The sequence below is a fragment of the Arthrobacter sp. Soil_N43 genome, from assembly GCF_057655195.1.
Genome location: NZ_JBDGML010000118.1, coordinates 113,493 through 169,951, shown reverse-complemented (window position 1 = coordinate 169,951; position 56,459 = coordinate 113,493). Strand labels below are relative to the sequence as shown.

General features: G+C 66.0%; 49 protein-coding genes, 1 tRNA gene and 1 pseudogene (1 of these 51 only partly in view). 18 read left to right on the top strand and 33 right to left on the bottom strand.

Going from position 1 to position 56,459, the window contains the following annotated elements:
- Both AC3A3W_RS19015 and AC3A3W_RS19010 read right to left on the bottom strand, forming a co-directional pair.
- Positions 1–1,480, bottom strand: partial view of an amidohydrolase gene (locus AC3A3W_RS19015; RefSeq protein WP_487444594.1) — the 5' portion only. 158 nt of this gene lie to the left of the window's left edge; 1,480 of the gene's 1,638 nt are visible here — the first part of the coding sequence; its start codon is at positions 1,478–1,480; its stop codon lies beyond the left edge, outside the window.
- Positions 1,470–2,927 carry an APC family permease gene (locus AC3A3W_RS19010; RefSeq protein WP_487444592.1) on the bottom strand — a complete coding sequence of 486 codons (1,458 nt, stop codon included), beginning with the start codon at positions 2,925–2,927 and terminating at the stop codon, positions 1,470–1,472. Before AC3A3W_RS19010 ends, AC3A3W_RS19015 begins: the two co-directional genes overlap by 11 nt.
- A 169-nt stretch (positions 2,928–3,096) precedes the next feature.
- Between AC3A3W_RS19010 and AC3A3W_RS19005 the strand changes: the two genes are divergently transcribed.
- Complete coding sequence (locus tag AC3A3W_RS19005) at positions 3,097–3,702, top strand: TetR/AcrR family transcriptional regulator (RefSeq protein ID WP_487444591.1); 606 nt, start codon at positions 3,097–3,099, stop codon at positions 3,700–3,702.
- A gap of 32 nt (positions 3,703–3,734) precedes the next feature.
- On the opposite strand, the gene AC3A3W_RS19000 is transcribed toward AC3A3W_RS19005, so the two are convergent.
- The 12 genes from AC3A3W_RS19000 to AC3A3W_RS18945 form a co-directional block, all read right to left on the bottom strand.
- Positions 3,735–5,285 carry an FAD-dependent oxidoreductase gene (locus AC3A3W_RS19000; RefSeq protein WP_487444590.1) on the bottom strand — a complete coding sequence of 517 codons (1,551 nt, stop codon included), beginning with the start codon at positions 5,283–5,285 and terminating at the stop codon, positions 3,735–3,737.
- 43 nt (positions 5,286–5,328) lie between these two features.
- Positions 5,329–5,913 (bottom strand): HhH-GPD-type base excision DNA repair protein, encoded by a 585-nt coding sequence (locus tag AC3A3W_RS18995; protein ID WP_487444588.1) that lies wholly within the window; start codon positions 5,911–5,913, stop codon positions 5,329–5,331.
- A 57-nt stretch (positions 5,914–5,970) separates the two neighbouring features.
- Positions 5,971–7,023: a HoxN/HupN/NixA family nickel/cobalt transporter gene (locus tag AC3A3W_RS18990; RefSeq protein ID WP_487444586.1), complete on the bottom strand. Its 1,053-nt coding sequence runs from the start codon at positions 7,021–7,023 to the stop codon at positions 5,971–5,973.
- A complete protein-coding gene (locus AC3A3W_RS18985; RefSeq protein ID WP_487444622.1) occupies positions 7,023–7,853 on the bottom strand; it encodes an urease accessory protein UreD in 831 nt (276 codons plus the stop codon). Before AC3A3W_RS18985 ends, AC3A3W_RS18990 begins: the two co-directional genes overlap by 1 nt.
- A 98-nt stretch (positions 7,854–7,951) precedes the next feature.
- Complete coding sequence (gene ureG / locus AC3A3W_RS18980) at positions 7,952–8,569, bottom strand: urease accessory protein UreG (protein ID WP_487444585.1); 618 nt, start codon at positions 8,567–8,569, stop codon at positions 7,952–7,954.
- 12 nt (positions 8,570–8,581) lie between these two features.
- Positions 8,582–9,325, bottom strand: a complete 744-nt coding sequence (locus tag AC3A3W_RS18975) for an urease accessory protein UreF (protein WP_487444583.1) — start codon at positions 9,323–9,325, stop codon at positions 8,582–8,584.
- Positions 9,306–9,791: an urease accessory protein UreE gene (gene ureE / locus AC3A3W_RS18970; RefSeq protein WP_487444582.1), complete on the bottom strand. Its 486-nt coding sequence runs from the start codon at positions 9,789–9,791 to the stop codon at positions 9,306–9,308. The genes AC3A3W_RS18975 and ureE overlap by 20 nt, the downstream gene beginning before the upstream one ends.
- Positions 9,792–9,814: 23 nt before the next feature.
- Positions 9,815–11,584, bottom strand: a complete 1,770-nt coding sequence (gene ureC / locus AC3A3W_RS18965; protein WP_487444580.1) for an urease subunit alpha — start codon at positions 11,582–11,584, stop codon at positions 9,815–9,817.
- The gene (locus AC3A3W_RS18960) at positions 11,581–11,928 is read right to left on the bottom strand and encodes an urease subunit beta (RefSeq protein WP_487444579.1); all 348 of its coding nucleotides are present in this window, start codon (positions 11,926–11,928) and stop codon (positions 11,581–11,583) included. The genes ureC and AC3A3W_RS18960 overlap by 4 nt, the downstream gene beginning before the upstream one ends.
- 9 nt (positions 11,929–11,937) lie before the next feature.
- Positions 11,938–12,240, bottom strand: a complete 303-nt coding sequence (locus AC3A3W_RS18955; protein ID WP_487444577.1) for an urease subunit gamma — start codon at positions 12,238–12,240, stop codon at positions 11,938–11,940.
- 102 nt (positions 12,241–12,342) lie between these two features.
- Complete coding sequence (locus AC3A3W_RS18950) at positions 12,343–12,897, bottom strand: cysteine hydrolase family protein (RefSeq protein WP_487444576.1); 555 nt, start codon at positions 12,895–12,897, stop codon at positions 12,343–12,345.
- Between the two features lie 86 nt (positions 12,898–12,983).
- Positions 12,984–13,988: a LacI family DNA-binding transcriptional regulator gene (locus tag AC3A3W_RS18945; RefSeq protein WP_487444574.1), complete on the bottom strand. Its 1,005-nt coding sequence runs from the start codon at positions 13,986–13,988 to the stop codon at positions 12,984–12,986.
- 279 nt (positions 13,989–14,267) lie between these two features.
- Between AC3A3W_RS18945 and AC3A3W_RS18940 the strand changes: the two genes are divergently transcribed.
- Both AC3A3W_RS18940 and AC3A3W_RS18935 read left to right on the top strand, forming a co-directional pair.
- Entirely contained in the window at positions 14,268–15,572 is a 1,305-nt protein-coding gene (locus tag AC3A3W_RS18940; RefSeq protein ID WP_487444620.1) for a glutamyl-tRNA reductase, read from the top strand.
- A gap of 147 nt (positions 15,573–15,719) precedes the next feature.
- A complete protein-coding gene (locus AC3A3W_RS18935; protein WP_487444573.1) occupies positions 15,720–16,850 on the top strand; it encodes a S1C family serine protease in 1,131 nt (376 codons plus the stop codon).
- Positions 16,851–16,901: 51 nt separating this feature from the next.
- Here the strand turns inward: AC3A3W_RS18935 and AC3A3W_RS18930 are convergent, their stop codons facing one another.
- The 6 genes from AC3A3W_RS18930 to AC3A3W_RS18905 all read right to left on the bottom strand — a co-directional run bounded on the left by AC3A3W_RS18930 (position 16,902) and on the right by AC3A3W_RS18905 (position 26,929).
- Complete coding sequence (locus AC3A3W_RS18930) at positions 16,902–17,798, bottom strand: aldose 1-epimerase family protein (protein WP_487444572.1); 897 nt, start codon at positions 17,796–17,798, stop codon at positions 16,902–16,904.
- Positions 17,795–19,315, bottom strand: coding sequence for an L-arabinose isomerase (araA, locus tag AC3A3W_RS18925; protein WP_487444570.1), 1,521 nt, complete (start codon positions 19,313–19,315; stop codon positions 17,795–17,797). The genes AC3A3W_RS18930 and araA overlap by 4 nt, the downstream gene beginning before the upstream one ends.
- A gap of 59 nt (positions 19,316–19,374) precedes the next feature.
- Positions 19,375–20,085 (bottom strand): L-ribulose-5-phosphate 4-epimerase, encoded by a 711-nt coding sequence (locus AC3A3W_RS18920; RefSeq protein WP_487444568.1) that lies wholly within the window; start codon positions 20,083–20,085, stop codon positions 19,375–19,377.
- Entirely contained in the window at positions 20,082–21,851 is a 1,770-nt protein-coding gene (gene araB / locus AC3A3W_RS18915) for a ribulokinase (protein WP_487444566.1), read from the bottom strand. Before araB ends, AC3A3W_RS18920 begins: the two co-directional genes overlap by 4 nt.
- Before the next feature lie 226 nt (positions 21,852–22,077).
- Complete coding sequence (locus AC3A3W_RS18910) at positions 22,078–24,318, bottom strand: immunoglobulin-like domain-containing protein (protein WP_487444564.1); 2,241 nt, start codon at positions 24,316–24,318, stop codon at positions 22,078–22,080.
- A 67-nt stretch (positions 24,319–24,385) separates the two neighbouring features.
- Positions 24,386–26,929 (bottom strand): alpha-L-arabinofuranosidase C-terminal domain-containing protein, encoded by a 2,544-nt coding sequence (locus tag AC3A3W_RS18905; RefSeq protein ID WP_487444562.1) that lies wholly within the window; start codon positions 26,927–26,929, stop codon positions 24,386–24,388.
- 368 nt (positions 26,930–27,297) lie between these two features.
- Here AC3A3W_RS18905 and AC3A3W_RS18900 point away from each other — a divergent pair, with 368 nt between their 5' ends.
- From AC3A3W_RS18900 to AC3A3W_RS18880, 5 genes are all read left to right on the top strand, one after another.
- Positions 27,298–28,272: an ABC transporter substrate-binding protein gene (locus AC3A3W_RS18900; RefSeq protein ID WP_307869477.1), complete on the top strand. Its 975-nt coding sequence runs from the start codon at positions 27,298–27,300 to the stop codon at positions 28,270–28,272.
- Between the two features lie 79 nt (positions 28,273–28,351).
- Positions 28,352–29,878 carry a sugar ABC transporter ATP-binding protein gene (locus AC3A3W_RS18895; protein WP_487444561.1) on the top strand — a complete coding sequence of 509 codons (1,527 nt, stop codon included), beginning with the start codon at positions 28,352–28,354 and terminating at the stop codon, positions 29,876–29,878.
- Entirely contained in the window at positions 29,875–30,906 is a 1,032-nt protein-coding gene (locus AC3A3W_RS18890; protein ID WP_487444559.1) for an ABC transporter permease, read from the top strand. The genes AC3A3W_RS18895 and AC3A3W_RS18890 overlap by 4 nt, the downstream gene beginning before the upstream one ends.
- On the top strand, positions 30,906–31,922 hold the full coding sequence (gene yjfF / locus AC3A3W_RS18885) for a galactofuranose ABC transporter, permease protein YjfF (RefSeq protein WP_487444557.1): 1,017 nt from the start codon (positions 30,906–30,908) through the stop codon (positions 31,920–31,922). The genes AC3A3W_RS18890 and yjfF overlap by 1 nt, the downstream gene beginning before the upstream one ends.
- Before the next feature lie 54 nt (positions 31,923–31,976).
- Positions 31,977–33,428, top strand: a complete 1,452-nt coding sequence (locus tag AC3A3W_RS18880) for a family 43 glycosylhydrolase (RefSeq protein ID WP_487444555.1) — start codon at positions 31,977–31,979, stop codon at positions 33,426–33,428.
- A gap of 92 nt (positions 33,429–33,520) precedes the next feature.
- On the opposite strand, the gene AC3A3W_RS18875 is transcribed toward AC3A3W_RS18880, so the two are convergent.
- The 3 genes from AC3A3W_RS18875 to AC3A3W_RS18865 all read right to left on the bottom strand — a co-directional run bounded on the left by AC3A3W_RS18875 (position 33,521) and on the right by AC3A3W_RS18865 (position 35,859).
- Positions 33,521–34,543 (bottom strand): LacI family DNA-binding transcriptional regulator, encoded by a 1,023-nt coding sequence (locus AC3A3W_RS18875; protein ID WP_487444554.1) that lies wholly within the window; start codon positions 34,541–34,543, stop codon positions 33,521–33,523.
- A 101-nt stretch (positions 34,544–34,644) separates the two neighbouring features.
- A complete protein-coding gene (locus AC3A3W_RS18870) occupies positions 34,645–35,655 on the bottom strand; it encodes a LacI family DNA-binding transcriptional regulator (RefSeq protein ID WP_487444552.1) in 1,011 nt (336 codons plus the stop codon).
- A 131-nt stretch (positions 35,656–35,786) separates the two neighbouring features.
- Positions 35,787–35,859 (bottom strand) — tRNA-Lys (locus AC3A3W_RS18865).
- Between the two features lie 222 nt (positions 35,860–36,081).
- Between AC3A3W_RS18865 and AC3A3W_RS18860 the strand changes: the two genes are divergently transcribed.
- The 3 genes from AC3A3W_RS18860 (at position 36,082) to AC3A3W_RS18850 (ending at position 38,632) form a co-directional block, all read left to right on the top strand.
- Positions 36,082–36,741 carry a hypothetical protein gene (locus tag AC3A3W_RS18860; protein ID WP_487444550.1) on the top strand — a complete coding sequence of 220 codons (660 nt, stop codon included), beginning with the start codon at positions 36,082–36,084 and terminating at the stop codon, positions 36,739–36,741.
- Positions 36,742–36,996: 255 nt separating this feature from the next.
- Positions 36,997–37,614, top strand: a complete 618-nt coding sequence (locus AC3A3W_RS18855; protein WP_487444549.1) for a DUF47 domain-containing protein — start codon at positions 36,997–36,999, stop codon at positions 37,612–37,614.
- 1 nt (position 37,615) lies between these two features.
- On the top strand, positions 37,616–38,632 hold the full coding sequence (locus AC3A3W_RS18850) for an anion permease (RefSeq protein ID WP_487444547.1): 1,017 nt from the start codon (positions 37,616–37,618) through the stop codon (positions 38,630–38,632).
- 127 nt (positions 38,633–38,759) lie between these two features.
- Here AC3A3W_RS18850 and pstB read toward each other — a convergent pair whose 3' ends face one another.
- The 4 genes from pstB to pstS form a co-directional block, all read right to left on the bottom strand.
- A complete protein-coding gene (gene pstB / locus AC3A3W_RS18845; protein WP_205655225.1) occupies positions 38,760–39,539 on the bottom strand; it encodes a phosphate ABC transporter ATP-binding protein PstB in 780 nt (259 codons plus the stop codon).
- An 82-nt stretch (positions 39,540–39,621) separates the two neighbouring features.
- Positions 39,622–40,731 (bottom strand): phosphate ABC transporter permease PstA, encoded by a 1,110-nt coding sequence (pstA, locus tag AC3A3W_RS18840; RefSeq protein WP_487444545.1) that lies wholly within the window; start codon positions 40,729–40,731, stop codon positions 39,622–39,624.
- Positions 40,732–41,664, bottom strand: coding sequence for a phosphate ABC transporter permease subunit PstC (gene pstC / locus AC3A3W_RS18835; protein WP_487444544.1), 933 nt, complete (start codon positions 41,662–41,664; stop codon positions 40,732–40,734). It lies immediately after the preceding gene.
- A gap of 121 nt (positions 41,665–41,785) precedes the next feature.
- Entirely contained in the window at positions 41,786–42,904 is a 1,119-nt protein-coding gene (pstS, locus tag AC3A3W_RS18830; protein ID WP_487444542.1) for a phosphate ABC transporter substrate-binding protein PstS, read from the bottom strand.
- A 232-nt stretch (positions 42,905–43,136) separates the two neighbouring features.
- On the opposite strand from pstS, the gene AC3A3W_RS18825 reads away from it, so the two are divergent.
- Positions 43,137–43,685 (top strand): flavin reductase family protein, encoded by a 549-nt coding sequence (locus AC3A3W_RS18825; RefSeq protein ID WP_487444541.1) that lies wholly within the window; start codon positions 43,137–43,139, stop codon positions 43,683–43,685.
- A gap of 62 nt (positions 43,686–43,747) precedes the next feature.
- On the top strand, positions 43,748–44,167 hold the full coding sequence (locus tag AC3A3W_RS18820; RefSeq protein ID WP_487444539.1) for a DUF1761 domain-containing protein: 420 nt from the start codon (positions 43,748–43,750) through the stop codon (positions 44,165–44,167).
- On the opposite strand, the gene AC3A3W_RS18815 is transcribed toward AC3A3W_RS18820, so the two are convergent.
- On the bottom strand, positions 44,164–44,667 hold the full coding sequence (locus tag AC3A3W_RS18815) for a hypothetical protein (RefSeq protein WP_487444537.1): 504 nt from the start codon (positions 44,665–44,667) through the stop codon (positions 44,164–44,166). The genes AC3A3W_RS18820 and AC3A3W_RS18815 overlap by 4 nt on opposite strands.
- 27 nt (positions 44,668–44,694) lie before the next feature.
- Positions 44,695–46,611, bottom strand: a complete 1,917-nt coding sequence (locus AC3A3W_RS18810) for a primary-amine oxidase (RefSeq protein ID WP_487444536.1) — start codon at positions 46,609–46,611, stop codon at positions 44,695–44,697.
- 123 nt (positions 46,612–46,734) lie between these two features.
- Here AC3A3W_RS18810 and AC3A3W_RS18805 point away from each other — a divergent pair, with 123 nt between their 5' ends.
- On the top strand, positions 46,735–47,331 hold the full coding sequence (locus tag AC3A3W_RS18805) for a TetR/AcrR family transcriptional regulator (protein WP_487444534.1): 597 nt from the start codon (positions 46,735–46,737) through the stop codon (positions 47,329–47,331).
- 118 nt (positions 47,332–47,449) lie between these two features.
- Positions 47,450–48,409 carry an AraC-like ligand-binding domain-containing protein gene (locus AC3A3W_RS18800; RefSeq protein WP_487444532.1) on the top strand — a complete coding sequence of 320 codons (960 nt, stop codon included), beginning with the start codon at positions 47,450–47,452 and terminating at the stop codon, positions 48,407–48,409.
- 31 nt (positions 48,410–48,440) lie between these two features.
- Here the strand turns inward: AC3A3W_RS18800 and gdhA are convergent, their stop codons facing one another.
- A complete protein-coding gene (gene gdhA / locus AC3A3W_RS18795; RefSeq protein ID WP_487444530.1) occupies positions 48,441–49,778 on the bottom strand; it encodes an NADP-specific glutamate dehydrogenase in 1,338 nt (445 codons plus the stop codon).
- Positions 49,779–49,982: 204 nt separating this feature from the next.
- On the opposite strand from gdhA, the pseudogene AC3A3W_RS18790 reads away from it, so the two are divergent.
- A pseudogene (locus AC3A3W_RS18790) lies at positions 49,983–50,474 on the top strand (AmiS/UreI family transporter); the annotation flags it as partial.
- Positions 50,475–50,678: 204 nt separating this feature from the next.
- Here AC3A3W_RS18790 and AC3A3W_RS18785 read toward each other — a convergent pair.
- From AC3A3W_RS18785 to AC3A3W_RS18775, 3 genes are all read right to left on the bottom strand, one after another.
- Positions 50,679–52,154 carry an APC family permease gene (locus tag AC3A3W_RS18785; RefSeq protein ID WP_487444528.1) on the bottom strand — a complete coding sequence of 492 codons (1,476 nt, stop codon included), beginning with the start codon at positions 52,152–52,154 and terminating at the stop codon, positions 50,679–50,681.
- A gap of 180 nt (positions 52,155–52,334) precedes the next feature.
- Positions 52,335–53,678, bottom strand: coding sequence for a flavin monoamine oxidase family protein (locus AC3A3W_RS18780; protein ID WP_487444526.1), 1,344 nt, complete (start codon positions 53,676–53,678; stop codon positions 52,335–52,337).
- 9 nt (positions 53,679–53,687) lie between these two features.
- Positions 53,688–54,032: a cupin domain-containing protein gene (locus AC3A3W_RS18775; RefSeq protein WP_487444524.1), complete on the bottom strand. Its 345-nt coding sequence runs from the start codon at positions 54,030–54,032 to the stop codon at positions 53,688–53,690.
- 181 nt (positions 54,033–54,213) lie between these two features.
- Here AC3A3W_RS18775 and AC3A3W_RS18770 point away from each other — a divergent pair, with 181 nt between their 5' ends.
- Both AC3A3W_RS18770 and AC3A3W_RS18765 read left to right on the top strand, forming a co-directional pair.
- The gene (locus tag AC3A3W_RS18770; RefSeq protein ID WP_487444523.1) at positions 54,214–54,807 is read left to right on the top strand and encodes a TetR/AcrR family transcriptional regulator; all 594 of its coding nucleotides are present in this window, start codon (positions 54,214–54,216) and stop codon (positions 54,805–54,807) included.
- Positions 54,808–54,963: 156 nt separating this feature from the next.
- Positions 54,964–56,373 carry an aldehyde dehydrogenase family protein gene (locus AC3A3W_RS18765; RefSeq protein WP_487444521.1) on the top strand — a complete coding sequence of 470 codons (1,410 nt, stop codon included), beginning with the start codon at positions 54,964–54,966 and terminating at the stop codon, positions 56,371–56,373.
- Positions 56,374–56,459 lie beyond the last annotated feature (86 nt).

Sequence of the window (56,459 nt, the reverse complement as noted above, 5' to 3'; positions counted from 1 at the left end):
AGACGGCCCACTCCCCCGCAGCCTTGGCAGCGTGCGAGGTATACCCTTCGAGCGCCTGCCGTGCCGTGAGGGCCTGGGCCGGCAGTACCGGCTGGTCGCCCGGTTGGCCTGCCCGCCGTCGTAGTTGCGCGTCCGCCAAAATGGGCAATGGTTCAAACGGGGCAATCGGCCAGTCGGATCCCAGCCCGAGGGTGACACCCGCGGCGCGAAGGTCACCGCAGCGCCAGGCCCTGTTCGCCCGTTCCGCTCCCAGCCGGGTTGACCAGTTGTCCGTCTGGTCGGCGCGGGAGTAGTGGGTGCAGTGCGTCGGTTGCATGCTGGCCACCAGGCCTGCCCGGGAGAACCTCCCGATGAGGGCGTCCGGGACGGTTTCGAGGTGTTCGATCCGGTGCACGGCGGTTGGCCCCCCTTGAGGCACGGCCTCGAAGGCGTCCAGAACTGCGGCCACTCCCGCGTCACCGATCGCGTGCGTGGCCGTGGGAATCCCGAGGCTGGCGAAAAAGCGCACCGCCGCCGCGTACTCCTCCGGGCGGGGCCAGAAGGGGGCCACCGACTCCCCATGCGAATCGGGTTCAAACAGCCAGGCCGTGCCGTTGTCCACCGTACCGTCCACGAACAGCTTGATGCCGGCCACATCCCAGCGCCGTCCACCCACGCCGATCTGTTCCGCGAGCCGGCGCCAGTCCTCCTCGCCGCTGCCGGGCATGCACCACGGCGAGATCCGCAGGCGCAGCGGAAGGCCTCCATCCATGTCTTCTTCGAGGGCCCGGTAGAGCTCCAGCGAGCCGTCCCCGCAGTCCATCACATGCGCGCCCGTCAGCCCGGCCCTGGAGAACCGCGTGAAGAGTTGCGCCAGCCTCGCCTTCCGCTCATCGAAGGATTCCGCAGGCATCACGCGCGTCACGAGTTCCATGGCAGCAGCCTCCAGCAGGAGTCCCGTGGGCCTGCCGCTGCCGTCGCACACTACTTCCGACGCCTGGTCGAACTCGCGCGGCCCGGTGACCCCCGCCAGTTCAAGTGCCCCGGAACTGGCCAGCGCCGAATGCCCGTCGAACAGACGGATGAGGCACGGCCGTCCGGAGACGACGTCGTCAATCAGCTCGCGGTGGGCGGCGGCGGATCCGAACACATTGGGGTCCAGACCCCAACCTCGCACCCAATCCCCCTGCGCTGTCGCTGCCGCTTCGGCGCGCAACAGTGCGCGCACCTCAGCTAGGTCCCTGGCGCCGGACAGGTCGCAGCCGCGCGTCAGCTCCAGTCCGAAGACCGGGTGCATATGGCAATCCACCAGGCCGGGAGTCAGCGCGGCGGCACCGAAGTCGATGACCTCCGCGGCAGCCCAGTTCTCTGCCTCCGAACGGGTTCCGACGGCGGCAACCACCCCGTTCTGGACCGCCACAGCCTGCGGCGCGTGGCCCCTGAGCAAGCGGCCCTCCATCGTGTGGACGGTGTCGGCCAGGATGATCAAATCAGGATTCATGGGTTTCGAAGCTTCCAATCTGGGCGAAGGTTTCCGGCCGGTGACGGCGCACCCAGCGGGCGGCCAGGAGCCCGGCGATGAAGACGATGGGTGTCACCAGGATGAGGATGGTGTTGGTCAGTGCGTCGGCGAACGTGAGCAGCTCGATGTTCACGCCGATCAGCAGCACCACGCCGAAGAGCAGGATCGCAGAGGCCAGGCTGAGCGGAACCATGAGTTTCCGGGTCACCGCGGCGGGATTCCGGCGCAGGTAAAGGAAGGCCGCAACCGAAACCAGTCCCTGGAGCCCTACGATGCCGAAAATACCGGGCGTGTTCACCCAGATCAGCAGCTGCTGGTAGGGATCGGCGTTGAGGACTGCACAGATGGTGATGACCACCGCGGCCAGGACTGTCTGCAGCTGGCCGGCGCGGTGCGGGGACTGGAACTTGGGATGGGTACGGCCGAGGAAGGCGGGCAGCACGCCGTCACGGGCCAGCATGTAGACGTAGCGGTTGATGGCGTTGTGGAAGGCCAGTTGCGAGGCGTAGACGCTGGTGACGATCAGGACGTACATCACCACTTCGGCCCACGGGCCCACGTAGTGGTTGATGGTCTGGAAGAACATCCCGCTGGCCAGTTCACCCGCGGCCTCCACGGCGCGGTCCTCGCCGTAAGCCTGGACAACGGTCCAGACGATGAAGGCGTAGAACACGGACATGAAGCCGACGGCGATGTACATGGCCCGCGGCACGGATCTGTCCGGATTGCGGGCCTCCGAACGGTACAGGACCGTGGACTCGAAGCCCATGAAGGCGGCGAAGCAGATGCCGAGGATCGCCAGGACGCCCGGGCCGAATGCGTGCTCCGGACTGAAGGAGCCCATGCTGATCCCACTCGCTCCGCCGCTGCCGAGGATGCCCACTCCCATCACGGCAAGGATGCCGGTTTCGGCCACCAGGAGCACGCCGAGCACCTTCGCGCCGACGTCGATTCCGCGGTAGCCGAGAAACCAGACGGCTGCGACTGCGGCGAGCGCGATGGCCGGCCACGGCACCTCGAGTCCGAACAGCACCTTGAACATGTCGTGGGTCTGGACCGCGAAGAGACCATAGACGCCGATCTGGAGGCAGTTGTAGGAGACGATGGCCAGGATGGCTGAAGCCAGTCCCACGGTCTTGCCCATGGCCAGCGAAATGTACGTGTAAAAGCCGCCGGATGCCTTGACGTGGCGGGTCATGGCCATGAAGCCGATGGCAAAGAGGGTGAGCACGATGCCGGCCAGGAGGTAGCCGGCCGGGGCGCCGATGCCGCCCACTCCGATGGCTACGGGCGCCACGCCCGCCATGACAGTGAGCGGGGCTGCGGCCGAGATGACGAGGAAGGCAATGCCGCCCGTGCCCAGGGCATTGCGCTTAAGGGAGCCGTCCGCGGACGACGTCGGTGGTCTGGTTTGGGTATCCGGCACAAGTCCGTCCTTTCTCAGGAGCCCTACTAAACGAAAGGCTTTCGTTTATTATGGAGGCGTGTGGCGCAGAGCACAATGGTTTGCCCGAAACAGGTTTCCCAAAACGGCGCCGCGAAGGCCCGCCGACTAGGCTGGGCAACACGTACAAGAGCTGCAGTCAGGAGAACCCATGGGGCGCCCGCTCCTCCCGCTGATATCCGTGGAGGCCCTCACCACCGCCGCCTTGGAGCTGGTTGATGAGAGCGGCGACTTCAGCTTCCCGAAACTGGCGAAGAAGATCGGCGTCAGCCAGTCCTCCATCTACAACCACGTCAGTGGCAGGGACGAGATCCTGGAGCTCCTGCGGCACCGGATCATCACCGAAATACCGTATCCGCCGGTAGATCACAGCGACTGGGAGGCTGCCCTGCGGGTCCTGATCCGCGCCTACCGGGACGCATTCGTGCGCCACCCGCGGCTGGCGCCGCTGCTGGTCCTGCAGACGATCACTGATCCGGACGTCATCGGCCTCTACGAGGACCTGGCGTTGTCCCTGGAGGCGGCGGGATTCCGGGGCCGGGACGTGGTGGCGGCCATCTCCACGATCGACAGCTTCGCCCTCGGCGCGGCCCTGGACCTGGCGGCACCGGACGTTGTTTGGGACCCGCCTGCGGCGGGCTACCCCACGCTCAGGCGCGCCCTCGGCAATGCCGGGCCATCGGAGGAACGGGGCGGGCACGCCTTCGACTTCGGCCTGGACGTGATCATCGGCGGACTCCGGGCGAAGTTGGCGTAGCTAAGGACAAGTAACGCCGCAGCGGGCGGAGCTCAGCTAAGGTCCGGCGGTGCCGCGCTGGGTGCGAGGTCCAGCACGGCCGGGCCCTGGATGACGGTGCCGTCGGTGCTGAACCGGGAACCGTGGCAAGGGCAGTCCCAGGTCACGTCTGCCGGGTTGAATTCCACGGTGCAGCCCAAATGTGTACAGACGGCCGACACGGCGCTGACGTTGCCGGCCGGACTGAGGTAGACGGCGGTCTTTGCCCCGTCCACGTCCACCACCTGCCCCTCGCCCGGAGCGAGAACGAGCGGGACCGCAGGCGCCTCCTGCGGCGCCGGAGCCTGCCCGGACTCTGCTGGCTCACCCTCTGCTTGCGCGCTGTCCGCCTGCGCACCTTCTGCCTGCGCCGCACGCGCGTCGCGGACGCTCCGCGTGCTGTCAAACACTGCCGCCCACGGGTTGTCCCGGCCGCACAGCGTGTCGCGGAGGATCAGGGCTGCCGCGGTGCCGTTGGTCAGGCCCCATTTGCGCAGCCCGGTGATCACGTGAATGTGCCGGGATTCCGGAGACATCGGCCCGACGAAAGGCAGCCCGTCGGCAGGCATGGCGTCCTGGGTTGACCAGCGGAAGACGATCTCGTCGGTGCCCAGGCGGTCACGGGCAAAGGAGCTGAGCCTCCGGTACCGTTCGGCCGAGTCGCTGCGCTCCGACGCGGGGTGGCCTTCGCCGCCGGTAAGGACGTAACTGGTGCCATCGAGGTCCATGCTCAGGATGGAGCGCATCGGCTCGTCAACGCTGAGGAATGTGGAATCCACTGGGGGAAGGTCGCTGCGGGCGGCAACGATGTACGAGCGGTGCAGGTAGCACCGCTCGTCAAAGATTCCCCTGTCCTCGATCGGCATATTCGTCGCCACAATGATCTCCCGGGCCCGGACCGAGCCCCGTTCGGTCTCGGCCACTGCCGGCGACCCGTCCCGGAATCCCGTGGCAGGCGACTCCTCGAAGACAAAACTGCCATCTCCGTCCACGGCGCGGGCCAGGCCCTGCACGTATCTGAGCGCGTGGATCTGCGCCTGGCCGTCGAACCGGACCGCCCCCTTGACGGCGAAGGGCAGCGGCACTTCGGTGGTGAAGGACGCGGGGAGTCCGAGCCTCGCGGCCAGAGCCGCTTCCTCCCGGACCAGATCGAGCGTGGCCTCCGATTCGGCGTAGGAGTAGTTGGACACCCGCCGGAAGCCGCAGTCGATGCCTTCTTCCGCCACCGTGCCGGCCACATGCTGAATCGCGGCTTCGTTCGCCTGTCCGTAGATGCGGGCCGCCTCGGCACCGTGCCGGCCGGCAAGTTCCGTGTAGGCGAGCCGATGCAGGGAGGTGACCTTACCGGTGGTGTTGCCGGTGACTCCGGTGCCCACCCGGGCCGCCTCCAGCACGGCCACCGTCTGGCCGGCCCGTTTCAGGGCCAGCGCAGCGGTCAGCCCTGCGATGCCGCCACCGATCACGGCCACATCGACGTCGAGATCCGCGCTGAGGGCTGCGTAGCTCGTGGATGCACTGGTGGCCGCCCAGAGGGAGGCGAACTTACCTGCTGGCTGCTCACTCACGGTATCCGCCTTCCACGCAGTAGGGCTTGCTCGGGCCGGGTTGTCAGTCCCCGGCGGTCTTGGCCGCCTTGGCAGCGGCCTTGGCGGCCTGCTTGCTGGCGCGCACCTTGCTCAGCGATTGCGAATCCACGATGTCGGCGACGGACAGGAAGGAGTCCTCCTGGCCGTAGTGACCGGCGGCCTCGCGCCAGCCCTCCGCCTGGAGACCACACTGCTTCCCGAGGAGCGCCAGGAAGATCTTCGCCTTTTGCTCGCCGAATCCGGGCAGTGCCTTGAGCCTGCGCAGCACTTCCTTGCCATCGGGATCACCCTGCGTCCAGATGGCCGTGGCGTCCCCGTTCCACTCACTGTGGACGGTCTCGGCGAGGGCCTGGACCCGTCCGGCCATCGATCCCGGGAAACGGTGCACGGCCGGCCGCTCCTTGAATACGTCGACGAAGCCCTGGGGGTCGTACCCCGCGATCGCCGCGGGTTCCATGGATCCGATGCGCGTGCGGATTTTTTCGGGACCGGCAAACGCCGACTCCATGGTGACCTGCTGGTCAAGCAGCATGCCGGTGAGCAGCGCAAACGCGTCATCGCTGAGCAGTTTGTCGGCGGCGGGGTCCCCCGTGATGTGCAGTTCCATGCGTCCTATCCTGCCACCCGGCCCGGCCCGCGTCATGGGGTGGCGCCAGCGTTGCAGCTAGGCGGTCTGCGAACGGCCCTTTACCCGCCCCTTCAGCGCCGCAGCACCCCACACCGCCAGCAGCACAGCGACCAGGAGAAGCCCGGCGTCACCCAGGTCCACTTCGCCCAGCCAGGTGGTCAGGGGATCATCAAAGCCAAATGCCGCCTTGAGGAATCCGCCCAGTGTTATTGCGGAGATGAACAGGGCGGACACGGCGGAGATGCCGGTGACCAGGGCGTTGAAGCCAAGCTTCCGTTGCGGATTGTGGATGGCCGACCGGTACATGCGCATCATGGCGACGCCGTTCGTCGTGTCGAAGAGCGTCATGGCCGCGGTGAACGACAACGGAAGCGCCAGGAGGGCCAGCGGGGAGACCCCGGCGAGGGACGCCGCCGTCGTCATCACCAGCAGGCCGATGGTGGTTGCGGTGTCGAAACCCAGCCCGAACAGGAAGCCGATCACGTAAATGTTCCGGGGCCGCTGCACCCGTGACAGCGGCTTGGCCAGCAGGCGTGCAACGAATCCCTTGGCCTCGAGGTCCCCGTCCCGCACTTCGCCGCCGCCCTGCACGTTCCGGTACGCCTGCGCGGCCTGCAGGAACGCCGAGCCGTTGAACAGGCCCATGGCCAGCAGGAACATTCCGGAGACGCCGCTGCCGATCAGTCCCAGCACCAGGTTCCCCGTGGTGCCGTCCTCCATGAACTGGCCCACCACGGCGGCACCGCCCACCACCAGGGCACCGGCCAGGATCACCACGGAGCTGTGTCCCAGGCTGAAGGCGAAGCCGACGCTCACAGGGTCCTTCCTCTGGGCCACGAACTTCCGCGTCGAGTTGTCGATCGCGGCGATGTGGTCCCAGTCGTAGCTGTGCTTGACGCCCGCCAGGTAGGCGGTGAGCACCAGGCCCAGTGCCAGCGGCTGTCCCGTCGCTGCCGTCCCGGAGATCAGGAGCACGACGGCGGCAAGGTGCAGCGCGGCCACCGCACCAAAGGCAAAAAGCATGCGGGTCCTCAGCGGCAGCTCCTCGCGCTGCCGATACATTGCGGCGAATCCGGGCAGCGTCGTCATCAGTACTTCCTCAGATCCAGGGGCGCCTGCCCGTACCATTGTCCGCGCAGCAACGCAGTGCAGGCACCCAGCAGCCGGTTAAGTTCTTCCGTGGAATCGGACAGGGACCGCAGCACGAGGCCGGTGGTTCCACGGAGTGACGCTGTGAGGGACACCCCGGTATAGGCGTCGTGGCCGGCCGTGAGCACATGGAGTTCGTCGGCGAGCGCCTGGTCCACTCGCCTGTCCACCACCACGAGCGAACCCAGGTGGCTGCGGCCCTCCATGAAGCCCATCCCGGTGACGTCGTTGAGCGGCGGCCTGATCAGCAGGTTGTCCAGGGCCAGCAGTTCCGTGCCGCCGCCGGCCTCCACATGGATCTCGGTGCGGAGCCGCAGTTCCTCGTACCGGAACGACGCACCGTCGGGCGACCACCCTGGCGTGATCACCTCAGCCATCACCAGGCTCGACGACGGCTTCAGCGTAACGCGCGTGTTCTGCCGGTAACTGGCCTCACGGTAGGCGATCAGCTGGTCCGGAGCCAGCTCCAACCGAGCCTCCTCCCCCAGCCGCAGCGTCATCCGCTGCTCCGCAAACGACCCCGGCGTCCGGTAAATCTTCGTGGCGGACTGAGTGGTCAGCAACAGCTTGGCCCCGTCCCCAACCTCCACGTCGATGACATAAAGGTCAGCCCCAAGATAGGCCCCGCCAGGATTGACCACGACGTAGCAGACCTGCCCGCTCTCATCCAGATAGTGCGGCCGAAGGACCCTCAAGGCGCCTTGATGGAACTGCCGCGAGGCAATGGATCGGCTACCGCGCATCTCGACCCGCAACTCAAGCTCGCCCATCGGCGGGGATTGAGCCGTCGCCGGCGATTGAGCCTGTCGAAATCCCTGGGTCTCGACAAGCTCGACCACCGGGGCCGACGGACCCAGCCCAACGAACGTCATTGCGCCAGGTCGAGCATCAGGACGTCGCGCCGCACCCAGTCGATGACGGCGTCGAGGCCTTCGTCGGTTTTGAGGTTGGTGAAGCAGAACGGCTTGCTGCCGCGGAATTCGCGCGAGTCCCGTTCCATCACCGACAGGTCGGCACCGACGTGCGGGGCGAGGTCGGTCTTGTTGATGATGAAGAGGTCGGACTTGATCATGCCCTGCCCTGCTTTGCGCGGGATCTTTTCGCCCTGGGCCACGTCGATGATGTAGATCGAGAAATCGACCAGCTCGGGGCTGAACGTGGCGGAGAGGTTGTCGCCGCCGGACTCCACGAAGATGACCTGCAGGTCCGGGTGGCGTTTCTTGAGCTCCTCGATGGCCGCGGTGTTCATGGAGGTGTCTTCGCGGATTGCGGTGTGCGGGCAGCCGCCGGTTTCGACGCCGATGATCCGGTCCTCGGGCAGGATGCCGTTAGCGGCCAGGATCTTGGCGTCCTCGATGGTGTAGATGTCGTTGGTGATGGCGGCCATGGAGATCTCGCGGCTCATGTGCCGGGTGAGCCGCTCCACGAGCTGGGTCTTGCCGGCGCCAACCGGTCCGCCGATGCCGATCTTGATGGGTTCAGACATTCTGTCCTCCTGCTAGCTCATGAACATGCGGGCACGTTGACGCTCGTGCCGCATCTGCGAAATTTCCAGTCCGGGGCTGACGGCCCCGAAGTCGTCCGGCGCAAGGCGGCCGATCCGTTCGGCGGCGGCAGCGACGCCGTCGGCCGCTTTCCGCAGCAGCCGCTGGCCGGCGTTCTGTCCCAGCGGGATGGCGCGGACCGCGTTCTGGGTCAGTGAGGTGACCGCCGCGAAGAGGTACGCGGCGAGCGCTTCCGGCAGCGGGACGCCCAGGGAACGGGCGACGACGGCGAACGCCAGCGGCTGGTGGCCGGCGGCGCGGCCGGTGGTCACCAGCTCCCGGTATTCCGCCAGTTCGGGGGAAGGGAAAACCTCCGAGCCGATTTCCAGCAGCCGCCCACCCATCTTCATACTGGCCTCCCGCAGCTGCCGCGGCAAAAGCGAAGCAGTCAGCAGCGAATCCAGCTCGGCAACAGGAACGCCCTCATAAAGGAACCGGATGGCCAGCCCATCAGAATAAGAAGGCTGCTGCCCCACAAACGCGGAAAGCCAAACCCCAAACGACCCCTCATCCCGCACCAACCCGCGCTCAATGTAGGTCTCAAACCCCAGCGAATGAGCAAACGCCCCGGTAGGAAGAGCCGAGTCCGTGAGCTGCTGCAAGGCGAGCTGGTAGGAGCCACCGCTGATTGAGCCTGTCGAAATCAGGTCTCGACAGGCTCGACCACCGGACTCGGCCTCAGTGACTGTGTTCAGCATGGCGGAAGGGGACGGGCATCACGCGTTCCTGGCGGTCGTAGGGCACTCCAACGTGTTTAAGGTAGTCCTCCACGGTGTGGTCGTACTGGCACACCATGACGTCGGCCCCGTACTCCGAGGCGGCGTCGAAGAACTGGGCCTGCAGGTGCCGGTTGCCGAGTGAATGCGCCACCACACCCATTTCGTGGATGGTCCGGGGCGCCACCACCAGGACGTCGGTGGGCAGCACGGACACCACGATCATGTTGGTTTCCGCGACGTGCAGGATGTCGCCGTCGCGGAGGTCCCCGGAACCGGACGGCAGCCGGATGCCGATGTCCTTGCCGTGGTCGGTGGTGACGCGCTGGATGCGTTTGACCAGCTGGGCGCTGGGCAGCACCACTTTTTCCTGGTGCAGCCCGGCAAAGGCGGTGGCCTCCGCGTCGGGAAGGTCGTGCAGGTTGCCGAGGATTTTCTCGATGATCACATGGGCTCCGGGGGGTCGGGAACTTAGAAGAGGAAGTAGCGCTGTGCCATGGGCAGCACGTCCGCCGGTTCGCAGGTGACGTCCTCGCCGTCCACGGTCACCTTGTACGTTTCCGGGTCCACCTGGATGTCCGGCGTCGCGTCGTTGTACTTGAGGTCGGCCTTGGTCAGCGAGCGGATCCCCGACACCGGCCGAATGACCTTCTGCAGCCCGAGCTCATCCGGCACTCCGGCGTCGATGGCGGCCTGGGACAGGAAGGTAATGGAGGACTGCTGCACCGCCTTGCCGAACGCCGCGAACATCGGGCGCATGGTGCGCGGCTGCGGGGTGGGGATGGAGGCGTTGGCGTCGCCCATCAGCGCGTAGGCGATCTGCCCGCCCTTGAGCACGAGCTCCGGCTTCACCCCGAAGAACGCAGGGTCCCAGAGCACCAGGTCGGCGAACTTTCCCTCCTCCACCGACCCGATGGAGTCGGCCATGCCCTGCGCGATGGCGGCGTTGATGGTGTATTTCGCCACGTAGCGCTTGATCCGGAAGTTGTCGCTCTCCGGTCCCAGACCGGCAGCAGAACCGTGTGTGCCGGCTGCGCTCTCCCCTGTGTTGTCCCTCCGGGGGTCAGCAAGCACGCCCCGCTGTTTCTTCATCTTGTCCGCCACCTGCCAGGTGCGGGTGATCACCTCGCCCACACGGCCCATGGCCTGCGAGTCGGAGGAGGTGATGGCGAAGATGCCCAGGTCCTGCAGGACGTCCTCGGCGGCGATGGTCTCGGCACGGATGCGCGAGTCCGCGAAGGCCACGTCCTCCGGGATGTCCGGGTTGAGGTGGTGGCACACCATGAGCATGTCCAAGTGCTCTTCGATGGTGTTCCGCGTGTACGGCAGTGTCGGGTTGGTGGAGGCAGGCAGGACGTTGGGCAGCCCGGCGATCCTGATGATGTCCGGTGCGTGCCCGCCCCCTGCGCCTTCGGTGTGGAAGGTGTGGATCACCCGGCCATCGATGGCCCGGATGGTGTCCTCCACGAAGCCGCACTCGTTGAGGGTGTCGGTGTGGATGGCCACCTGGACGTCGTATTCGTCCGCGACCTTCAGCGAGTTGTCGATGGAGGAGGTGGTGGAACCCCAGTCCTCGTGGACCTTGAGCCCGATGGCGCCGGCCCGGATCTGCTCGGCCAGCGGTTCGACGGCAGACGCGTGGCCCTTGCCGAACAGGCCGATATTGATGGGCATCCCCTCGGCGGCCTGCAGCATCCGCTGGATGTGCCACTTGCCGGGGGTCACGGTAGTCGCCTTGGTGCCCTCTGCCGGCCCGGTCCCGCCGCCCACCATGGTGGTCACACCACTGGCGAGGGCGGTAGGCACCTGGTCCGGGGAGATGAAGTGGATGTGGGTGTCCACTCCGCCGGCGGTGAGAATTTTCCGTTCCCCGGCGATGATTTCGGTGCTGGCCCCGATCACGATATCCACTCCGTCGGTGATCTGCGGGTTGCCGGCCTTGCCGATCTTGAAGATGTGGCCGTCCCTGATCGCGACGTCCGCCTTGTAGATGCCGGTGTAGTCAAGGATGACGGCGTTGGTGATCACGGTGTCCGGAACGTTTTCGTCCCTGGTGGCCTGGCCGTTCTGGCCCATGCCGTCGCGGATCACCTTGCCGCCGCCAAAGACGACCTCCTCGCCGTACGCGGTGAGATCCTTCTCGATCTCGAGGAACAGCTCGGTGTCCGCCAGGCGGATGGCGTCGCCCGTCGTCGGGCCGTACAGGTCCGCGTACTGCTTGCGGGATAGCTCGAAACTCACTGCGCTCCCCCTGCGTTTTCCTGTCCGGACCGTGCAGTCCCGAGACTTCCGTTGACCCCGTTGCTCAGCCCGAACACCTCACGGCTGCCCGCGAGCTCGATGAGCCGCACTGTCCTGCCGTCGCCGGGCTCAAACCGGGCAGCGGTGCCCGCGGGGATGTCGAGCCGGCGGCCGTAGGCGGCCTGGCGGTCGAACTTCAGCGCGCTGTTCGCCTCGGCGAAATGGTAGTGCGAACCCACCTGAACGGGGCGGTCACCGGTATTAACGACGACGACGTCGATCGCCTCGCGTCCCGCATTGACCGTCAGTGGTTCGTTCCGCAGGACATACTCTCCCGGAATCATGGCGCCTCCCTATCGGATGGGATCGTGGACGGTGACGAGCTTGGTGCCGTCGGGGAAGGTCGCCTCGATCTGGACATCGTGGACCATCTCGGGAACGCCTTCCATGACGTCGTCGCGGCTGAGGAGCGTGGTGCCGTAGCTCATGAGCTCGGCAACCGTCCGCCCGTCCCGTGCCCCTTCGATCAGTTCGTAGCTGATGATGGCCACAGCCTCCGGAAAGTTCAGCTTGAGCCCGCGCGCTTGCCGGCGGCGCGCGAGGTCGGCTGCAACCACAATCATGAGCTTTTCCTGCTCGCGGGGCATCAGATGCATTCGGGATCCCTTCTACGACGGACACCACCGCAGTGTGCCGCAGCACCCGCGCGGCGGTGTGTGACCAGCGTAATCCGCGGACGTTTCGGCAAGATTTCCTGGCTACATGCCCTTCAGGCGTTTTGCGATGGCGTCCGTGGACAGCACCGGCTGCCGATATTCATCGGACAGAATGCGCAGCATGTCCGCCGCGGCCCGCTCGTCCCCGGATGCCATGGCTTCCTCGGCGTAGACGACGCGGACGTTGTGCGCGAAGGCGTCGGCCGCCGTCTGGGCAATGCAGTTGTGGGTGGCGACGCCGGCCAGCACTATCTCCCCGACCTCCCAGTTCCGCAGCCGCGACAGCAGGTCGGTCCCGGTGAAGGCGCTGTCACGAGTCTTGATCAGGCGGGGCAGCCCATCGGTCTGCAGCCCGGGCACGAAGTCGGCCTGGTCGGAACCGCGGAAGATGAACCCTTGGTCGTCATCCAGCATGTTCAGTGACCAGGTGGACTTGTCCCGCTCGTGTTCGGTTCCCACCAGCAGAACCTTGGCGCCGCTTGCGGCCGATTCGGCGATGAGGCGGTTGCAGGCCCGGACCAGGGTGTCCTGCCGCAGAGCCAGCGCAGGATCCTCGAAGTAGGCGTTCTGCATATCGATGACCAGCAAGGCGATCATTGCGGATCCTTTCCGTTGTCCCGGCAGACCGAAGCCACAGGTTTCACGTACCCACGACAATGCCGGAATAACTCATTGGACGTCCACTACGGTGCCGAGGCTCGGATCTTCAGGTCGAATCCCGCTTCGACGTGCACGCCGTCGTCGGATTTCTCCGTGCCTTCGATCCGGTCGATCAGGAGCGCAACAGAGCGCTCGGCAATTTCCTGCATGCCCGGCGACACGGTGGTCAGCGAAGGGGAGGCAAAGCGGGCCTCATCGATATCGTCGAAGCCGGCCACGGCAACGTCCTGCGGAACCTTGACTCCGCGGATGAGGAGTTCATGCATTGCCCCCAAGGCGAGGGCGTCGTTCAATCCGAAGACGGCGTCGAACGGCACTGCGCTGGCCACCAGCGCCTCCACCGCGGATGCCCCAGCGTCCCGGCGCCACTCAGACGGCACGATGAGTGCCGGTTCGAACCCCACGCCGGCGTCGTCGAGCGCCCGCCGATAGCCGGTCAGCCGCAGCCCTGGGCTTCCGGTGCTGTCCTCTGCCGATGCCCCGATCACTGCTATTCGACGCCTCCCTCCTGCCAGCAGGTGGGCAGTCATTGCCTGCGCCGCCCGGACGTTCTTCATCGTGACGGTATCGAACCGCGCGTCCTGGATATGCTCGCCCAGCATCACGAGCGGCTTGCTTCCGCGCCGGCCCGCCACGGTGTCCGGGTCCAGCCTCAGTGGCGTGAACAGCAGCCCGTCGGTCAACTGGCGGAAGGGCCCCTGCAGTGCGCTGAGCTCGTTCTCCTCGAGGGCCGCGGACTGCTCCACGAGGACGCGGTAACCGCGCGCGGAGGCAACGGACATGAGGCGCGAGGCCAGCTCCGCGTAGTAGGGGGCCGAGAGGTCGGACAGGACCAGACCGAGCATCCGTGACTTGCCGGAACGGAGGCTGCGGGCCGTCAGATTGGCCTCGTAGCCGAGTTCGTCAATGGCATCCAGCACCTTCTGTTTCGTGGCCGGCCTGATGAACTCATAGTCGTTGAGGACGTTGGACACGGTTTTCAGGGACACCCCTGCCATACGGGCAACGTCATTCATCGTCACGGCCATCCAAGGCTCCTTCTCGCGGCTACATCTGGATACATCGTTGCAGAAAGCGGCACGCACCGCCCCGCCCGCAGGAATTTCCCAAGGTGGTGAGCCCACGCTGTTTCCAGGGCCAGGCTCTGTGGCCAGGCAACGGCGCCTGGCCACAGGGGGGCCGGGGACTCCACGTAGCGGAGGACGTTCCGGGAGGAAGCCAAGGAACAGGGGGATGCAGTGCCAGAAGGTCTTGAGAAGCGGGCGGGAGCGGAGGCGCACGCCGACGGGTCGGCCCCGGGCGGCCAGCTGTTCGCCCTGGTCGCCGCCCACCACGGAGCCGGACTGGAGTTCCTTGCGCGGCTGGGTTCGGGCCCGCGCCGGATCACGTCAGCGGCCCTGGCCGCTTCCCCCGGCATATACGGGTCTGTGGTGCTGTCGACATGCAACCGCTTCGAGGTCTACTTCGAGATCGAGGCCGGCGCCGAGCCGTCCGTTGCCCGGAGCCGCGTGCTGTCGATGATCAGCGACTGCTCCGGTGTCCCCGACGATGAGCTCGGCGGGTCCCTGGACTTTTTGGCTGGCCAGGCAGTGCCGGCGCACCTCTTTGCCGTAGGCGCCGGGCTGGATTCGGCGGTGGTCGGCGAACGGGAAATCGCGGGCCAGCTCCGGCGGGCCCTGGCAGCGGCGCAGGAAACGGGGGCGGCCAGCGGCGCACTGATCCGCCTGTTCCAGGCGGCATCACGCGCCGCACGCGACGTCGGATCCTTGACCGCACTGGGCGACGCCGGGCGCTCGATGGTCTCCGTTGCCCTGGACCTGGCCGCGGCGAAGCTTGGGCGCTTAGGGGTGGCCGGGTTGTCGGTGGTTGTCATCGGCACTGGCGCCTATGCCGGATCCACCCTGGCACTCCTTGCAGCCGGGCAGTGTGACAACGTCTCCGTCTTTTCATGGTCCGGACGCGCCGAGCCCTTCGCCGCGGCCCGGGGCGCTGCTGCGCTGAGGCGCTCCGAGCTGCCGGCGGCGGTCCGCGGCGCCGATGTCGTGATCGGCTGCAGCGGCCGCGGAACCCGGCTCGGAGCTGACGATTTCATGCGCTACCGGCGGGCCGCGCAGGAACGCCTCATCGTCGTCGATCTTGCCCTGGGCCGCGACTTCGAGCCGGAGACCGGTGACCTGCCGGGCATTGAACTCATCACGCTGGACGATGTGCGGCTCGCCTCGCCGCCTGAGCACTCTGCCGTTGTCCAGGAGGCCGCCGACCTGGTCCGGGAGGCGGCGATGCGGTTCGAGGAAGACCAGCAGGCCCGCCTCGTGGACCCCGCGATTGTGGCCCTGCGCGGACACATGCAGCGGGTTCTGGTCAGCGAGGTGGCGCGGGTCAAGAACCAGCATGGCTGCACCGCCACCGCCGAGGCCGTGGAGTTCGCCTTGCGGCGGGTAGTCCGGCAACTCATGCATGTGCCCACTGCCCGGGCACGGGAACTCGCGGCATCCGGCCGGCAGGCCGACTACATCGCTGCACTGGAAGCACTCTACGGGCTGAACGTCGAAGCGGACGCTGAAAAAGTCCCCGTGCAGACCGCCGATATGAGGGCGGCGCAAGCGAGTTAGGCGCGCGTGGCACTGGTTTTCCGCACCGTCTATTCCGCACCGTCCGGGGGGTCGGCGCGCATAGCGACGAATCGGCTCTGGCCGCGGCTGCCGGCCCGGGACTAGCGTTTAATCAGCTTCCACCCACGCCTGCAAGGAGGAACGTCGATGTTTTCCCGGCACTCAGCATCCGGCCCAAGGTCCCGTACCCTCAGGGTCCTGATTGGGGCCGCAGTTCTCGCCGCCATCGCCTCCGGCTGCACGGGGCAGAGTCCGGGGCAGAGCCCGGAGGCGTCGGTTGCCTCACCCTCTCCGGGCAGCACGGCCGGCGGCCGTGCAACTGCCGGCCAGACACCGGGCCAGGGGCAGCAACAGCCCGGTCAGGGAATTCCGTTAGGAGCTGCGGACATCCCAGCGATCGTCAGCAACGTCCAGCCGTCCGTGGTGACAATCTTCACGGGCCGCGGCGGATTGGGAAGCGGGGTCGTGTATTCAGAGGACGGACTGATCCTGACGAACGAGCATGTGGTGCGCGGCAGCCGCGACGTCGAAGTGGGCTTTGCCGATGGCCAGCGGGTGGCAGGAACGGTGCGGGCCACCGACCCGATCGCGGACCTGGCGCTCGTGGAGGCACAGCGGACCGGCCTGCCGGCGGCCAAGTTCCAGCCCGCCCTGCCGCGGATCGGAGAACTGGCCGTCGTCATCGGCTCACCGCTGGGATTCGCAAACACCGCGACGGCGGGCATCATCTCGGGCCTCCACCGGGAGATCCCTGGATCGGCTTCAAGCAGCCAGTCCCTCGTTGATCTGATCCAGACGGATGCGGCGATCAGCCCCGGTAACTCCGGCGGCGCCGTCGTGAACAGCCGCGGCGAGGTGATCGGCATCAGCGAGGCGTACATCCCGCCCCAGTCCGGCGCGGTGGCCCTTGGCTTCGCCATCCCGGCCGCCACCGCGGTGAAGGTCGCGGACCAGCTCCGCGAGGACGGCACGGCCGACCACGCATTCATCGGCCTGGGCCTGGCCGAAATCACCCAGCCCATAGCCAGCGAGCTCGGCCTGCCGGACACCCTCGGGGCGCTGGCGCTCTCCGTCCAGGAGGGCGGCCCTGCCGCGAACGCCGGCATCCGCGCCGGTGACGTGCTCATCAGGCTCGACGGCGACAAGCTCAACTCGCCGGAGGACCTGCTGGCAGCACTGCGAAACCGGAGCCCCGGGCAGACCGTGACCGTTGAATTCCGCAGGGGCGCCGACACTCAAGAGGTCAAGGTGGTGCTGGTCGCGCGACCGGCCCCCTGAGAGGCAGTGGTGGTTTGTCTTCATTTTGCGTGCCGCCACGTGCCGTTGCCGTCACACGGCGAAGATGCTCCAGGATGCTTCGTGCGTGGCGCCGGGCTCCAGCCGGATCAGGTCCGCACCGCTGTTAAAGGCGTCAGGAGGGCAGGTCATGGGTTCCACCGCGAGCCCCAGCCTGTTCGGTGCCGGGGGCTGCTTGTCGGCTGTATGGATCTGGAGCCACTGGCAGGTCCGGTCCCACGCCATACCCACCCCGGTCCCGCCCGGGTCCCGGGCCACGAGTTGCGCGCGGCCGGCATCGCTGAACGTGATGCCGGTGAAGGCGTGGTCGATCCTGGTGGCACCGATACTGCGCGGCGCGCGGAAGTCGAACTCATGCCCGTCCACGGCCCGCACCGCGACGGGAAGCAGCCGGTCCGGGGTCACCTCCAGGAACTCGCCGGCCGGAACCTCCAGCGTCCACTCATCCAGCGGGGCCGGTCCGGCGACCAGGTACGGGTGCGGGCACACGCCGTACGGTGCGGTGTCGGCGCTGAAGTTGGTCGCCGTTACGCCCGCGTGCAGGCCGTCAGTGTCCAAGCGGTAGGAGGCGGTTACCTTGAGCAGGAACGGATACCCGGGAGCCGGGCCAACGGAGCAGGCGAGGACCACGGCGGACCCGGAAAGCTCCTTCAGCGTCCAGTCGAGCGGAAAGACCAGGCCGTGGAGGGCACAGTCCCGCTCGACTTCGTTGACGGGCACGCGGTAGTCGGCGCCGCGGAAGGTGTACTTGCCGTCGGCGATCCGGTTGGGCCAGGGGGCCGCGATGATGCCCCGGTAGTCAGGAATGGGTCCGCCTTCCGGAAACGGGACGATCAGGTCCCGTTCCCGGTGGCGCAGTTCCCGCAAGGCAGCCCCGCGGGCCGTAATGGTGGCGGTGTATTCCCCCGCACTGATCCTGTACTCGGTCACAGCCCACCGGCGAGTTTGTAGTAGGCCGCGTTCCAGGCGAGTTCCTTCTTGAACTGCTTGATGGTGGTGCCGCCGTCGATGGTGAGGAGCTCGGTCTTGGCGATCTCGGCGAAGTCTTCGAAAACGTCCATGCCGACCTGGGTGGAGAGGACGGTGTGGTGCGCCGCTCCCGCGGTCAGCCACGCGGCTGCGGAGGTGGCGAAGTCCGGTTTGGGTGACCAGAGGGCGCGTGCCACGGGCAGGTTTGGCAGGGGTTCGTCGAGGTCCACGACGTCGACGGCGTTCGCCACGAGGCGGAAGCGGTCGCGCATATCGGAGAGGGCGACGACGACGCCGGGGCCGGCGTCGGTGTCGAACACCATGCGGACAGGGTCTTCCTTGCCGCCGATGCCCAGCGGGTGGATTTCGACGCGCGGCTTGGTGGCCGTCAGGGAGGGGCAGACCTCGAGCATGTGCGCTCCGAGGATCTTCTCCTGGCCGGGAGTGAGGTGGTAGGTGTAGTCCTCCATGAGCGAGGCCCCGCCGGGCAGGCCGGCGCCCATGACCTTGGCGGCGCGGACCAGGATGGCGGTCTTCCAGTCGCCCTCGGCGCCGAAGCCGTAGCCGTCGGCCATCAGCCGCTGCACTGCCATACCGGGGAGCTGGCGCAGTGCGCCGAGGTCCTCGAAGGACGTGGTGAAGGCAGCGGAACCGTTGGCTTCGAGGAAGCTGCGCAGGCCGAGCTCGATCCGTGCGCTGTAGCGCAGCGATTCGTGGCGGGCACCGCCTGCCTTCAGCTCGGGAACCACCTCGTAGAGGCGCTCGTACTCCGCCACCAGCGCGTCGACGTCGGACTCCGCGGCGCCGTGCACAGCATCGGCGAGCTCGTTGACCGACCAGGTGTTGACCGAGACGCCGAAGCGCAGCTCCGCTTCGGTCTTGTCTCCTTCGGTGACGGCGACGTTGCGCATGTTGTCCCCGAAGCGGGTCAGCTTGAGGGTGCGGACGGCGGCCCAGCCGGCGGACGCCCGCTGCCAGACTCCGACCTGGCGGGCCACTTCCGGACTGGACACATGTCCCACCACGGTCTTGCGCGGAACACCGAGCCGGGACTGGATGTAGCCGAATTCACGGTCGCCGTGGGCGGCCTGGTTGAGGTTCATGAAGTCGAAGTCGATGTCCGCCCAGGGCAGTTCCACGTTGGCCTGGGTGTGCAGGTGCAGCAGCGGCTTGCGGAGCAGGTCCAGGCCCTGGATCCACATCTTGGCGGGGCTGAAGGTGTGCATCCAGGCCGTTACACCGATGACGGAATCATCGGAGTTTGCTTCCAGCGCAGTGCGGCGGATCGCGTCGGAATCTGTCAGCACGGGCTTCCAGACCAGCTTCACCGGGACCTCGGAGGAGGCGTTGAGGGCGGCGGCGATCTCCTGGGACTGGGCGGCGACCTGCTTCAGGACGTCCTCCCCGTAGAGGTGCTGGCTGCCGGTGAGGAACCAGACCTCATAGGGCTCGAGCGAGGTGTTGTTGGCCTTGGACATGGGTTCTCCTGGGAAAGTCTGGGGTGAGAGGAAGGGGCCTGGCGGCCGGGTTACTGGGCTTAGCGGCCGTAGACGTTCTGGTAGCGGTCGTAGAGGGATTCGATCAGGACCGGATCGATCGGCAGCGGCTCTCCCAACTGCCGTGAGATGTGGACGGTGCGGGCCACTTCCTCGCACATAACAGCTGCCTTGACGGCGGAGCGGGCGTCTTTGCCGATGGTGAAGGGGCCGTGGTTCTGCATCAGGACGGCCGGCGAATGGGATTCCTGCAGGGTTTCGACGATGCCGCGGCCAATCGAGTCGTCGCCGATCAGGGCGAACGGGCCTACCGGGATGGTGCCGCCGAACTCATCGCCCATCATGGTGAGCACGCACGGGATGGCTTCGCCGCGTGCCGCCCAAGCCGTGGCATACGTGGAGTGGGTGTGCACCACGCCGCCCACGTCAGGCATGTGCCGGTACACGTAGGCGTGGGCGGCCGTGTCCGAGGAGGGCGACAAGGCCGGGTTTTCCCATTCCGCGGCGGCACCGTCCGCGTCGGCGCTGAGCGAGCTGACCGGGGTGCCGTAGAGATCCGTGACCACCATGAGGTCCGGGGTCAGGTCATCGTAGGAGACGCCCGAGGGCTTGATGACCATCAGGTCGTAGCCCGGGACGCGGGCGGAGACGTTGCCGGCGGTCCAGACCACCAGTTCGTAGCGTGTGAGCTCCGCATGCAGCGCGCAGACCTCCCGGCGCACCCGGTCAATGGTTTCCAGGAGGGCGCTCATGCGGGCACCTCTTCCGACAGCAGGGACGCATCCGCGTTGCGGCCGGCGGTGCGCTGAATCGCCGCCCTGCGCTGGATCGCCTTAAGCCGGTGCATGACGTCGTTGGTTCCGCGGCCGAAGTAGTCGTGCAGTGTGCGGTATTCCCGGAAGAGTTCCTCGTAGGCGGCGACGTTGTCCGGGATCGGGGTGTAGACGGCTCCGGGTGCGGAGGCCATGGCCGCGGCGGCGGCACGGATGTCCGGGTATTTCCCTGCCGCGACGGCAGCGTGGATCGCCGAGCCAAGGGCCGGGCCCTGGGTTGAACCGATCGTGGAGAGCTGCAGACCGGTGATGTCGGCGTAGATCTGCATCAGCAGCTTGTTTTTCAGCAGCCCGCCGGCGACGATGAATTCCTTCACCGGCACGCCGGAGTCGCGGAAGGCGTCAACGATGGTACGGGTTCCGAAGGCCGTGGCTTCCAGCAGCGCCCGGTAGATGTCCTCGGGGCGGGTGGCGAGGGTCTGGCCCACCACCACTCCGGAGAGCTCATGGTCCACGAGGACCGAGCGGTTGCCCGAGTGCCAGTCCAGCGCGATCAGGCCATGCTCGCCGATCGCCTGGCCGGCGGCGAGGTCGGTCAGGTATTCGTGGATGCCCTGGCCGGCCGCCGCGGCGGCCTGGTGGTATTCGGGCGGAACTCCATACTTGGTGAACCAGCCAAAGATGTCGCCCACGCCGGACTGGCCGGCTTCGTATCCCCAGAGGCCATCGACGATGCCGCCGTCGACCACACCGCACATGCCGGGCACCTCGCGCAGCACATCCCCGTTCATGACATGGCAGGTGGAGGTGCCCATGATGGCCACGAGCTGGCCGGGCTCCACGGCGTTGGCGGCAGGGGCGGTCACGTGGGCGTCGACGTTGCCGACGGCGACGGCGATCCCCTCGGGCAGCCCGGTCCAGGCTGCTGCCTCGGCCGTAAGGTACCCCGCAGCATCGCCCAGACGGCCGATGGTGTACTGGAGTTTAGCGCTAACAAAATTGCCGAACCGCGGGTTCAGGGCGGCCAGGAAGTCCTCGGAAGGGTAACGGCCGTCCTGGTAGATGCCCTTGTATCCGGCGGTGCAGGCATTGCGGACGTAGTTGCCGCACAGCTGCCAGACCATCCAGTCGGCCGCCTCCACCCAGTGGTCCATCTCCGCGTAGGCCTCGGGGTCCTCTTCCAGCAGCTGGAGCCCCTTGGCGAATTCCCACTCGGAGGAGATCAGGCCGCCATAGCGCGGCAGCCACGTTTCGCCCAGCTCGGCGGCAAGGGCGTTGATGCGGTCCGCCTGCGCCTGCGCCGCGTGGTGGCGCCACAGCTTGACGTACGCGTGGGGCCGGTTGGCGAAACCTGGCACCTCGTTCAGCGGCGTGCCGTCGGCCTTCACCGGCACCATCGTGCAGGCAGTGAAGTCCGTGGCGATGCCCACCACCGCAGCCGGATCGATGCCCGCGTCAGCGATCGCCGCCGGCACCGCGTTCCGGAGCACGTCCCGGTAGTCATTCGGCACCTGAAGCGCCCAATCCCCGGGAAGGCGGGTGGCTGTTCCATCTGCTACACCCGCCACGTCCGCCGGAAGCGCTTCGGTGACCACCGCATGCGGATAGTCAAACACACCGCTGCCCAGTTCCTTGCCGTCGCGGACCCGGACCACCACGGCCCGGCCCGACAGGGTTCCGTAGTCCACCCCGATGACGTAATTTTCACTGCCGGGGTTGAACCCGGCGTCCTCACTGGATTGCATGCTGAAACCTCCATCCGGGAGGTGCTGGCCCCTGTGCCCGGTGTCGAAAATGTAAAAGATTCTCTTCGATTGTGAACGCTAACATATGTCCGCGTCAAGCATTGCTGAAGGCCAGTTTTGACCGTCGCCTGTTGCGCCTTCCTGGCCACCACCGCGCCGCGGCAAGGGGATGGGGGCTCCGCCATGCCGGCGGAACCCCATCCCGGAGCCGATTTCCGGCGGTGCCTTAGCCCAGCTGGCTGCGGAGGCGTTCCAGCTCCGCTTTTGTAACGGGCAGGACGGTGCCGTGGCGCGGCGCGCGCGGGAGGTCGTAATTGCTCGAGAGTTTCCAGTTGGGGTTCTCCAAGCTGGTGCTTTCCAGGGGGATATAGCCCCGGCCGCCAAACTCGTCCACGAAGAGGTAGTACTTCTCTTCGGTGTTGGACTTGAAGACGGTTGGCCCCTCAACGCCGCCGGTCCCGGCCTTCTTGCCGATGCAGTTGGCCATCAGGGACCAGCTGCGCGGATTGGCCTCAGGCAGGTCGACGGCAAGCAGGTCCCTGGATTTCTCCTGCATGATGTCGAGGCACCCGGAGACGCGCGCCTCGTCCTTCGTGAAGCGGTAGTAGGTGTCGCCTTCCTTGATGACAGTGGAGTCGATGACGGAGTCACCCGGGTCGTTCCAGACCTTGGCCTCGCTGAAGGTCCTGAAGTCGCGGGTGGTGGAGTACATCATCTTGTTGTGCGTGCCGCCGGCGTGGTTGGGGTCGCTGTCGGCGTAGATCTTGGAGGCCCAGTAGACCACGTAGGCGCCGATTTTTGCGTCGTAGTGGGCTTCCGGCGCCCAGGTGTTCCCGGCCGTGTCCGGGGAGACCTTGACGTGGCGTTGCGCGGACCAGTTCACCAGGTCCGTTGACTCCCACACCTCCACGTACTGGCTGCCCTGGCGCTGGGAGGAATCCCACGAGGTTCCGCTGCCGATGGAGAGGTCGGTGGCGATCATGTAAAACTTGTCGCCTTCCGGCGAGCGGATGATGAACGGGTCGCGCAGGCCCTTGGTGCCCAGCTTGGAGTTGAGGACGGGTTTTCCGCCGTTCAGTTCGTCCCACTTGAGTGCGTCGTTGCCGCGGCTGGCGGCCATGAAGATGTTCTCTCCCGCGAGATCGTTGCCGGTGAAGTAGGCGAAGGCGTAGCCTTCCTTGGCCTCCGCCTTGGGCAGTGGAAGAACAGTCACGAAGAACCTCTTCTTGGCCTTTGCCTTTCCGGCGGTGACGGTTGCGTGCAGGTTGAGCTTGACCGGTGCGCTGCCGTAGGCCGGCCGCGAGACCTCGCCGGTGGCGGTGATGACGGAGTCGTTGCTCGACGTCCAGTCCACTGTGGTTCCGTGTAGTCCGGCTGCCGGCAGGGTGATATTGCCCCGGATTCCCTCGGCGTCCCACACGTGCAGGGCCGCTGAGGCCTCGCTGACTTTCTGGTCATCGCTGATGTCCTCGATGACCGTCACACTGAACGTCTTGGAAGCTGATGCCTGGCCTGATGTGGCGGTAGCCGTCAGCGTCACGTTGGCGTTTCCGGTTCCGTAGGCGGGGCGGGTCACGACGCCTTTGGAGGAAACGGCTGCTTCGTTGGACGACGACCAGGTGTAGGCCGATCCGTTGGGTCCCGCGACAGGCAGCTTGACGTCGGCAGTGACGGCGCTGGTGTCTCCGAGTGACAACTCCTGCAGGTCGAGGGCCACCCGCTCTTCGGGAGAGACGTAACCGAGCTCGCGCACTTCGGCCGCAGAGAGGGCCCGGTTGTAGATGCGGAAGTCCCGGACCTGCCCCTTCAGGTACTTGTCGCCGCTGTAGACGGACCGCCCGAGGTAGTTCGCCGTCGTCGTTCCTCCCCCGATGCTGCCCGGGGTGACGGTGACGCCGGTCTTGCGGGCTACTTCAGTGCCGTCCTCGTAGAGGACGGCTGTACCGCCGCTGAGTGTGTAGGTGATGGTTTTCCAGGCGCTGCGTGCCAGGTCCCGTCCGGCGCTTGTAGTTTGCTCGGTCGACCAGTTGCCGGTCGCGATGGAGGTCCGGTACGAGTTGCCGGTGGTGAAGAGGTAGCCGTTGCCGGTGCCGTTGGTCGTGTTGCCCATCCCCCAAATGAAGTATGGGGTGGCCTGGTCCGGAGCGATCTTCACGTCCGTGGAAACGGTGATGGAGTCCAGGCCCCGCATGACGTCGTTGGGAAGGCGGACATGGGCGTTGCTACCGCCAAGCTGCAGGCCTTCGCCGCCCAGGCTGCTGGCGTCACCGCTGATGACGCCGTTGCGGCCGTTGCCGGAACTGTCTTCTGCGACCGTCCCGGTCTGTTCGGTCAGGTTGTATTTGAGGACGAGGCCGTCGTCAATGGCGGCCTGGGCCGGTGCTCCGGCCGCAAGTCCGCCGAGCACCAGTGCGGCTGCCGTAATCAGCGCCGGACCGGTTCGGTCCTTGGTGGGTGTAGTGAGCATAGGGTCACTTTCGGTAAGGCGGCCGGCGGCCGCGATTGGGGTCAAAGCCGTAGCTTTGGAGTGCTGCCTACTTGCCTTTGCTCGCGTCGGCCAGTCGGATGAAGGTCACGGACTTGGGCTCGAAAGCGTAGGTGAAGGCAGTCCCCGCAACGCCGAACGTGCTGGTGGAGGGTGTGAGGTTCTGGCCGTCGGCCGTCTCAGTGAGGGTTGTCACCGCCGCCGTGGGGCTCAGGCTGGCCGCACCGGTGACCTTGATGTCCACTGGAGTCCGCTCGGCCGAGGTGTTGACCACCTTGACGATGGTGTCGCCCGACTGTGCATCCTTCGTGACCACGGAGTAGACGGGATCTGCCTGGGTATCGTCCACCGTGCCCCAGAGGACGTTGTCCAGGAAGAGCTTTGCCGTGCGCCCCGTGACCTCGATCCGGATGTCGTATTCACGTCCGGCCTGGATCACCGTGTTCTTTTCCACGACATTGGTCTTGCCGCCGTTGACGGCTTTCTCCACGACAGACTTCGTATTGTTCCAGCCGCCAAGGTTCCACCAGAAGTAATTACCGGTGTCCTTGACGCCGAACGAGACGAGGAACCCTTCGGAGCCTGCCAGCTTTGTCGCCTTGGTGCTGAGCGTGTAGTTGCTCCAGTTGGTATCGCCGGCGGTCACCATCGTGTTCTGCGCCGTGGTGCTTGACTGGACGTAGGCCCCGTCCTGGATTGACCAGGACCCGGTGCCGTTCCCGGTCCACGCGGCAGCAGTTCCCGAGAAGTCGTCGCTGAACAGGGTTGCGCCGTCGCTTCCGGACACCTTCACGTCGTCATAGCGGGCGGATGTTGCCCAGGTGGACAGTCCGATCTTGCCTGCAATTGGCGGGATGGTTGAGGCCGGGTTCTCCTGCGTGCTCGGCACCACCTGGGTGCCGACATTGTTCATGAACAGCTTCTGGACCTCGTAGTTGGGGGTGGTCCGGACCGACGTTCCGTTGAAGAACATCATGTCCGGGCTCCATTGGGTGTTGGCCTCGTTCGCGATGAGCGGCGCGTAGGACGCCATCTTGACGACATCCGCGTTCCGTTCGAGGCCGGTCATGTAGGACGCCTCGGCCAGAGCGTTGGCGGGCTTGTTCCCGCGGGAGGCGTATTCCCCGAGGAAGACCTTGTAGCTGTTGCGGTCGTAGGAGTCGTAGCGGTGGTTGTTGTTCAGGAACCACGCCGGATCGTTGTAGTAGTGCTCGTCGACGAGGTCCACGCCCGTGTCCGCGTTGAATGTGGAGAGGTCATCGAATTCGGGGCCCTGGCTGAACGGACCGGTGTTTCCGATGATCTTGATCTCGGGATGGGCCTTGCGGACGGCGTTGTAGAACTGGGTGAAGTACTGCTTGAACTCCGGCTTGTATTCCTCGTTGCCCAGGCCGATGCGGTCCAGGTTGTAGGGCTTCGGATGCCCGTAGGCGGTGCGCTTGGCACCCCACTCGGTGCTGGCGTCACCGTTCGCGAATTCGATCAGGTCCAGCGTGTCCTGGATGTAGCGGTCAAGGGTTGCCTGGTCCGGGGCGGACTTGTTGTCGCCGCAGCCGGTCACGCCCACCGGCACCACAGGCACCGGGACGGCTCCCATGTCCTCGGCCCACTGGAAGTACTCCATGTAGCCCAGGCCGTAGGTCTGGTTGTAGCCCCAGAAATTGCGGTTGGCCGGGCGCTGTTCCACCGGCCCGATGGTGTCTTTCCACTGGAAGGTGCGGGCGCGGGTGTAGTTCGGGGCCGAATAGGTGTCGTAGCTTCCTGTGTTGACGATGCAGCCGCCGGGGAAGCGCAGGAATCCGGGGTTCAGGTCGGCGATCTTCTCGGCGAGGTCCTTGCGGAGGCCGTTTTCCCTGCCGTTCCAGGTGTCCTCCGGGAAGAGGGAGACCATGTCGAGCCGGACCGTGCCGGTTCCCTGGACCACCGTCGCAAGCCGGCCGGCTCCCGTGGAGGCCTTCGGCGAGAGGGTCACCTGGTACTTGGCCCAGCGGTCGCCCTTGATCTTGATCGTGGCGATGTCCAGGCGCCCGCCTTCCGGCGTCTCCAGTGTTACGGCAAGGCTGCTTCCCGCGGGGTTGGACGTGCGCGCCCAGACAGAATACTTGTATTTCTTGTGCGCCTCGAGTTTCTGCCCTGCGTTCCAGCCGCTGTTGCGGACGCCAACGCCGGCGCCGCTTCCCGCGCCGGCGCTGGTGGCGTCGATCTGCAGGTAATTCCGATTGTTTTCATTCAGACGGTTGTTGTCATTGACGACGGCGGCCGTTCCTTCGCTGCCCCGCTTCAGTATGTCCCAGGCAGTCAGCGGGGTGTAGGTCCTGTCGTCCTCCGAGTTGAATTCAAAAGACCTGTTTTGGACCAGTTCCGCGTAGATGCCGCCGTCGGCTCCCTGGTTGATGTCCTCGTAAAAGGCCCCGTACATGGTCGGATCGATCGAAGCACCGCTCGCGGCGGCATTGACGTTGATGGTCCGGTTCGTTGCGGACTCCGCGGAGGCGCCCAGCGCCGGGGCCAGTGACAGCACCGCTGCTGCCAGTGATCCGGCAAGCGCCATGGTGCAGGCCCGCTGTGTGCGGCTTGGTGATTTTGATGGCATGGATGGGGTTGCCTTTCTCCATTGAGCAGTCCGCCGGTCCGCCGGCGCAGCTCAGCAGTGCGGCCGCCGACGGCTGCATGCTGCAATACCGTCCTCGGGCGTGGCCGCAGGTGAGTGGGTGATAAAAGCTGTTAACGCTAACAAGGTGGCGCGTCGGGAATGAGTATTGAACATGTTTACAGAGTTGTAAAGGGCATCGGCAGAGGTGGGATGCATTCTTTCCAAGCTTGCGAAATAGTGACGCCAGCCACTTGACGGCTTTCTTTGTTAGCGTTCACAATTAGTCGCAGAGCGCTTCAGCTCACTTGCAGCAATGGCGGTGTTCCGAGTCTCCCGCCTGCATGTAACTACGCTTCCGGGAGGATGTTGTGTTTAAGAAATCCCTAATTGCGGTTGCCGCCGCTTCGATGCTCACCCTGACGGCCTGCGGCGGAACCGGCAGTGCTGCCGGCAACGCGGGCACTGACAAGATCACCATGGGCTTCGCACAGGTGGGCGCCGAAAGCGGCTGGCGCACCGCCAACACCAAGTCTGTACAGGAGTCCGCCAAGAAGGCCGGAATCGACCTGAAGTTCTCGGACGCCCAGCAGAAGCAAGAGAACCAAATCAAAGCCATCCGTTCCTACATCCAGCAGAAGGTGGACGTCATCGCTTTCTCCCCGGTGGTGGAGTCCGGCTGGGACACCGTCCTGAAGGAAGCCAAGACCGCGAAGATTCCCGTCATCCTCACCGACCGGGCAGTGGATTCCACCGACAAGACCCTCTACAAGACGTTCCTCGGCTCCGACTTCGTTGAAGAAGGCAAAAAGGCGGGGACCTGGCTCGTTGATGAATCCAAGTCCGCCACCGACACGGTGAACATCGTCGAGATTCAGGGCACCACCGGATCTGCGCCGGCGAACGATAGGAAGGAAGGGTTCGAAGAGGCCATCAAGGCCAATCCGAAACTGAAGATCATCGCTTCGCAGAGTGGTGACTTCACCCGCAGCGGCGGCAAGCAGGTCATGGAGGCCTTCCTCAAGAACAACCCCGACATCGACGTTGTCTTCGCGCACAATGACGACGAGGGCCTGGGCGCCATCGAGGCCATCGAGGCTGCCGGCAAAGTTCCCGGCAAGGACATCAAGATTGTCACCATTGACGCGGTCAAGGACGGCATGACAGCCCTGAGCAACGGAAAGATCAACTACATCGTCGAATGCAGCCCGATGCTCGGCGACCAGCTCATGGACCTGGCCAAGAAGGTCATCGCCGGCGAGTCCGTCCCGGAACGGGTCGTCACCGAGGAAACCACGTTCACCCAGGAGCAGGCAAAGCAGGTCCTTGCCAGCCGCCCGTACTGAGTCCTGGCGCCCCCTGAACGGCCGTGCGGCGGCGGATCTTTGCCGCCGCACGGCACACCAGCACAGAAAAGATACGAGCATGAACGAAACGGTTCCGGTCGTCGAGATGACCGACATAGCTATTGGATTTCCAGGAGTTAAGGCGCTCGACGGAGTGAACTTCCGGCTCTTCCCCGGCGAAGTGCATGCCCTCATGGGAGAGAACGGTGCGGGCAAGTCCACCCTGATCAAGGCTCTGACGGGCGTGTACACCATTGATTCCGGCACGGTCAGGGTGCTCGGCGAGCGCAAGCAGTTCTCGACGCCGGCCGCATCACAGGCGGCCGGCATCAGCACTGTCTACCAGGAGGTGAACCTCTGCCCCAACCTGACCGTTGAAGAAAACGTCCTGCTGGGGCGGGAGCCGCGCCGCCGCGGCTCCATTGACTGGAAGGGCGTCCGGACCCGGACCCGGGAGGTCCTCGCAGAGCTGCACCTGGATCAGGTTGACCCCGGATCCCTGCTGTCCTCGCATTCCATCGCGGTCCAGCAGCTCATCGCCATTGCCAGGTCGGTGGAGATCAACGCCAAGGTCCTGATCCTGGATGAACCAACCTCGAGCCTCGATGCCGATGAGGTCAACCAGCTGTTCCGTGTCATCCGCGACCTCCGCGACCGCGGGGTGGCCATTCTGTTCGTCTCCCACTTCCTCGAGCAGGTCTACGACATCTCCGACCGCATGACTGTGCTCCGCAACGGAAGGCTCGTGGGCGAATACATGACCCGCGATCTCTCCCGTATGGGACTCATCTCCAAGATGATCGGCAGGGAAATGGAAGCGCTGGCCGAGCTGGACCAGGCGCCGGCACGGACACGGGCCAGGACGGACTCCGGGGTTACGCCGTTCCTCGAGACCCGCGGACTTGGCAGGAAAGGATCCGTTTCACATGTGGACCTCTCCGTCTACCCGGGCGAGGTCGTTGGCCTGGCGGGTCTTTTGGGAGCGGGCCGAACCGAGATCGCCAGACTCATTTTCGGCGCCGACAAGGCCGACGAAGGCTCCATGGCGATCAAGGGTGCAGGCCAAAAAATCCGTTCCCCGCGCGCGGCCATCGATTTGCGCATCGGGTTCTGCTCGGAGGACCGCAAAGAGGAAGGCCTCATCGGAGACCTCTCCGTCCGCGACAACCTGGTACTGGCAATGCAGGCCAGCAAGGGCTGGGCTCGCCGCATTCCCCGCCGCGTCCAGGACGAGCTCGTGGCCGAATACATCCAAGCCCTCGACATCCGCCCGGCCAACCCCGACGCACTCATCCGGAACCTCAGCGGCGGCAACCAGCAGAAGGTGCTTCTCGCCCGCTGGCTGGTCACCCATCCCGAACTCCTGATCCTCGACGAGCCCACCCGCGGAATCGACATCGGAGCCAAGACCCAGATCCAGAAACTCGTCAGCCAGCTCGCGGCCGAAGGGATGTCCATCCTCTTTATCTCCTCCGAGCTCGAGGAAGTCCTGCGCGTGAGCGACCGCATCGCCGTCATCAAGGACCGGGCAATGGTCGCCGACATCAACAACGACGACGTCTCCGTGGAAGACGTCATGACGGTCATCGCCGGAGGCCCCCAGTGAAATCACTTCTGAAACACCGCCTTGCGTGGCCGGTGATCGCTCTCGCAGCACTGCTGCTGCTGAACCAGGTCTTCCGGCCGGACTTCCTGAGCCTCAGGATGCAGGACGGGCACCTGTACGGCAGCCTCATCGACATCATGCGCAATGGCGCCCCCACGATCCTCATCGCCCTCGGCATGACCCTGGTGATCGCCACCCGGGGCATTGACCTCTCGGTGGGCGCTGTGGTGGCCATCGCCGGGGCGGCCTCGTGCGCCTACATCGCTGCTTCCCCGGAACCCGGCTCTCCGGTGACGGCCGCGACGGCGGTTCTCATCGCCGTCGTCGCCGGCCTTGCCCTTGGCGTCTGGAACGGCTTCCTGGTCTCGACCATCGGCGTGCAACCCATCATTGCCACCCTGGTGCTCATGACGGCGGGGCGCGGCATCGCCCAGCTCATCACCGGCGGTCAGATCATCTCCGTCTCAAACGACCACTACAAGTCGATCGGCGCCGGATACCTGCTCACCCTTCCGATCTCCATCCTGATCACTGCAGCCGTCTTCATCCTGGCGGCAGTCCTCACCCGGCGCACCGCACTGGGCACCCTGATCGAAGCGGTGGGCATCAACCCCGTCGCCAGCCGCCTCGCCGGACTCCGTTCGCGCAACATCATCTGGATCGTCTACATCTTCAGCGCCGTCTGCGCCGCCATCGCCGGCCTCATGATCAGTTCCAACGTCACGGCAGCCGATGCCAACAACGCCGGGCTCTACATCGAAATGGACGCCATCCTCGCCGTCGTCATCGGCGGCACATCGCTGGCCGGGGGACGGTACACGCTGGTGGGAACCGTCGTCGGGGCCTTCATCATCCAGACGCTGACCACCACCGTCTACACCCTCGGGATCCCGCCGGAGGTGACCCTGGTGTTCAAGGCCCTCGTCGTTATTACGGTCTGCCTCCTGCAGGCGCCCAAGGCGAGGAACCTGCTCAGCAGCCTCAAGGCAGCCCCCAAGCCCGCCGCAAAGGAAAAGGTGGCAATCTAATGTCCCCCCTGACCACACTGACGCCCCTGACCGTCAAGAAGCCGTCACCGGCGCGCAACCGCCTGCGCGGAGGTGCGCGCTACGCGCCAACGCTTGCGACCGTGGGACTCTTTATCGCCATGTTTGCCGTGGGGTCCGGAATGTACCCGAGCTTCCTCTCCGGCCAGGTGTTCCTGAACCTCTTCATCGACAACACGTTCCTGATCGTGCTCGCCGTCGGCATGACCTTCGTGATCCTGACCGGAGGCATCGACCTTTCCGTCGGAGCCGTCGTCGCGCTGTCCATGATGGTCAGCGCCACGCTTCTCCAGCAGGGCTGGAACGCGGGTGCCGTCATCGTCCTCGTGCTCCTGATCGGCGGCGGGCTGGGCCTGCTCATGGGGCTGATCATCCAGTACTTCGACATCCAGCCTTTCATCGTCACACTGGCCGGCATGTTCCTGGCCCGCGGCCTCTGCTACGTCATCAGCCTTGACTCGATCCCTGTCACCGAGGGGTTCTTTACGGGCATGGCACAGGCACAGATCCCCCTGCCCGGGGACCTCTTCGTCTCGCCGGGCGTCATCCTGGCCCTCGCGATTGTGGCCGTGGCCTTCTTTATCCTGCACCACACCCGCTTCGGCCGCACGGTCTATGCCATCGGCGGCAACGAACACTCCGCCATGCTGATGGGCCTTCCGGTGAAGAGCACCAAGATCCTCGTCTACGCGCTGAGCGGCCTCTGCTCAGCCGTCGCGGGCATCCTGTTCTCCTTCTACAGCCTCTCCGGCTACAGCCTCGCCGCCCAGGGCATGGAACTCGACGCCATCGCGGCGGTGGTCATCGGCGGGACGCTGCTGACCGGCGGCACGGGCTACGTCCTGGGTTCCGTCGTGGGCGTGCTGGTGCTGGGCATCGTCCAGACCTTCATCGCCTACGACGGAACCCTGAGTTCCTGGTGGACGAAGATCGTCATCGGCGGACTCCTCCTGGTCTTCATCCTGCTGCAGCGGCTCTTCGCCAGGAAAACAAGCTGATTCCCTGCTTTACCTGTCTCTCTGTCTCCCGCCCGTCGAAAGGACGCCTTCAGCATGAATGTCCCCCTCAACCCGCAGTTTTCGCGCCGCTCGTTCCTCGGCTCGGGAACCGCCGCGGCTGCCACCGCAATACTGGCAGCCACCGGCGCCGGATCCATGGTGGCGGCACAGCCTGCCGCCGCCTCCGGTTCAGCGCCGCTCATCAACCCCGTCGTTCCGCAACGTGCCGACCCGTGGCTCATGAAGCACACGGACGGCAAGTACTACTTCACCGGCTCTGTTCCCGAATACGACCGGATCGTGGTGCGCTCCTCCGCCACGATCTCCGGGCTGGGCAGCTCCCAGGAAGCAGTGGTCTGGACGCGCCCCGCCTCCGGAACAATGGGAGGCCACATCTGGGCACCTGAGCTGCACCACTTCGACGGCAAATGGCACATCTACTTCGCCGCCGGCGACAGCAACGATGTCTTCCGGGTGCGGATCTACGTCATTTCGACGCCGGCGGCGGACCCGGCCACCGCCGTCTGGGAACCGCCTGTCCGGGTGCACACCCATGCCGACACGTTCTCCCTGGACGCCACCACTTTCGAGCACGCCGGCACCCGGTACCTGATCTGGGCGCAGAGCGACACCGGCGTGAACTCCAGCCTCTACATCGCCTCAATGTCCTCGCCGTCCACACTTTCCAGCGCCCCGGTCCGCATTGCCGTTCCGACGATGGACTGGGAGACCCGCGGGTTCAAGGTCAACGAAGGTGCCGCCGTCATCAAGCGGAACGGCCGCATCTTCGTGACCTTCTCGGCCAGCGCAACCGACGCCAACTACTGCATGGGACTCCTCACGGCCGACGCAGGCTCCGACCTGCTCAACCCGGCATCGTGGACGAAGACACCCACCCCGGTCCTCGTCACGTCCGAGGGTTCAAAGCAGTACGGCCCGGGGCACAACTCCTTCACGGTGGACGAAGCGGGCAACGACGTGCTGGTCTACCACGCCCGGTCCTACCGCACCATCATCGGAGACCCGCTCTATGACCCCAACCGGCACGCCCGCGTCCAGCGGCTGCACTGGAACGCGGACGGCACGCCGAACTTCGGTGTTCCCGTGGGGGACGGAGAGCTTCCCGTGCGGTTTGAACCTGCCGCCGCCCCGGGCACGTACCTGGCCCATGACGGCACCACCATCGCCGCCGCGTCCTCCCCCGCCCTGGGGGCATCCCAGTTCCGCATCGCCACGGGCTACGCCAAGAAGAATTCCGTGGTCATCGAGCCGGTCCTGGCCAAGGGCCGCTACCTTCGGATCCAGGGTTCCACCGTCGCGGTCGCGCCCACGGAGGGTTCGTCGTCGGCGTTCATCCAGCGGGGCGGCCTGTCGGATCCCGCAGGAACGTCCTTCGAGTCGGTCGATCTGCCCGGCTGCTATCTGCTGCTCCGGCAGGGCGTCCTGGCCGTGGCCAAGGCCGGCAAGAATGACAGGGCTGCGGCCACGTTCTTCCTGAGTTCGTAGGCGCACGGCTGCGTCAGCATTCCCCCCAGGGCCCGGTAAGCGTCCCCGCTGCCGGGCCCTGCGTGTGCCGTCTTCAGGCGGGCGAACCCGGGTCAGCGGCCGGCGTTCGGCGCCGCAGTTGAGCAGCGAACCACAAGCCTCGGATTGACGACAGAAGAGGCGCCTGAATGGCCGTTGGCCATGTCGAAGAGAAGCATTTGCATGCACCGGGCCCCAAGTTCCTGGAATCCCTGGTTGACGGTGGTCAGGGGCGGCACGAGGTAGGCGGCCTCGGGTTGGTCGTCGTATCCAACGAGGCTGACGTCCTGCGGGACGCGCAGGCCGGCTTCGCTGAAGGCGCGCAGGGCCCCCAGTGCCATCTGGTCATTGGCAGCGAACAGAGCGGTGGCCTTGCCGGCGGCAGCGAGTTCCAGCCCGGCACGGTATCCGCTTTCGGCGCTCCAGTCCCCCTGGATCAGCATGGAATCGTCCAGTCCCGCCTGGGCGAGAGTACGGCGCCAGCCGTCAACGCGGGCGGCGGCGTCGATCCAGTCCGGCGGGCCGGCGACGTGGGCGATGGCTGTGTGGCCAAGATCCACCAGATGCTGCACTGCCAGGCTGGCGCCCATCCGCTGGTTTACCGCGGCGACACTCAGCCGCTCGTCGACGCCGAAGCCCACAGCAACCAGCGGGATGGCCATGCTGATGGTGCTCAGTGATTCGAACATGGCCTCGTGCGGCACAATCACCACGATGCCGTCCACCGACTGCATCATGAAGTATTCGAGGCCGTCTTTTATCGCCGCCGGCGTGACTTCACCGAGGCTGGCTACGCTGACGAAGTAGCCCTTATCCCGTGCCGCCTGCTGCACGCCGAGGAGCGTGTTGGCCGGACCGTAGTGGGACATGTCGCTGCCCAGGACGCCGATCGTCTGGGACCGGCGCGTCACCAGGCTGCGCGCTGCGGTGTTCCGGCGGTAGCCCAGTTCCGCGATGGCCTTTTCGACGCGTTCGCGGGTCAGGGGGCTGACGTTCGGGTGCGCATTGAGGACCCGCGAGACAGTCTGGTGTGAAACGCCGGCAAGCTTCGCCACGTCCTCCATGACGGGAGGACGCCTGATCTCAGATATTGGCATGCCCCCTCCTCACGTTAGCGCTAACAATCAGCTTAGCAGCTAAGGCACGGGCGGGCACGGGCATCCGGCGGGCAGGCGGGCACTCCGGCAGATGCGGCGGTTCAGGCGGGACCCGAGGTGCTGGCCCGCACCACGAGCTTTGGCTCGACAACCGTTGTCCGGGCGCCTTCTCCGTCCCCGACGGCGGCGAGCATGAGATCCATGCAGCGCCGGCCGAGTTCCTCGAAGTCCTGGCGGACCGTCGTGAGGGGCGGGGTGAAGTAGCCCGATTCAGGCTGGTCGTCGAAGCCCACCACGGAGACGTCGTCGGGCACGCGGACTCCGGCTTCATGGAAGGCGCGCAGCAGGCCGAGCGCCATCTGGTCGTTGCCCACGAAAATTGCCGTGGCGGACCGTTCCTCGGCGAGCTTCCTGCCGATCTCATAACCGCTGCCGGCGCTCCAATCGCCCTCGACGAGCAGATCGTCGTCCAGGCCGGCGGCGCGCAGTGTTTCACTCCAGCCCTCGGCCCTCGCGGTGCCGTCGATCCAGTCCTGGGGTCCGGCGACATGTCCGATCCTGCGGTGCCCCTGATCTATCAGGTGTCGAACGGCAAGCTCCGCCCCGCGGTGCTGGTCCACCATCGCGCCGCTCACAGCGTCATTCCCGAGCGACCCCACGGCCACGACGGGAACACCAGGCTTCAGCTCCGTGAGGGCAAGCAGGGTTTCGGAGTGCGGCACGCTGACCACGATGCCGTCGACGGCCTGGTCCAGAAAGTGCCTGAGCGCGTCGAAAATCGCTTCTCGGCTCACCGACTTCAGGGCAGCGATGCTGACGAAGTAGCCGGCATCCCGGGCCGCCTGCTCCACGCCCAGCAGCGTGTTGGCCGGACCGTATTGAGAGAGCTCGCTGGCAAGGACGCCAATGGTCTGGGAGCGCCGCGTGACCAGGCTCCGCGCCACCGCATTGCGGCGATACCCTAGCTCGGCGATCGCGGCTTCGACCCTCTCCCGCGTGGCCTTGCTGACGTTGGGGTGGTTGTTGATCACGCGGGAGACTGTCTGGTGCGACACCCCGGCGCGTTCCGCCACATCCTCAAGCCGCGGCAGCCGCGCATTGCTTTTTGTCATGGGGCTATTCTGCGCGAACCGCCGGGCAACCACGAACAGACCACGCGCCCGAGGCACCACCTCGGCAAACAAAAAGTCCCCGGCCTCCTGTTGCCAGGAAGCCGGGGACTTTCCACTCTTCGCTAAAAGAGTGGGCCCTGTGGGGCTCGAACCCACGACCCACGGATTAAAAGTCCGATGCTCTACCAACTGAGCTAAAGGCCCAAACTGACTGCGCACCGCACACGTAAAACGTGAAAGACGCACGTCAGTTCCAGTCCATTTCTGGACGTTAATACTGTACCCCAGACCTGGGCATGTGACTTACGTGGCGCGCTGCCGCCGTCGTCCGCTTGATTCATGGCCCTGAAAAGGGGCCCACTGGCCCGCCAGAGCGCCAAATCCCCGTGCTCGATTACCGCACGTCACAGGAGTAGCGTGGGGAGCATGAGCGACAAAGCAGGAACCAACGGTCCGGGCGGGGCGGAACGGCACCACAAACCGAAGCCTTTTGCGCCCATTGACTTTGAGCCCTTCGCGGGCGGTGCGGACCCGGCACGGGTCTCAGAAGCGGCACACCTGGCCGCCCAGGCGCTGGTGCGCCACGGACGCGACAGCGACGACCCCGTCGTCACCAAGCGCCTCGTCAAACTCGCCGACGAGCAGGGCCTCGAGGCCATCGCGGAGATGTGGGCCGAAAGCCCGGCGCGCTCACTGCCGGGCGCCCTGTGGCGGCTCTACGCCCTCCGCGCTGCAACAGTCCAGGACCCCGAGCGCATCTCCGTCTACTTCAAGGCGGGCAAAGACACTGCACAGGTTTCGAACGTCGTGGCCGGAGCCGCAGAGCCGCCCGGGGCCGACGAAATGAAGGCCATGGCGGACGCCATTTTGTCCGGAGCGTTCGACGGCGATTTCGACGTCGCGCTCGAGCGTTCAGCGGCCTTTTGCCGTGTTGTGGCGCTCGGACAGGCCACGCTAGCCGACGGCGCCGACCACAGCAACGAGGTCCATGCACGCAAGCTGACGCGCAACTCGCACCTGCTGGTGAAGACCGCCGAGGACCTCGAGCACGCCGCCAACGCCTGGCGGCTGGGCGAACTGGACTGACCCATCGGGCCGGATCTGTCAATGTTGACTTGGTCCAGCCAAAGTAGAACACTGAAACTGGTGCCGAACCGCGAAACCCCCGGGCTTCAACATTTAGCCGCCTAGAGCGGCCTACCGCCGAGAGGCGTATCCGGTTCGGCACCATTTTCATGCCCGAACACGCGGGCCGGTAAAGTACTGACTAGTTGCCGGGCCCCACGTCAAGTCACGTGGACCGCCCTTTCCAGTCCTGACGATCTCCGGAGACCGGTACTAATGAAGCTGCGCCTTTTTCCCCAGGAGCCCGCGGGGCTGAACCTGCTGTCGCAGCTGGCCCGCCAGATCGTTCTCGCCAGCGCCACCATGGCGGAAATCCTGGGCGCGCCTGCCGCCGAACACGACCGGCTGGTGGAGGACATGCACAACCACGAGGCCAAGTCCGGTGAACTGCACTTCGCCCTGCTCACCCACATGCGGACCAGTTTCGTCAATCCGCTCCCGCGCGAGGACATGTACGGGCTGTCCCTCTGCCTTAATGAAGCGGTTGAGAAGCTGGACGCCGCCGCCGAGTTGGTGGCGCTGTACAAGCTGGACAGGCTGCCGAAACGGGCAGCAGACCAGCTGGAGATTATCAGCCGCCAGGCCGAGCTCACCGCCGATGCCATGCGGCGGCTGAACAACCTTGACGACCTTGAGGACTACTGGATCGAGACCGTGCGCCTGGCCAAGAGGGCCGAACGGACGCACCGGATCTGGGTCGCGGACATGCTCAAGGAAATGAAGGCGACGCAGTACGCCCGGAACCGGGACGTTGCCAACCAACTCGTGGACGTTACCAAGGACATGCGCCGCATCGCCACCCAGGTAGGCAGCATCATCGTCAAGGAATCATGAGGTGACACCCCTCATTTTCGCCCTGGTAGTGGTTCTTGCCGCAGCGTTCGCCTTCATCAACGGGTTCAGGGACGTCTCCAACTCTGTGGCCCTCGCTGTCCGGACCCGCGCCCTGACGCCCACCGTGGCGGTGCTGCTGGCCGCCGTCTTCAACTTCACCGGCGCGCTCCTCAGCTCCGGCTTTGCCGTGGCGGTCAGCCAGAACTGGGTGACCCTGCCCGTCGGGGACAGCGGGCTTACCATCCTCGTGGCCGGCCTGGCCAGTGCCTGCATCTGGGGCCTGCTCCTGTGGTGGAAGGGCATCCCCTCATCCTCCACGCACGCGCTGGTGGGCGGCCTCGCCGGAGCGGGTACTGCTAGCGTCCTGGTGGGAGGCAACGCCGTGGGCGGGGTGGACCAGTCTCTGCTGTTCCAGGTGGTCCTTCCCCTGGCGCTCTCCCCTGTCATAGCGTTCATCGGCGCGTACCTGCTCGTGTACCCCGTGACATGGGCTGCCCGCTACGCCCAGCCGAATGAGATCAACCGGCGTTTCCGGGCTGCGCAGTCGATCACTGCCGGCGCGGTCGCCTTCGGCCACGGACTCCAGGACGGCCAGCGCATCGGTGCTGTCCTCCTGCTGGCTGTCCTGGCGGCGGGGTACACCGACGGCGGCTCCATCCCGCTGTGGGTGGCGATGCTCTCGGCCGTCATGATCACGGTGGGAACGCTGTGCGGCGGCTGGCGCATTTCACACACCATGGCGTACCGGCTTATCCGGGTTGACCCCCTCCGCGGAGTGGTGGCGCAGGCCTTCAGCGCGGCCCTTCTCTTCATCGGTGCGATCGGCCTGCACTGGCCTATTTCCACCACGCATACCGTCACGTCCGGGGTGCTTGGAGCCGGCGAGAACCAGCACGTGTCCGGAACCCACCGCAAGCTCGTGGCCCGGATCCTGTCGCTGTGGGTCCTGACGCCTGCCGCCACCGCCGCGGGAGCCTTCGTGCTCGCGCTGGCGCTCTCCCCGCTGGCCAGGACCTGAATCCGGGTTTAAACAAACATGCTCCGTAACTGCCCTGTCAGGGCAGTTACGGAGCCGTCAACGGTGGGTGGGCCCACGCCGCCAGGGTTCCCTGGCCGAGCTTGCGAGGCCAGGGCGGCGGTGGGGACTATCCGAAACGGCCGGAGACGTAGTCTTCCGTGGCCTTGTTGCTCGGATTGTTGAAAATGGTGCTGGTTTCGGCGAACTCGATGAGCTTGCCCGGCTTGCCGGTACCGGCGATGTTGAAGAACGCCGTCCTGTCCGAAACACGCGCCGCCTGCTGCATGTTGTGGGTCACGATAACCACGGTGTACTGGTCCTTGAGCTCGTTGATGAGGTCCTCAACGGCCAGGGTGGAGATCGGATCCAGGGCGGAGCAGGGCTCGTCCATGAGGATCACCTGGGGTTCCACGGCGATGGCACGGGCGATGCAGAGGCGCTGCTGCTGGCCGCCGGACAGGCCGGAGCCCGGCTTCTCCAGCCGGTCCTTGACCTCGTTCCAGAGGTTGGCGCCCTGCAGGGAGCGTTCCACCAGGGCATCGGCTTCGCCCTTGGAGATCTTCTGGTTGTTCAGCTTCACGCCGGCCAGCACGTTGTCGCGGATGGACATGGTGGGGAACGGGTTGGGCCGCTGGAACACCATGCCGATCTGGGAGCGCACGGTGACCGGGTCCACGCCGGGGCCATAGAGATTGTCGCCGTCGAGCAGGACTTCACCCTCAACGCGGGCGCCCGGCAGGACCTCATGCATGCGGTTAAGGGTCCGCAAGAAGGTGGACTTGCCGCAGCCGGAGGGGCCGATGAACGCCGTGACGGACTTGGCTTCGATGTTGATGCTGACATCCTCGACGGCCAGGAAATTGCCGTAGTAGACGTTCAGGTCTTTGACGTCGATGCGCTTGGACATGATGTTCCTTAACTTGCTGGTATGGATTGAAGTCTAGATCCCGGCGGTTCGATCCGAAACGTCCGGGGAGCGGGGCCGGCGCCTAGCGTCCGGCCTTCGGGGCGAAGACCCTGGCGATCAGGCGCGCACCGAGGTTCAGCAGCATCACCAGGACGATGAGCACCAGCGCTGCGCCCCAGGCCCGCTGCGAGGACGGGTCCGGATTGGACGGCGACGTGGGGTTCAGGATCTGCGTGTAGATGAAGGTCGGCAGCGATGCCATCCAGCCGCTGAACACGTTGGTGTTGATGCTGGTGGCAAAACCGGCGGTGACCAGAATCGGCGCAGTCTCGCCGATCACGCGGGCGATCGCGAGGGTGACCCCGGACGCAATGCCGGAGATCGCCGTCGGAATGACCACCTTGATGATGGTCCGCCACTTGCGGACGCCCAAGGCGTAGGCGGCCTCGCGGAGTTCGTTGGGAACGATCTTCAGCATTTCCTCGCTGGAGCGGACCACCACCGGGATCATCAGCACGGAAAGCGCGACGGCGGCCACGGCGCCGGTCTTGGTGCCCGGGCCCACCACGGCGAAGAAGAAGGCCGCGGCAAAGAGACCGGCCACGATGGACGGGATGCCGGTCATAACGTCCACGAAGAAGGTGATGGCGCGGGCCACCGGACGGTCGTTGCCGTATTCCACGAGGTAGATGGCCGTCAGCAGGCCGACGGGCACCGAGATGACCGTGGCGAGCAGGGTGATCTCCACCGTGCCGAGCAGCGCGTGGTAGATGCCGCCCAGAACGGGCGCACCCTCCTCGGCAGCCCTGTTGTCGTAGACGCCGGTGACGCCGTTCATGGACTTGCCGAGGAACCCCGGCGTAATGAGGCCCGGGATGCCATTAACCATGACGGTCCAGATGACGGAGATCAGCGGCAGCAGGGCGATGAGGAAGGATCCCACCACCAGGCAGGTGGCCAGCTTGTCCTTGGCCTTGCGTGAGCCTTCAACGGCAGCGCTCCAGCCCACCAGGCCGGCAGCGAAGAGGATGGCGGAGACAACACCCCAGCCAAAGGCGTTGAAGCCGATCAGTGCCAGAATGGCCGCGCCGAGGACCAGTGCCACAGCCAGGACGACGTACGCGGCGTACTTGGGCAGTTGGCCCTTGGTGAGTGCGGACCGCTTGCGGACCGGGGTCAGAGTGGAGGTCATTTAGTTTGCTCCCGAGAATTCTTTGTGCCGGCTGATGATCCACCGGGCAACCATGTTCACGGCGAGGGTGATCACGAACAGGATCAGGCCCGCGGCGATCAGGGTGCTCACCTTCAGGCCGCTCGCTTCCGGGAAGTTGAGCGCGATTTCGGCGGCGATGGTCTGGTTGCCCGACTGGATCAGGCTGGCGGTGAGGGCGCCGGAGGAGAGCACCAGGGCAACGGCCATGGTCTCGCCGAGTGCGCGGCCAAGGCCCAGCATGACGGCGCTGATAATGCCCGGGCGCGCGAACGGCAGGACGGACATCTTGATCATTTCCCACCGGGTGGCGCCCAGGGCAAGCGCGGCCTCCTCGTGCAGTTTGGGGGTCTGCAGGAAGATCTCGCGGGACAGGGAGGTGATGATCGGCAGCACCATGACGGACAGGACGATTCCGGCGGTCAGGATGGTCTTGCCGGTGGCGGAGGCCGGTCCCTGAAAGATGGGCAGCCAGGCCATGTTCTCGGCCAGCCAGGCGTACGCGGGCGAAATCTGGTGGGCCAGGAATGCGGCGCCCCACGCACCATAGATGACCGACGGTATGGCGGCGAGGAGGTCGATCACGTAGCCGAGGCCGGAGGCCAGCCTGCGCGGCGCGTAGTGGGAGATGAACAGGGCGACGCCGATGGCCACCGGCGTGGCGATCACGAGGGCGATGATCGCGGCGATCAGTGTGCCGATGACGATAGGCCAGATGTAGGCGAAGAAACCCTCGCCGCCTTGGATGTCCGCTGCCGGGGCGGTGAATGCCGGAATGGCCTGGATGACGAGGAAGAGTGCAACGCCGAACAGCACGGCCAGGATCAGGCACCCCGCTGCCAGGGTTGCTCCGGAAAAGACTTTATCCCCGGCGCGTCCGGCGCCTCGGGAACTTGTCAGGGAGGTGGCGGTCATACCTGGCCCTTCGGTGTTGATGTTGCTGTGGTGCGGAACGTGGAGAGTCTGCGGTTTACACGGCTAAGTTCCCCGCCCTGCCTTGCGGCAGGACGGGGAACTGCGGCGCTCAGTTCAAACCTTACGACTTGACCTTGATGGACTCGATGGCCTTGGTGGCCTTTTCGGTCAGGGCGGCGGACAGCGGAGCCGACTTCGCGGACTCAGCGGCGGCCTTCTGGCCCTCTTCGGAGACAACGTACTTCTCGAAGGCCTTGACCAGGTCAACAGTTTCCTGCTTGTCGTAGGCGCTGCAGACGACGTGGTAGGAGACCAGGACCACGGGGTAGGCGCCCGATTCGGTGGTGGTGCGGTCCAGGTCGATGGCGCTGTCGTTTTCGGCGCGGCCCGTGACGGACTTGCCGGCGTCGACGGCCTTGGAGGCGGCTTCCGGGGAGATCTTGACGAACTCGGATCCGACCTTGATCTGGGCGGTGCCCAGCTTGCCGCCGACTGCGGAGTCATCTGCGTAGGTCACGGCACCCGGGGTGTCGGTGACGGTCTTAACAACGCCGGAGGTGCCCTTGGCGTTCTCGCCCTTGAGGGAGGCGGGCCATACGCCGTCGGCCTTGTCCTTCCAGACCTCGGGGGCCGCAGCAGCGAGGTACTCGGTGAAGTTCTTCGTGGTGCCGGAGTCGTCGGAACGGCTCACCGGGGTGACCTTGAGGTCCGGAAGCTTGGCGTCCGGGTTCAGGGCGGCGATGGCGGGGTCGTTCCACTTGGCGATCTCGCCGCGGAAGATCTTGGCTGCGGTGGTGGCGTCCAGCTTGAGGTCAGTCACCTCCGGCACGTTGAACGCGATGGCGATCGGCGAGATGTAGACCGGGATGTCGATGGCGCCCTCGGGGCCGCAGACCTTCTTGGACGCGGTGAGTTCCTCGTCCTTCAGGTAGGCGTCGGACCCGGCGAACTGGGCGGAGCCATCCAGGATGGCCTTGCGGCCTGCGCCGGAGCCGTCCGGGGAGTACTGCACGGTGGCGCCCTGGTTCGCGGCGGCGAAGTTGGTCTTCCATACGTCCATGGCTGCGCCCTGCGCGGAGGAGCCGATGCCCGTCAGGGTTCCGGTGACTTTGGTGCCGGCGGCGGACTGCGTGCCTGCCGGGGAGTTCGTGGCGTTGTCGGAACCACAGGCGGTGAGCGCGAGTGCGCCAGCGGCGATAACAGCGATTGCCGCGTGGCGGCCGAAGCGGAGTGCCTTCACTGGGTGTACCCCTTCCAGGGTTTTCTGATGCGATCCGGACCGGAGACGTCCGAATGAGGGATGCGTGCGTTGTCGAACTTCATTCAAGGTAGGGGCCTGAGGTAACGGGTAATGGGGTCCAAGGTGAACGGAAGATTAACGACGGCGGCATATTGCCTTACATATGCTGGGTCCCCATTGCGTTAGATGCGCCACAGTCGTAGGGCAGCGTCCCTGTGGCACGATGTCCCGTATGGAGACCCCCGGAAGCCTGGACGCCCACCTCCTGGCCGGAGTGCCGTCGGACGCAGACATCGATCTGTACCGCCGGCTGAGCGCCGACATCGCTGCAGGAGTGGCTGTGGTTTCCACTTCGCTGCGCAACCGCGACTACGCAGCCACGGTCACCGGCTTCCTCTCCGTCTCCTACGACCCGCCGACGATGCTGGTGAGTCTTTACGCGGAATCACGCATCGGCGAGGCTGTTGAGGAAGCGGGCACCTGGGCGCTAAGCCTGCTGTCCGGCAGGCACCAGGGTGCGGCCAACTGGCTGGCCAGCCCGGGGACACCGCTGCAGGGACTGCTCGCCCAGGTCCCGTTCCGGCGCGGCCCGGCAACCGGTTCGGCGGTCCTCGACGGCGCGCTCGCCTACTTCGAGATGCGCACAGTCTCCGTCCACCGGGCCGCCACGCACCTGCTCGTGGTGGGCGAGGTACTCGCCATGGGTAGCGGCACCTCCCCGGCAGAGGCGCCCGACCCGCTGGTCCATTTCGGCTCCGGCTACCGCCATTTGGCGCCCTGAAGATGGACGATTGAGCCCTGGATATGGAAGCCGGTCAACGAGCACTGATTGAGGAGTAGAACATGGTTCCTGAAATCAACATCTGGGCGGTTTTGGTGGCAACGCTGTCCACCATGGTCGTGGGATCGATCTGGTACACGCCCAAGGTCTTCGGCAACTACTGGATGCGCACGGCCAAGGTCACGCCGAGCGGCGAAGGAAAGGATGCCATCAAGCCGATCCTCATCACGCTCGTTGTCAGCTTCGTCAGTGCCCTCGTTCTGGCCGGTTCGGTTGCCATCGCCCAGGAATTCTACGGGGGCAGCTTCCTGGCCAACTCGGTGATCACCGCCGTCATACTCTGGGCAGGATTCACCGCCGCCCGCTTCATCACGCACGACGCGTTCGAGGGCCGGCCCGCCGGACTCACCGCGCTGAATTGTGCCCATGAACTCGTGACCTATCTGGTCATGGCCCTGGTCATCGGCCTGTTCGGCACCTAGCGCGAACGGACACTTAAGCCCCCAGGTTTTCCGCCGGGCAGGGCCTTAAATGTCCGTTCGCGCTCCGGTTGTTGCTCGACCGGGTGGGTGCGTTGCCGTAACCGCGCCACCAGCGCAGCGGCGAGGAGCGCCGTCGCCAATTCCAAAGCGATGATCACCAGCAGGGCTGCGGCAGCGGAACTGTCCGGCCCACCCGCCGCCGGTGCGGCCGCAGCGTGACTGTGGGCTGACCGGCCCGATGCCAGCAGCAGGAACGTGTGGACCGCCGCCATGCCGGCTCCGGAGGCCATGATGCGGCGGAGGGCCGCAACACTGCTGCGGCGCCACAGGTGCGGGACGCACGGCAGGCAGACCGCAACCATGGCGAGCATCAGGGCGTTGAGCCAGGCCGCATGGTGGTTTCCGGCCGCAAGCCACACGTGAGCAAGGCACGACGCGGCCGTCACCACGGCACAGGCACGGGAGTGGAGTGCGCTTCCCGGCACGGGTGACGGACTCATCCCGGGAAACGCCACTGCAGAATCGGCTCAGCCATGGCAGTGGCCGCCGGAGGGCTGGGCCGACGCGGGAACATCCAGCACGGGGCTGCGGTCGAAGAAGCCTTCGGGGCGGAGCTTGAAGCCCACGGTGTCCACGGGCATGATGGGCCAGTCCTCAACGCGGGGGAAGTGGGTGAGTCCGAAGGTGTGCCAGACCACGATGTCCTGGCCGTCGATGTCACGGTCCTGGGCGATGTAGGACGGCAGGCCGGCGCCGCCGGAGTGCTGGTTGACGAAGTCTCCGGTCGGGTACCGCTCGTCGTCCGCGAACCGGGTCACCCACAGATCCTTGGTGGCAAAAGCGGCCCTGCGCGCAATGGAGGAATCCGGATCAGCCAGGAGCGTGGGCTGGTTGTGGGCGTGCAGCTTGTAGCCCACCGGTTCCCCCAGCCGGTTGCGGGATTCGGGGTTGGAGATGATCCAGGTCCGGCCGCTCCGCGCGTCGGCCTCGCGGACCGCGTCGGATTCCCGGGCCAGAACTGTCCGCCTGCGGGAGAAGGCGTTGCCGCGCTCGTTCCCTTCGCCCATCGGCTGGCGGACCACGTCCTCTTCCTCGACCCTGTTGGTGAAACCATCAATGGCCATGTCCAGCCGCGCACTGAACAGGTGCTGGTGGAAGGGTGCCCCCAGTCCGGGCGCGAGCTGGGAGATGTTGGCGGAGCCGCCTTCCGGAAAAGCGCTGGTGAAGACGACGCCGGTGGCCTTGGCCTCGAACTCGATGGTGCCGTCGAGGTACAGGTACCAGTAAAAGCCGTAGTCGTAATTGCCGATCGTTGTGAAGAAGGAGATCACCAGGCGGCGGTTCCGGCGTGTGTAGTTGATGCCGGACCAGAGATCGCTGTGCTTGGCGAGGATACCCCAGTCCTCCTCGTGCATGCAGATGCCGTTGCGGATCTCGCGGGGATTGCCGAAGGCGTCGCTGATGACGGGGCTGAGGTAGGTGATCTCGCCCAGGCAGTCGCATCCGAGCTCCAGGGAGTTGGCGTACTGGCCCACGAGGTACTCGCCCGTGTCGAAGTAGTTCTGCCAGGACCGGATCGGGGAAGGATCGCCGTAGGGAACCACCATTTCGGCAATGGAGGCCCGGTTGATGATGGGACGGAGCCGGTCCCCGTCCCGGAAGGCGATGTTGTGCAGCACCACGCCTTCGCGGACATCGAAGCCGACGTCCAGGCTCCACTTCTCCCATTCGACGTGGTTTCCGCCGGTGACAGTGAAGCTGGGCCCCTCCGGTTGGATGATGCTGATGGGCTTCTGGCTGGTGCGCGGCGGGCCGGTCAGCTCGGGGTCCGTGTAGTTGCCGTGTTCGGCCGGGACCGGGAAGATCCCGGTATCCAGGACCTGGGTCACTTCCTTGTTGACGACGTCGACGTAGGCCACGAGCCCGTCCACCGGGTGCGCCCAGGCGCTGTCCTCGGGAAACTCCTGCACAAAGGCCAGACCCCGGAGGATCCGGCGGCCCTTCTCCTCCGCGTACTCGAAGACGCCGGCCGACAGCGGGGCCACTCGGACCTTGCTGACGTCCAGGTTCCGCGAGGCAAGCGCCTTCAGCCACCTCTCATCTGAGGCCAGGAGCTGCTCGACGACTTCAAATTCCTCCTCCAGGACGGGAAGCTCGCCCGTGGCGGCAGTGTCGAGTTCGACGGCGGAGATCACCTCGCGCGCGGAAGCGGACACCGTGACGTCCGAGGGTGCCGCGCCCGATACGTCGTGGAGGAAGATCCGGAACCGCCGGTCCTCGGTTTCGGCGCTTGCGCCGCGCGGCGGGTCCAGCAGGCCGAGGTAGGCGATGCGCTTCTCCGGACCCAGGAGGCCGGCTGAACGAAGAATGCCCTGGACATCGGTGATTTCTGCGGGCGTGGCCAAGCGGTACGGGGTGGCTACATCTGTGAGCGAGGTCGTCATGGCGGCCTTCTGTCCGGGACCCTGGCGGGTCGTATTTTTATTTTCTATAGTTGTAGAGAATAACCGTACGTAAGATGTGTCACAAGGGTCTTGCGCCAAAAATATTTCCGGGGGAGCGGCTGCATGCCAAAGATTGTTGATCACGACGAGCGCCGGCTGGAGCTGGTGGACGCCACGTGGCGGATCATCGCGCGGCTCGGCATCGAGGGTGCCACGATGCGGGAGATTGCGACCGAAGCGGGCTTTGCCAACGGCGCGCTCAAGCCCTACTTCCCCACCAAGGACACCCTCCTCACCTTCGCCTTCGGCCATGTGTTCAACAGGACGAACGAGCGCATCGCGGAGGTCACTGCGGGAAAGTCGGGCATCGCGGCCCTCCGGGCCTTTTGCGTCGAGGTGCTGCCGCTGGACGAGGAGCGCGTCAATGAGGCGCGCATCGTTATTCCGTTTTGGCAGAAGGCCATCAACGATCCCGAAAAGGCCGCCATCCACCGGGACTCCATGGAGCAGTGGCATGCCGCGATCCTGGAGCACCTCGGCCAGGCGAGGAAGAACGGCGACGTAAGCTCCGCCGTCGCGGACGGCGCCATTGCCGGCAACCTGCTGAACATGCTGCTGGGTGCCCAGATAGCGGCGGCACTGGCCCCGCAGGGGCAGGTAGACCGCAGCCTGGGCGACCAGCTGGAAGGCTTCCTGGCGCTGCTCCAAAGCGGTCAGTAATTTTTTTCGACATCTGTGGAAAAAAGATGACAGGAGCGGCGCGGCGGCGCTAACCTGAAATGAATGTGTCGCAGGACACAGTCTTGGGCCCATGTGGCCCCCGGCGTCAGGATCATCCATGTCTGCAACTGCAACCCGCCCCGCGGGCCGGGACCTCAAAACCAGTGTTGCCACCTCGTTCGACCACTGGCGACACCTGGTGGCGGAATCCTTCGTGCCGCTGGCGGCCGAGACGGCTGACGCCGACGCATTCCGTGGCAGGATGCGCTCCCGCGTGGTGGACCGCATGTGCATCGTGGAGGTTTCGGCCACGGGACACAGTGTCCACCGCACTCCTGCCCTCTTGGCACAGCCGGGCGAGCGCTACTTCAAGCTCAATCTCCAATTGGAGGGCACCGGCCTCCTGATCCAGGACAACCGCGAGGCCCTGCTCCGCCCCGGCGACCTGGCCATTTACGACACCAACCGCCCGTACACCCTGGCCTTCGAAGACCGGGCCAGGGTGCTGGTGGTCATGTTCCCGCACGACTCGCTGACGCTGCCCTCCGACTATGTGGGCCAACTGTCGGCCGTGCGGCTGGCCGGCGGACACGGCCTGACGAGCATCGTGGGACCATTCATTACGCAGCTCGCCGCCAACCTCGAGGTCCTCAACGGCCCCAGCGGTTCACGGCTTGCTGCGAACGCCCTGGACCTCGTCTCCACCATGCTCCATTCCGAGCTGGACCTGGCACAGGACAGCATGAAGCCGCAGACCTTGCTGGCAACCTCGGTCCGCGAGTACATCGAGGCAAACCTCGCCGACCCCCAGCTTTCGCCGGCCAGCATTGCGGCGGCGCATTTCATTTCGACACGCCACCTGCACAACGTCTTCCACGAATCGGGCACCACCGTTGCCAGCTGGATCAGGAGCCAGCGCCTGGAGCGTACGCGCCGGGATCTCCGTGATCCGCTCCACGCCGGCATGTCGGTGGGCGCCGTCGCCGCCCGCTGGGGTTTCGTGGATGCGGCGCATTTCAGCCGCACGTTCCGCGACGCGTTTGGCCAGTCCCCCAGCGACTGGCGGCGCGGCGCCTGACGCAGCCTCTGGATCAGCGCTGGATTTAGCCTTAGATCAGCCCCTGCGCGAGCATGGCATCTGCCACTTTGACGAAGCCGGCAATGTTCGCGCCCAGCACGTAGTTGCCCGGGTCCCCGTATTCATCAGCGGTCGAGGCGCAGCGCTCGTGGATCCCCACCATGATGTCCGTGAGGCGCTGTTCGGTGTGCTCGAAGGACCAGGAGTCACGGCTCGCGTTCTGCTGCATTTCAAGGGCTGACGTGGCCACTCCTCCGGCATTGGCTGCCTTGCCCGGGGCGAACAGCACACCGGCGCCCTGGAACACCGCCACGGCTTCGCGGGTGGACGGCATGTTTGCGCCCTCGCCAACGGCGAGCAGACCGCCCCGCACCAGCCGGGCCGCCGCGTCGCCGTCGAGTTCGTTCTGCGTCGCGCAGGGCAGGGCCACCGTGGCGTTGACGTCCCACACTGAGCCGCCGTCTACATAGGACACTCGCGGGCGCCGGACTTCATAGTCCTTGAGGCGGCCCCGCTCGACTTCCTTGATCTGGCGGAGAAGGCCGACGTCGATTCCGGCTTCATCCACGACGTAGCCGCTGGAATCCGAACAGGCGATCACGACGGCGCCGAGTGCCTGTGCCTTGGCGATCGCATTGATGGCCACGTTGCCGGATCCCGAGACCACCACGCGCTGCCCATCGAAGGATGTTCCGCGGGCCTTCAGCATCTCCTCGGTGAAGATCACCGTGCCGAATCCGGTGGCTTCGGGCCGCACCAGGGAACCGCCCCAGGAGATGCCCTTGCCGGTGAGGACGCCGGATTCATAGCGGTTGGTGATGCGCTTGTACTGGCCGAAGAGGTAGCCGATTTCGCGGCCGCCCACACCGATGTCTCCGGCCGGAACGTCGGTGTATTCGCCGATGTGGCGGTACAGCTCGGTCATGAAGGACTGGCAGAAACGCATGACCTCGGCGTCGCTGCGGCCCCGCGGATCGAAGTCGGAGCCGCCCTTGCCCCCGCCGATCGGCATTCCGGTCAGGGCGTTCTTGAAGATCTGCTCGAAGCCGAGGAACTTCACGATGCCCAGGTACACGGAGGGGTGGAAGCGCAGGCCGCCCTTGTAGGGCCCCAGCGCGGAGTTGAACTCCACGCGGAAGCCACGGTTGATCTGCACGCGGCCGGAATCGTCGGTCCAGGGCACCCGGAAAATGATCTGCCGTTCTGGCTCGCACAACCGCTCGAGGACGGCCCCTTCGAGGAATTCGGGGTGGCGGTCGTGGACCGGGCCGAGGCTTTCAAATACTTCGGTCACCGCCTGGTGAAACTCGGCTTCGCCCGGGTTCCGGGCCAGGACAGTATTCCTGATGGCCTCGAGCCGTGCATCCATGATGATTCCTTACGTCGAACCGGGCGGGAAGTCTCCGGCACGCGTCAGAACCGGCATCCTTTTATTGAAACTTCAACATATCCAATTGTGACTGCGCTGGCCGCACATGGCTAATCAACTTTCCATTAACCTCCGTATTGTGACATTTGATTTCCATGAAACGAAAATTGCGATCCCGGTCCGCGGTTCGGCGGTGGACTTCTGATGGCCCACATTTGCCTGCTTCTCTCCGGAGCCGCGCTCCTGCTCAACGGCCTTGCGGCGCTGGATGTCCTCCCCCGACGGGATGCTGCCGTGTTCAGCCTGGTCATCGGCAGCACCCAGCTGGTCCTTGGTGTCACGTATTTGGGTGCCAGTTCTCCGGGCGTTGACGGCGGCGGCCCGCAATTGCTCCTCGGGGCCGCCGGGATGTTCCTCTTCGGGCTGACGTACGTCTATGTGGGGTTGGATTACCTGCTGGCACTCGGTTCGAGGGGGCTCGGCTGGTTCTGCGGCCTGGTGGGTGCGTGCGGGCTCCTGCTCGCTGCGGCGTGGTCCGGCGAAGATCCGTTCCTGGCCGTCCTGTGGCTGTGCTGGGCCTACCTGTGGCTGCTGTTCTTCCTTCAGCTGGCGCTGGGCTTCGTAGGGCTGGGGCCGCTCATCGGCTGGTCGCTGGTCCTCACCAGCCAGGCCTCCGCCACAGTGCCGGCGCTCCTGGGCATCATCGGACATTGGCCCGCCGGCCCCGAGCCGGCAGCGGAGCCGGCCACGGCCGCAGCATCCCTGCTGGCGGTGTTGCTGCTGGCGCTGTTGCTGCTGGCCGGCGGCCTCGCTTGGCGCGGGCGCCAATCCGCCGCCCGCGCCGCTGCCGCCCGCGCTGACACAGCCACCGCTGCCGGCAGCGCCGCCGTCGAACGCCCGTTACCCGGCGAGCTCAGGCTCCAGGATCTCGACGCGCTTCTCCACCCGGATCTCCACCAGCACTCCGGCCAGGAAGACCACGGGGACGGCCGCCAGCAGCCCCGCCGCCGTTTCGGCACTTCCGCCGATGAGTGAGGTGAAGTTGCTGACCACCAGGTAGAGGACCCACGCCAGCAGCACGGAGGCGAGCGCCGGGGCGATGAGCGTCTGCCAGTGCTGTCCGGCCACCCGCTCCCGGCGGAAATAGCCGACGACGGCGAGCGAGCACAGCATGTACAGCACCAGCAGCGCCGCGACGGCAAGGCCGCTGAACCAGGAGAACAGCGTCAGCACCGGATCCAGTCCAAGCAGCGCAAACGGCGCCACGAGGAGCACGGCCACCGCCGTCTGGATCCAGGCCGCCACCGCGGGGGCGCGGTGCCGGTTGGTCCGGGCCACGACGCCGGGCATGGAGCCGCGCAGTGCCAGCGAGTGAAGGTAGCGGTTGATGCCGTTGTGGAAAGCAATGATGCCGGCCAGCAGGGACGTCACCAACAGGACTCCGGCGGTGACCCCGGCCCACGGTCCGAACATCTCCACGATCGGGCCGATCACGAAAGACGTGGCATCGCCTGATTCGAGCGCTGCCCCTGCGGCACCGACGACGTGTGACGGGCCGTAGAAGCTGACCAGCATCCAGGTGATGAACGAGAAGAAGACGGCGATGATGCCCACGGACAGATAGGTTGCCCGGGCGACCGTCCGGTGCGGGTCCTTGGCTTCGGCCGAGTAGATGGCCGTGGATTCAAAGCCGAACATGGAAGCCACGGCAAACATGATGGCAACGCCCGGTGCGCCGCCTGCGATGGCCGCCGGCGCGAACGAGGCGGCGATGTCCAGCCCTTCGGGTCCTCCGCCGCGGAGGAGGACGGAGAAGCCGAACATCAGGAGAATGGCCACTTCCAGGCCCACCAACACAGCCAGCACACGGGCGCCAAGCTCGATGTTCATGGAGCCCAGGACCTGGACGCCCGCCATGGTCACGAGTGCGGGCAGCCACCAGGGAACAGTTATCCCGGCGGACGCCAGCAGCCCGGAGAAGGCCGCCCCGTACAGTCCGTACATCGCCGCCTGCACGGTACTGTAGGCCAGCAGCGCGAGCCATGCCGCGCCGGCGCCGGTCTTGCGTCCGAACGCCGCCGTGACATAGGCGTAAAAGGCACCGTTGGTCTGGACTTTCCGGCTCATGGCCACGAAGCCGACGGCGAAGATCACAATGACGACGCCGACGATGAGATAGGCGCCCGGGGCGCCGGCACCGTTGCCGAGCGCGGCAGCCAAGGGGGCTGCTCCGACGATTCCAGTCAGCGGCGCCTGCGCGGACAGGACGAAGAACAGGATGCCCAGGACGCCGATGCTGCCTGCGCGCAGTGCAGTGGGGTGTTCCTGGCGGGAACCGGGATCTGCGGTCCGGGATTCGGGATTCGAAATACTCATTGGGTCCTTCTTAACGGTCATGAGTGCTGGGGAGGTGTTCGTGGGCGACGTTGCCCAGATATCTGCGGGCTGCTTCGAAGTGTGCGGCTGCGCATGGGGGCTGCGCCGTGAATTCCAGAATGGCACCGATGTCCGGCTGTGCCTTGTCGTGCAGCGATCAGTTGTTGTTCCTGAGCGCAGTCACGGCCTGGACCGCCGGTCTGCCATCCTGCCGGTTGCCATAGAGCCGGTTGCCAGCATGGACGCAGCGTCATTGGCCGCTTCCATGCCGCTCTCGATTGCGCCGTCAATGAATCCTCCCCAGCCGTTGGCGATATCGGAGCCGGCAAACAGCACCCGGCCGTGGGCCGCCTGCATGGCGGGGAGGTACGTCGAAAGATAGCCGGTGCGGTGCATGGGCCAGGTTTCACCGGACAGCGGGTCGTCCACCCAGTTGTGGCTGGCAACGGCAACCACCTCGGCGTCCGGCACCAGGCGCGCGAGCTGCGCCTGGACGGCGGCCGGGTCCCCAACGTCGATCTTTGAGGCGTCAGGACCGAAGCCGACGGCGATCGTGTCGCCGTCGAGCGTGTATTCCACCTGGAAGAAATTCAGGGGCCAGTCGGCGCCCCCCAGCGCCACGAAGGGTGCATGTTCGCCGCGCAGCCGGAACCAGACCTTGGTGCCCTGGGAAACCTGGCCCAGGCTGGCGCCGTCGGCCTTGGCTGCCGGCAGCTGCGGCTCGAAGGCCACCGCATTCAGGGCATGCAGCGGAACCGTGACAATCGCCGTCCGAGCGCGGACGGTCCGCCCGTCTGCACTGCGGATGGCAACTGAGGCGGCGTCATCCGTCATGGCTTCCACGGTGAAGCCGTGCACGATGCTGGCACTCGAGTCCGCGAGGATTGCCGCAGCCAGAGCGGCCGTGCCGCCAACGATCTTGTAGGTGGCGCAGGCTTCGAAGTTCACCGCCCAGTCGCCGTTGGTCAGCGCAACCCAGCGGAAGGCCTGGGTCAGCGCCGCATTCGCCAGCGGCCCGTTGAAGTTCAGCGCCCAGAAGGATTCGAGGATGTCCCGGTGCGCGCCGGCGGGGAACTGTTCACGGATCCGGTCCTGGACCGAGACGTCGTCGATGGCTTTGAAGTCGTCGCGGGCCAGCGGCCGGAACGGCTCCGGAAAGTACTTGCGGGAGTCCTGGACGAACTCACCGTTCGTCTGGCCGATGAGCTCGAGCAGCTCGTCCGGTCCGCCCTCATGGCGCTGGCCGCCGGCCCACCAGAATGCCCGCTCCGGCTCAGGGCTGGGCGTGGTGTCCAGTCCGTAGCGCTTCAGCTCGGCCCAGACATACGGCTGGGTCCAGTGCACCCACGTACCGCCGATTTCGAGGTCCCGGCCCAGCCGGCGGTCCAGCCAGGTCCGCCCGCCGATCCGGTCGCGCGCCTCAACGATGTGGACGGCGAGGCCCTGCCGGCTGAGTTCGCGGGCGGCGGTGAGCCCGGCGAAGCCGGCCCCCACCACGACGACGTCGTAGAGTTCCTGTTCCATCGCGGCCGCCTAGGAGTACACAAAGAATTCGACGGTGGGCGCGAGGACAGCCCATCTGGTGCGGGCGCCCTGGTTGAAGGAGGCAGCGCCGCCTGCAGTGAGTTCGTAGGTGTCCCCGTCCTCCACTTCGATCCGCAGGTGTCCTTCGACGATGGAAATGGTCTCATCGGCGTGGATCACCAGGTCGAACGGCTCCGGCGCCTCCGCGGGCGTGACGTGCCAGTATCCGCAGGCGAGCGCAGGGCGGCCGCCCTCCCCGAAACGGCGGACCCACTGGACCTGGCCAAGTTCGAAGGGCTCATTCTTGTTCGGATCGAGGGCTGCCGAAGTGGTGAAAGCAGAGGTTTCTGACACATTGACTCCAGGAGTGAGGGCACCGGCGCGATGGCCGGGCAGGGTTCGGGTATCCAGCGGAGGTGGCGGTTCGGAATGCAGGAAGAGTGAGCTGCATCACCTCCGAGGGAAATCTAAGCAACTGCTTAGTTTTAAGTCAATACCCTCCAGACGGGACGGAACCACTGGCTAGACTCGGCGTATGAAGTCATCCACCGCCGCCGCCCCGCCGTCGAAATACGGGACCGGAAAGGAAGCCCTGCTCCGCGCCGCCGTCGCCGTGGTGGCCGCGAAGGGCCTGCGTGGCCTCACGTACCGCTCGGTCGCCGAAGCCGCAGGCGTGAACAACACGCTGGTGGCGCACCACTTCGGCTCACGCGATGCCCTCATCGCGGCGGCTTTGGACTGGGCCGCCGAGCAGTCCATCAGCGCGTCCAGGCTCCGTGAAGCCGCGGCCCTGGGCCATTCCTTCACGGAGTCACTCCTGGAGTTGCTGCTGGCCGAACCGGAACTGCAGGTCTTCCAGTACGAAATGATCCTGGAGGCGCGCCGCCGGCCCGAGCTCGCGGAGGCGGTTTCCGCCCTCTACGAGAACTACGTCAGCGCGCTGGCCGAAGGCCTGGCGGCGTCCGGGCTGACCGACAACGTGCAGGTGGTGGCCCGGACGCTGTTTGCGTCCCTGGACGGCCTGGTTCTGCAGTACCTCGCGGGAGTGGACCGCACCCTCATCGCGGCGTCGCTTGAGGAAGTTCACGACGTACTGCTGCTGCGGACGGGGGCTGGCGGTCAGGCTTAAGTGCCAACACAGACAGCGCCCTCTGGCAGCTGTTCGCCTGGGGTCAAGAGCTTTTCGCGGATACACAAGACGCCCCGCGCACGGCCGGGCAGACTCGAGACATAGCCTCAGGCCACGCTGGCCGGTGCGCATCGCCTACTCGAAGTGGAGTATCCCTTGGAAACTTACGACGCCCTGCTGGCCTCGATCACCCCGGACTCCGGCGAAACCCGGACCATCCTTGACCCCGCCACCGGCACCTCCGTGGGCGAGGCACCTGTCCACACCCTTGACGACCTCGAAAAAGCGGTCGCCGCCGCGCAGGCGGCACAGCCGGCCTGGGCGGCCCTGGGCCACGACGCCCGGTCCGCCGCGCTGCTCAAAGCAGCCGACGCCGTCGAACGCTCCGCAGAAGAACTCGCCCGGCTGCTCTCCCGCGAGCAGGGCAAACCCCTCAACGGACCCAACGCCCGCTTTGAAGTCGGCGCCTGCGCCGCCTGGCTCCGCGCCGCCGCCACCACGCCCCTGGAACCGGAAACCGTCGTGGACGACGGCGAAACCTACGCCGAACTGCATTACCGCCCCATCGGCGTCGTCGGCGCTATCGGCCCCTGGAACTGGCCCATGATGATCACCATCTGGCAGATCGCCCCGGCCCTGAGGATGGGCAACGCCGTGGTGGTCAAACCCTCCAAGATGACCCCGCTCTCCGTCCTGGCCCTGGCCAAGGTCCTCAACGAAGAACTCCCCGAAGGCCTCCTCACCGTTGTCTCCGGAGACCGCAAGGTCGGCGCCCGCCTCGTCGAACACCCCGCGATCGGCAAAGTCATGTTCACCGGCTCCACCGACGCCGGCCGGGAAATCATCCGCTCCTCCGCCAAGACCGTCAAACGCCTCACCCTCGAACTCGGCGGCAACGACGCCGGCATCGTCCTGCCCGACGCCGACCCGAAAGCCATCGCCCAGGACCTCTTCTGGGGCGCCTTCATCAACACCGGCCAAACCTGCGCCGCGCTCAAGCGCCTCTACGTCCACGACGACATCTACGACGCCGTCTGCGAAGAGCTCACGGCCGTGGCGAAGGCCATGCCCATGGGCATCGGACTCGACGAAAACAACGTCCTCGGCCCGCTGCAGAACAGGGCCCAGTACGACATCGTGGCCGGCCTCGTCGAAGCAGCCCGGGAATCCGGCGCACGGATCCTGACCGGCGGCAACCCCGACCCGGACCAGCCCGGCCACTTCTATCCCGCCACCCTCGTGGCCGACATCGACAACGACAACCCGCTGGTCGCCGAGGAACAGTTCGGCCCCGCCCTGCCGATCATCCGCTACAGCACCGTGGATGAGGCGGTAACCAAGGCCAACGCGCTCGACGTCGGACTCGGCGCCTCCGTCTGGTCCTCCAACCTCCCCGAAGCCCGCACCGTCGCCGCCCGCATCCAGGCCGGCACCGTCTGGATCAACAAACACGGTGCCGTAGACCCCCGAGTCCCCTTCGGCGGCGCAAAGCAGTCCGGCTACGGCCTCGAGTTCGGCGTCGAGGGCCTCAAAGCCCTCGGCGTCCCGCAGGTCATCAACGGCTAAGGAGCCCCCGGACAGGCACAGAGGGACACACGAATACCTGAAGCCGCCGTCGCAGAACGCGACGGCGGCTTCTTGCTGTCCGGAAC

What these genes read in the sequence shown, in the direction of transcription:
- AC3A3W_RS19005 (WP_487444591.1), top strand. Translation starts at nt 3,097, where the DNA reads ATGGGGCGCCCGCTCCTCCCGCTGATATCCGTGGAGGCCCTCACCACC.
- AC3A3W_RS18995 (WP_487444588.1), bottom strand. Translation starts at nt 5,913, where the DNA reads ATGGAACTGCACATCACGGGGGACCCCGCCGCCGACAAACTGCTCAGC.
- AC3A3W_RS18990 (WP_487444586.1), bottom strand. Translation starts at nt 7,023, where the DNA reads ATGACGACGCTGCCCGGATTCGCCGCAATGTATCGGCAGCGCGAGGAG.
- AC3A3W_RS18985 (WP_487444622.1), bottom strand. Translation starts at nt 7,853, where the DNA reads ATGGGCGAGCTTGAGTTGCGGGTCGAGATGCGCGGTAGCCGATCCATT.
- ureG (WP_487444585.1), bottom strand. Translation starts at nt 8,569, where the DNA reads ATGTCTGAACCCATCAAGATCGGCATCGGCGGACCGGTTGGCGCCGGC.
- AC3A3W_RS18975 (WP_487444583.1), bottom strand. Translation starts at nt 9,325, where the DNA reads ATGCTGAACACAGTCACTGAGGCCGAGTCCGGTGGTCGAGCCTGTCGA.
- AC3A3W_RS18960 (WP_487444579.1), bottom strand. Translation starts at nt 11,928, where the DNA reads ATGATTCCGGGAGAGTATGTCCTGCGGAACGAACCACTGACGGTCAAT.
- AC3A3W_RS18955 (WP_487444577.1), bottom strand. Translation starts at nt 12,240, where the DNA reads ATGCATCTGATGCCCCGCGAGCAGGAAAAGCTCATGATTGTGGTTGCA.
- AC3A3W_RS18950 (WP_487444576.1), bottom strand. Translation starts at nt 12,897, where the DNA reads ATGATCGCCTTGCTGGTCATCGATATGCAGAACGCCTACTTCGAGGAT.
- AC3A3W_RS18945 (WP_487444574.1), bottom strand. Translation starts at nt 13,988, where the DNA reads ATGGCCGTGACGATGAATGACGTTGCCCGTATGGCAGGGGTGTCCCTG.
- AC3A3W_RS18935 (WP_487444573.1), top strand. Translation starts at nt 15,720, where the DNA reads ATGTTTTCCCGGCACTCAGCATCCGGCCCAAGGTCCCGTACCCTCAGG.
- araA (WP_487444570.1), bottom strand. Translation starts at nt 19,315, where the DNA reads ATGTCCAAGGCCAACAACACCTCGCTCGAGCCCTATGAGGTCTGGTTC.
- AC3A3W_RS18920 (WP_487444568.1), bottom strand. Translation starts at nt 20,085, where the DNA reads ATGAGCGCCCTCCTGGAAACCATTGACCGGGTGCGCCGGGAGGTCTGC.
- araB (WP_487444566.1), bottom strand. Translation starts at nt 21,851, where the DNA reads ATGCAATCCAGTGAGGACGCCGGGTTCAACCCCGGCAGTGAAAATTAC.
- AC3A3W_RS18910 (WP_487444564.1), bottom strand. Translation starts at nt 24,318, where the DNA reads ATGCTCACTACACCCACCAAGGACCGAACCGGTCCGGCGCTGATTACG.
- AC3A3W_RS18905 (WP_487444562.1), bottom strand. Translation starts at nt 26,929, where the DNA reads ATGCCATCAAAATCACCAAGCCGCACACAGCGGGCCTGCACCATGGCG.
- AC3A3W_RS18895 (WP_487444561.1), top strand. Translation starts at nt 28,352, where the DNA reads ATGAACGAAACGGTTCCGGTCGTCGAGATGACCGACATAGCTATTGGA.
- yjfF (WP_487444557.1), top strand. Translation starts at nt 30,906, where the DNA reads ATGTCCCCCCTGACCACACTGACGCCCCTGACCGTCAAGAAGCCGTCA.
- AC3A3W_RS18880 (WP_487444555.1), top strand. Translation starts at nt 31,977, where the DNA reads ATGAATGTCCCCCTCAACCCGCAGTTTTCGCGCCGCTCGTTCCTCGGC.
- AC3A3W_RS18875 (WP_487444554.1), bottom strand. Translation starts at nt 34,543, where the DNA reads ATGCCAATATCTGAGATCAGGCGTCCTCCCGTCATGGAGGACGTGGCG.
- AC3A3W_RS18870 (WP_487444552.1), bottom strand. Translation starts at nt 35,655, where the DNA reads ATGACAAAAAGCAATGCGCGGCTGCCGCGGCTTGAGGATGTGGCGGAA.
- AC3A3W_RS18860 (WP_487444550.1), top strand. Translation starts at nt 36,082, where the DNA reads ATGAGCGACAAAGCAGGAACCAACGGTCCGGGCGGGGCGGAACGGCAC.
- AC3A3W_RS18855 (WP_487444549.1), top strand. Translation starts at nt 36,997, where the DNA reads ATGAAGCTGCGCCTTTTTCCCCAGGAGCCCGCGGGGCTGAACCTGCTG.
- pstB (WP_205655225.1), bottom strand. Translation starts at nt 39,539, where the DNA reads ATGTCCAAGCGCATCGACGTCAAAGACCTGAACGTCTACTACGGCAAT.
- pstA (WP_487444545.1), bottom strand. Translation starts at nt 40,731, where the DNA reads ATGACCTCCACTCTGACCCCGGTCCGCAAGCGGTCCGCACTCACCAAG.
- pstC (WP_487444544.1), bottom strand. Translation starts at nt 41,664, where the DNA reads ATGACCGCCACCTCCCTGACAAGTTCCCGAGGCGCCGGACGCGCCGGG.
- AC3A3W_RS18825 (WP_487444541.1), top strand. Translation starts at nt 43,137, where the DNA reads ATGGAGACCCCCGGAAGCCTGGACGCCCACCTCCTGGCCGGAGTGCCG.
- AC3A3W_RS18820 (WP_487444539.1), top strand. Translation starts at nt 43,748, where the DNA reads ATGGTTCCTGAAATCAACATCTGGGCGGTTTTGGTGGCAACGCTGTCC.
- AC3A3W_RS18815 (WP_487444537.1), bottom strand. Translation starts at nt 44,667, where the DNA reads ATGAGTCCGTCACCCGTGCCGGGAAGCGCACTCCACTCCCGTGCCTGT.
- AC3A3W_RS18810 (WP_487444536.1), bottom strand. Translation starts at nt 46,611, where the DNA reads ATGACGACCTCGCTCACAGATGTAGCCACCCCGTACCGCTTGGCCACG.
- AC3A3W_RS18805 (WP_487444534.1), top strand. Translation starts at nt 46,735, where the DNA reads ATGCCAAAGATTGTTGATCACGACGAGCGCCGGCTGGAGCTGGTGGAC.
- AC3A3W_RS18800 (WP_487444532.1), top strand. Translation starts at nt 47,450, where the DNA reads ATGTCTGCAACTGCAACCCGCCCCGCGGGCCGGGACCTCAAAACCAGT.
- gdhA (WP_487444530.1), bottom strand. Translation starts at nt 49,778, where the DNA reads ATGGATGCACGGCTCGAGGCCATCAGGAATACTGTCCTGGCCCGGAAC.
- AC3A3W_RS18785 (WP_487444528.1), bottom strand. Translation starts at nt 52,154, where the DNA reads ATGAGTATTTCGAATCCCGAATCCCGGACCGCAGATCCCGGTTCCCGC.
- AC3A3W_RS18780 (WP_487444526.1), bottom strand. Translation starts at nt 53,678, where the DNA reads ATGGAACAGGAACTCTACGACGTCGTCGTGGTGGGGGCCGGCTTCGCC.
- AC3A3W_RS18770 (WP_487444523.1), top strand. Translation starts at nt 54,214, where the DNA reads ATGAAGTCATCCACCGCCGCCGCCCCGCCGTCGAAATACGGGACCGGA.